50 protein-coding genes, 2 pseudogenes and 1 riboswitch (2 of these 53 only partly in view) are annotated in these 56,402 nt (G+C 70.0%); of the genes and pseudogenes, 31 read left to right on the top strand and 21 right to left on the bottom strand.

Annotated features, from left to right (window positions below; all coding sequences use genetic code 11):
* The 3 genes and pseudogenes from ACWDUM_RS00540 to ACWDUM_RS00530 form a co-directional block, all read left to right on the top strand.
* Positions 1-602 carry the 3' end of a DNA polymerase Y family protein gene (locus ACWDUM_RS00540; RefSeq protein ID WP_450132480.1) on the top strand. 991 nt of this gene lie to the left of the window's left edge, so the window shows 602 of its 1,593 coding nt (coding positions 992-1,593); the start codon falls outside the window, past its left edge; its stop codon occupies positions 600-602.
* Between the two features lie 56 nt (positions 603-658).
* Positions 659-2,657, top strand: a pseudogene (cadA, locus tag ACWDUM_RS00535) (cadmium family heavy metal-translocating P-type ATPase).
* A complete protein-coding gene (locus ACWDUM_RS00530) occupies positions 2,654-3,427 on the top strand; it encodes an alpha/beta fold hydrolase (protein WP_450113449.1) in 774 nt (257 codons plus the stop codon). The pseudogene cadA and the gene ACWDUM_RS00530 overlap by 4 nt, the downstream one beginning before the upstream one ends.
* A gap of 4 nt (positions 3,428-3,431) precedes the next feature.
* Here the strand turns inward: ACWDUM_RS00530 and ACWDUM_RS00525 are convergent, their stop codons facing one another.
* The gene (locus ACWDUM_RS00525; RefSeq protein WP_450132479.1) at positions 3,432-4,253 is read right to left on the bottom strand and encodes an AraC family transcriptional regulator; all 822 of its coding nucleotides are present in this window, start codon (positions 4,251-4,253) and stop codon (positions 3,432-3,434) included.
* Positions 4,254-4,277: 24 nt separating this feature from the next.
* On the opposite strand from ACWDUM_RS00525, the gene ACWDUM_RS00520 reads away from it, so the two are divergent.
* Together ACWDUM_RS00520 and ACWDUM_RS00515 are read left to right on the top strand one after the other, a co-directional pair.
* The gene (locus tag ACWDUM_RS00520) at positions 4,278-4,796 is read left to right on the top strand and encodes a hypothetical protein (RefSeq protein ID WP_450113451.1); all 519 of its coding nucleotides are present in this window, start codon (positions 4,278-4,280) and stop codon (positions 4,794-4,796) included.
* Between the two features lie 45 nt (positions 4,797-4,841).
* On the top strand, positions 4,842-5,756 hold the full coding sequence (locus tag ACWDUM_RS00515) for a sucrase ferredoxin (protein WP_450132478.1): 915 nt from the start codon (positions 4,842-4,844) through the stop codon (positions 5,754-5,756).
* 46 nt (positions 5,757-5,802) lie between these two features.
* Here the strand turns inward: ACWDUM_RS00515 and ACWDUM_RS00510 are convergent, their stop codons facing one another.
* Positions 5,803-7,914, bottom strand: a complete 2,112-nt coding sequence (locus ACWDUM_RS00510) for an MMPL family transporter (protein ID WP_450132477.1) — start codon at positions 7,912-7,914, stop codon at positions 5,803-5,805.
* Between the two features lie 119 nt (positions 7,915-8,033).
* Between ACWDUM_RS00510 and ACWDUM_RS00505 the strand changes: the two genes are divergently transcribed.
* The 4 genes from ACWDUM_RS00505 (at position 8,034) to ACWDUM_RS00490 (ending at position 13,392) form a co-directional block, all read left to right on the top strand.
* Positions 8,034-9,197: an RNA-guided endonuclease InsQ/TnpB family protein gene (locus tag ACWDUM_RS00505; RefSeq protein WP_450132476.1), complete on the top strand. Its 1,164-nt coding sequence runs from the start codon at positions 8,034-8,036 to the stop codon at positions 9,195-9,197.
* Positions 9,198-9,390: 193 nt separating this feature from the next.
* A complete protein-coding gene (locus ACWDUM_RS00500) occupies positions 9,391-10,395 on the top strand; it encodes a zinc-binding alcohol dehydrogenase family protein (protein WP_450133297.1) in 1,005 nt (334 codons plus the stop codon).
* A 316-nt stretch (positions 10,396-10,711) separates the two neighbouring features.
* Entirely contained in the window at positions 10,712-11,701 is a 990-nt protein-coding gene (locus tag ACWDUM_RS00495) for a linear amide C-N hydrolase (RefSeq protein ID WP_450132475.1), read from the top strand.
* Positions 11,702-11,757: 56 nt separating this feature from the next.
* The gene (locus tag ACWDUM_RS00490) at positions 11,758-13,392 is read left to right on the top strand and encodes an MFS transporter (RefSeq protein ID WP_450132474.1); all 1,635 of its coding nucleotides are present in this window, start codon (positions 11,758-11,760) and stop codon (positions 13,390-13,392) included.
* 31 nt (positions 13,393-13,423) lie between these two features.
* On the opposite strand, the gene ACWDUM_RS00485 is transcribed toward ACWDUM_RS00490, so the two are convergent.
* Positions 13,424-14,680, bottom strand: a complete 1,257-nt coding sequence (locus ACWDUM_RS00485; RefSeq protein ID WP_450132473.1) for a lipase family protein — start codon at positions 14,678-14,680, stop codon at positions 13,424-13,426.
* A gap of 219 nt (positions 14,681-14,899) precedes the next feature.
* Positions 14,900-16,203 (bottom strand): annotated as a pseudogene (locus ACWDUM_RS00480) (MFS transporter).
* A gap of 159 nt (positions 16,204-16,362) precedes the next feature.
* Between ACWDUM_RS00480 and ACWDUM_RS00475 the strand changes: the two are divergent.
* Entirely contained in the window at positions 16,363-16,779 is a 417-nt protein-coding gene (locus ACWDUM_RS00475; RefSeq protein ID WP_450132472.1) for a helix-turn-helix domain-containing protein, read from the top strand.
* Between the two features lie 150 nt (positions 16,780-16,929).
* On the opposite strand, the gene ACWDUM_RS00470 is transcribed toward ACWDUM_RS00475, so the two are convergent.
* The 3 genes from ACWDUM_RS00470 to ACWDUM_RS00460 all read right to left on the bottom strand — a co-directional run bounded on the left by ACWDUM_RS00470 (position 16,930) and on the right by ACWDUM_RS00460 (position 19,547).
* Positions 16,930-17,268, bottom strand: a complete 339-nt coding sequence (locus tag ACWDUM_RS00470; RefSeq protein WP_450132471.1) for a hypothetical protein — start codon at positions 17,266-17,268, stop codon at positions 16,930-16,932.
* A gap of 115 nt (positions 17,269-17,383) precedes the next feature.
* Entirely contained in the window at positions 17,384-19,063 is a 1,680-nt protein-coding gene (locus ACWDUM_RS00465) for a PHA/PHB synthase family protein (RefSeq protein ID WP_450132470.1), read from the bottom strand.
* Positions 19,056-19,547, bottom strand: a complete 492-nt coding sequence (locus ACWDUM_RS00460) for a MaoC family dehydratase (RefSeq protein ID WP_450132469.1) — start codon at positions 19,545-19,547, stop codon at positions 19,056-19,058. The genes ACWDUM_RS00465 and ACWDUM_RS00460 overlap by 8 nt, the downstream gene beginning before the upstream one ends.
* A gap of 554 nt (positions 19,548-20,101) precedes the next feature.
* On the opposite strand from ACWDUM_RS00460, the gene ACWDUM_RS00455 reads away from it, so the two are divergent.
* From ACWDUM_RS00455 to ACWDUM_RS00445, 3 genes are all read left to right on the top strand, one after another.
* Complete coding sequence (locus tag ACWDUM_RS00455) at positions 20,102-23,410, top strand: error-prone DNA polymerase (protein ID WP_450132468.1); 3,309 nt, start codon at positions 20,102-20,104, stop codon at positions 23,408-23,410.
* A 113-nt stretch (positions 23,411-23,523) separates the two neighbouring features.
* Positions 23,524-25,191 carry an FAD-dependent oxidoreductase gene (locus ACWDUM_RS00450; RefSeq protein WP_450132467.1) on the top strand — a complete coding sequence of 556 codons (1,668 nt, stop codon included), beginning with the start codon at positions 23,524-23,526 and terminating at the stop codon, positions 25,189-25,191.
* A 95-nt stretch (positions 25,192-25,286) separates the two neighbouring features.
* Positions 25,287-27,437, top strand: coding sequence for an MMPL family transporter (locus ACWDUM_RS00445; protein WP_450132466.1), 2,151 nt, complete (start codon positions 25,287-25,289; stop codon positions 27,435-27,437).
* Positions 27,438-27,458: 21 nt separating this feature from the next.
* On the opposite strand, the gene ACWDUM_RS00440 is transcribed toward ACWDUM_RS00445, so the two are convergent.
* The gene (locus tag ACWDUM_RS00440) at positions 27,459-27,899 is read right to left on the bottom strand and encodes a hypothetical protein (protein ID WP_450132465.1); all 441 of its coding nucleotides are present in this window, start codon (positions 27,897-27,899) and stop codon (positions 27,459-27,461) included.
* Between the two features lie 147 nt (positions 27,900-28,046).
* Here ACWDUM_RS00440 and ACWDUM_RS00435 point away from each other — a divergent pair, with 147 nt between their 5' ends.
* The 6 genes from ACWDUM_RS00435 (at position 28,047) to ACWDUM_RS00410 (ending at position 32,923) form a co-directional block, all read left to right on the top strand.
* Positions 28,047-28,316 carry a metal-sensitive transcriptional regulator gene (locus ACWDUM_RS00435; protein ID WP_450113463.1) on the top strand — a complete coding sequence of 90 codons (270 nt, stop codon included), beginning with the start codon at positions 28,047-28,049 and terminating at the stop codon, positions 28,314-28,316.
* Between the two features lie 5 nt (positions 28,317-28,321).
* Positions 28,322-28,915: a class I SAM-dependent methyltransferase gene (locus tag ACWDUM_RS00430; protein ID WP_450132464.1), complete on the top strand. Its 594-nt coding sequence runs from the start codon at positions 28,322-28,324 to the stop codon at positions 28,913-28,915.
* Positions 28,916-28,962: 47 nt separating this feature from the next.
* On the top strand, positions 28,963-29,352 hold the full coding sequence (locus ACWDUM_RS00425; RefSeq protein WP_450132463.1) for a DUF302 domain-containing protein: 390 nt from the start codon (positions 28,963-28,965) through the stop codon (positions 29,350-29,352).
* A gap of 123 nt (positions 29,353-29,475) precedes the next feature.
* The gene (locus tag ACWDUM_RS00420; protein WP_450132462.1) at positions 29,476-30,654 is read left to right on the top strand and encodes a hypothetical protein; all 1,179 of its coding nucleotides are present in this window, start codon (positions 29,476-29,478) and stop codon (positions 30,652-30,654) included.
* An 85-nt stretch (positions 30,655-30,739) separates the two neighbouring features.
* Positions 30,740-31,633, top strand: a complete 894-nt coding sequence (locus tag ACWDUM_RS00415; RefSeq protein ID WP_450132461.1) for a LysR family transcriptional regulator — start codon at positions 30,740-30,742, stop codon at positions 31,631-31,633.
* Positions 31,634-32,128: 495 nt separating this feature from the next.
* Positions 32,129-32,923 carry a class I SAM-dependent methyltransferase gene (locus ACWDUM_RS00410; RefSeq protein WP_450132460.1) on the top strand — a complete coding sequence of 265 codons (795 nt, stop codon included), beginning with the start codon at positions 32,129-32,131 and terminating at the stop codon, positions 32,921-32,923.
* Positions 32,924-32,941: 18 nt separating this feature from the next.
* On the opposite strand, the gene ACWDUM_RS00405 is transcribed toward ACWDUM_RS00410, so the two are convergent.
* On the bottom strand, positions 32,942-33,406 hold the full coding sequence (locus ACWDUM_RS00405; protein ID WP_450113468.1) for a tRNA (cytidine(34)-2'-O)-methyltransferase: 465 nt from the start codon (positions 33,404-33,406) through the stop codon (positions 32,942-32,944).
* Positions 33,407-33,506: 100 nt separating this feature from the next.
* Between ACWDUM_RS00405 and ACWDUM_RS00400 the strand changes: the two genes are divergently transcribed.
* The 3 genes from ACWDUM_RS00400 (at position 33,507) to ACWDUM_RS00390 (ending at position 35,230) form a co-directional block, all read left to right on the top strand.
* A complete protein-coding gene (locus ACWDUM_RS00400; protein ID WP_450132459.1) occupies positions 33,507-33,917 on the top strand; it encodes a pyridoxamine 5'-phosphate oxidase family protein in 411 nt (136 codons plus the stop codon).
* A gap of 81 nt (positions 33,918-33,998) precedes the next feature.
* Positions 33,999-34,604, top strand: coding sequence for a pentapeptide repeat-containing protein (locus ACWDUM_RS00395; RefSeq protein WP_450132458.1), 606 nt, complete (start codon positions 33,999-34,001; stop codon positions 34,602-34,604).
* Positions 34,605-34,639: 35 nt separating this feature from the next.
* On the top strand, positions 34,640-35,230 hold the full coding sequence (locus ACWDUM_RS00390) for a class I SAM-dependent methyltransferase (protein WP_450132457.1): 591 nt from the start codon (positions 34,640-34,642) through the stop codon (positions 35,228-35,230).
* Between the two features lie 7 nt (positions 35,231-35,237).
* Here ACWDUM_RS00390 and ACWDUM_RS00385 read toward each other — a convergent pair whose 3' ends face one another.
* Positions 35,238-35,759 carry a GNAT family N-acetyltransferase gene (locus ACWDUM_RS00385; RefSeq protein WP_450132456.1) on the bottom strand — a complete coding sequence of 174 codons (522 nt, stop codon included), beginning with the start codon at positions 35,757-35,759 and terminating at the stop codon, positions 35,238-35,240.
* 31 nt (positions 35,760-35,790) lie between these two features.
* Between ACWDUM_RS00385 and ACWDUM_RS00380 the strand changes: the two genes are divergently transcribed.
* On the top strand, positions 35,791-36,651 hold the full coding sequence (locus ACWDUM_RS00380) for a bifunctional methylenetetrahydrofolate dehydrogenase/methenyltetrahydrofolate cyclohydrolase (protein ID WP_450113473.1): 861 nt from the start codon (positions 35,791-35,793) through the stop codon (positions 36,649-36,651).
* A 5-nt stretch (positions 36,652-36,656) separates the two neighbouring features.
* The gene (locus tag ACWDUM_RS00375; RefSeq protein WP_450113474.1) at positions 36,657-36,962 is read left to right on the top strand and encodes a DUF3017 domain-containing protein; all 306 of its coding nucleotides are present in this window, start codon (positions 36,657-36,659) and stop codon (positions 36,960-36,962) included.
* 92 nt (positions 36,963-37,054) lie between these two features.
* Here ACWDUM_RS00375 and metX (ACWDUM_RS00370) read toward each other — a convergent pair whose 3' ends face one another.
* The 7 genes from metX (ACWDUM_RS00370) to ACWDUM_RS00340 all read right to left on the bottom strand — a co-directional run bounded on the left by metX (ACWDUM_RS00370) (position 37,055) and on the right by ACWDUM_RS00340 (position 44,341).
* Positions 37,055-38,170, bottom strand: a complete 1,116-nt coding sequence (metX, locus tag ACWDUM_RS00370) for a homoserine O-acetyltransferase MetX (RefSeq protein ID WP_450133296.1) — start codon at positions 38,168-38,170, stop codon at positions 37,055-37,057.
* A 194-nt stretch (positions 38,171-38,364) separates the two neighbouring features.
* On the bottom strand, positions 38,365-39,549 hold the full coding sequence (gene metX / locus ACWDUM_RS00365; protein ID WP_450132455.1) for a homoserine O-acetyltransferase MetX: 1,185 nt from the start codon (positions 39,547-39,549) through the stop codon (positions 38,365-38,367).
* A 92-nt stretch (positions 39,550-39,641) separates the two neighbouring features.
* Complete coding sequence (gene metX, locus ACWDUM_RS00360) at positions 39,642-40,811, bottom strand: homoserine O-acetyltransferase MetX (protein ID WP_450132454.1); 1,170 nt, start codon at positions 40,809-40,811, stop codon at positions 39,642-39,644.
* The gene (locus ACWDUM_RS00355; RefSeq protein WP_450113477.1) at positions 40,808-42,112 is read right to left on the bottom strand and encodes a bifunctional o-acetylhomoserine/o-acetylserine sulfhydrylase; all 1,305 of its coding nucleotides are present in this window, start codon (positions 42,110-42,112) and stop codon (positions 40,808-40,810) included. Before ACWDUM_RS00355 ends, metX (ACWDUM_RS00360) begins: the two co-directional genes overlap by 4 nt.
* 137 nt (positions 42,113-42,249) lie before the next feature.
* A riboswitch (SAM riboswitch) is annotated at positions 42,250-42,360 on the bottom strand.
* A gap of 49 nt (positions 42,361-42,409) precedes the next feature.
* Positions 42,410-42,808 carry an arsenate reductase ArsC gene (locus ACWDUM_RS00350; protein ID WP_450132453.1) on the bottom strand — a complete coding sequence of 133 codons (399 nt, stop codon included), beginning with the start codon at positions 42,806-42,808 and terminating at the stop codon, positions 42,410-42,412.
* Positions 42,805-43,872, bottom strand: a complete 1,068-nt coding sequence (gene arsB, locus ACWDUM_RS00345; RefSeq protein WP_450133295.1) for an ACR3 family arsenite efflux transporter — start codon at positions 43,870-43,872, stop codon at positions 42,805-42,807. The genes ACWDUM_RS00350 and arsB overlap by 4 nt, the downstream gene beginning before the upstream one ends.
* A 7-nt stretch (positions 43,873-43,879) precedes the next feature.
* Positions 43,880-44,341: an ArsI/CadI family heavy metal resistance metalloenzyme gene (locus ACWDUM_RS00340; RefSeq protein ID WP_450132452.1), complete on the bottom strand. Its 462-nt coding sequence runs from the start codon at positions 44,339-44,341 to the stop codon at positions 43,880-43,882.
* 108 nt (positions 44,342-44,449) lie between these two features.
* On the opposite strand from ACWDUM_RS00340, the gene ACWDUM_RS00335 reads away from it, so the two are divergent.
* Together ACWDUM_RS00335 and ACWDUM_RS00330 are read left to right on the top strand one after the other, a co-directional pair.
* Positions 44,450-44,809, top strand: a complete 360-nt coding sequence (locus ACWDUM_RS00335; RefSeq protein ID WP_450113548.1) for an Rv2640c family ArsR-like transcriptional regulator — start codon at positions 44,450-44,452, stop codon at positions 44,807-44,809.
* Positions 44,810-44,893: 84 nt separating this feature from the next.
* A complete protein-coding gene (locus tag ACWDUM_RS00330; protein WP_450132451.1) occupies positions 44,894-46,285 on the top strand; it encodes an amino acid permease in 1,392 nt (463 codons plus the stop codon).
* A gap of 13 nt (positions 46,286-46,298) precedes the next feature.
* Here ACWDUM_RS00330 and hutU read toward each other — a convergent pair whose 3' ends face one another.
* Positions 46,299-47,963, bottom strand: a complete 1,665-nt coding sequence (gene hutU / locus ACWDUM_RS00325; protein WP_450132450.1) for a urocanate hydratase — start codon at positions 47,961-47,963, stop codon at positions 46,299-46,301.
* 38 nt (positions 47,964-48,001) lie between these two features.
* Positions 48,002-48,319 (bottom strand): hypothetical protein, encoded by a 318-nt coding sequence (locus ACWDUM_RS00320; protein WP_450113483.1) that lies wholly within the window; start codon positions 48,317-48,319, stop codon positions 48,002-48,004.
* 151 nt (positions 48,320-48,470) lie between these two features.
* Between ACWDUM_RS00320 and ACWDUM_RS00315 the strand changes: the two genes are divergently transcribed.
* Positions 48,471-51,308 (top strand): DEAD/DEAH box helicase, encoded by a 2,838-nt coding sequence (locus tag ACWDUM_RS00315; RefSeq protein ID WP_450132449.1) that lies wholly within the window; start codon positions 48,471-48,473, stop codon positions 51,306-51,308.
* Positions 51,305-52,021: an SWIM zinc finger family protein gene (locus ACWDUM_RS00310; RefSeq protein WP_450113484.1), complete on the top strand. Its 717-nt coding sequence runs from the start codon at positions 51,305-51,307 to the stop codon at positions 52,019-52,021. Before ACWDUM_RS00315 ends, ACWDUM_RS00310 begins: the two co-directional genes overlap by 4 nt.
* 51 nt (positions 52,022-52,072) lie before the next feature.
* On the opposite strand, the gene ACWDUM_RS00305 is transcribed toward ACWDUM_RS00310, so the two are convergent.
* Entirely contained in the window at positions 52,073-52,963 is an 891-nt protein-coding gene (locus ACWDUM_RS00305) for a hypothetical protein (protein WP_450132448.1), read from the bottom strand.
* Positions 52,960-53,787 (bottom strand): DUF4386 domain-containing protein, encoded by an 828-nt coding sequence (locus tag ACWDUM_RS00300; protein WP_450132447.1) that lies wholly within the window; start codon positions 53,785-53,787, stop codon positions 52,960-52,962. Before ACWDUM_RS00300 ends, ACWDUM_RS00305 begins: the two co-directional genes overlap by 4 nt.
* A 197-nt stretch (positions 53,788-53,984) precedes the next feature.
* Here ACWDUM_RS00300 and ACWDUM_RS00295 point away from each other — a divergent pair, with 197 nt between their 5' ends.
* The 3 genes from ACWDUM_RS00295 to ACWDUM_RS00285 form a co-directional block, all read left to right on the top strand.
* A complete protein-coding gene (locus ACWDUM_RS00295) occupies positions 53,985-54,719 on the top strand; it encodes a TetR/AcrR family transcriptional regulator (protein WP_450132446.1) in 735 nt (244 codons plus the stop codon).
* A gap of 140 nt (positions 54,720-54,859) precedes the next feature.
* Entirely contained in the window at positions 54,860-56,365 is a 1,506-nt protein-coding gene (locus ACWDUM_RS00290) for a CoA-acylating methylmalonate-semialdehyde dehydrogenase (RefSeq protein ID WP_450132445.1), read from the top strand.
* 9 nt (positions 56,366-56,374) lie between these two features.
* Positions 56,375-56,402: the beginning of an acyl-CoA dehydrogenase family protein gene (locus ACWDUM_RS00285; protein ID WP_450132444.1), read on the top strand. Its footprint extends 1,124 nt past the window's final position; 28 of the gene's 1,152 nt are visible here — the first part of the coding sequence; its start codon is at positions 56,375-56,377; its stop codon lies beyond the right edge, outside the window.

Here is a 56,402-nt window from a genome sequence, read left to right as displayed (position 1 = left end):
CCCGCCCCACTGCGGGAATCGAATTGCTGCGGCTCGAGCCGGTGGAGGTGGTGGCGGCCGGGGCGCTGCAACTCGGGTTGTGGGGCGGCGTTGGGGCGGAGGACGAGCGCGCCCGCCGCGCCCTGGTCCGGGTGCAGGGGCTGCTCGGCGGGGACGCGGTGCGGGTCGGGGTGCTCAGCGGTGGCCGCGGGCCGGGGGAGCGGGTCACTGTCGTGCCGTTGGGCGACGAGGCGGTGCCGCACAACGATCCCGCGGCGCCCTGGCCGGGACGGTTGCCCGAGCCTGCGCCCACCGCGGTGCTGCCGGTTCCGCCGTCGGTGGAGCTCGAGGACGCCGCGGGAAATCCGGTGAGGGTGACCGATCGGGGCGAGTTCGGTGCACGTCCCGCCCGGTTGCGGTGGGGCGCCCGCAGCTGGAATCTGCTCGGCTGCGCGGGCCCCTGGTCGGTGGACGAGCGGTGGTGGGATCCGGCCGCGGCCCGGAGGGCGGCGCGGGCGCAGGTCCTGCTCGGTCCGGGAACCGGTGTCGGGGACGGTGCGCCGCGAGCGCTGCTGGTGCTCTTCGACGGGGCCGGGTGGTGTGTGGAGGGAACCTACGAGTGACGGGCCGGGCTCGCGGCTCCGTTGCGACATACCCGCCGGGGGTATATTCTCGCGGCATGAACTCCGCTCACGGAAGTCATACCGACCACCTGGACCACGGTGCCGCCGAGCACGCCCACTCCGGGCATCCCGGCCCCGCTCACCCGGGCCACGGCGACCACAGTGACCACGCCGGTCACGGCGACCACGCCGCCCGGTTCGGCCGGCTGTTCTGGATCATGCTCGTGCTGGCGGTGCCCGTCGTCCTGGCCAACGCGATGTTCGCCGACCTGGTCGGTTACTCCCTGCCGCACGACGGGCCGGTCACCTGGATCTCGCCGCTGCTCGGCACGGTGATGTACCTGTGGGGCGGACGGCCGTTCCTCGCCGGAGCCGTCGGCGAGATCAAGGCCCGCCAACCCGGCATGATGCTGTTGATCGCGCTGGCGATCACCGTGGCGTTCGTCGCGTCCTGGGGTGCGACCCTCGGGCTGCTCGCCCACGACCTCGACTTCTGGTGGGAACTGGCGCTTCTCATCGTGATCATGTTGCTCGGCCACTGGATCGAGATGCGCTCGCTCGGGCAGGCGTCGAGCGCGCTGGACTCGCTGGCGGCACTGCTGCCGGACGAGGCCGAGCGGCTCGATGCCGACGGTGTCGCGGAAACCGTGCCACTCACGGCGCTGCAGGCGGGGGACCTGGTGATCGTCCGGCCCGGCGGGAGGGTGCCTGCGGACGGGACCGTCGTCGACGGCGCTGCGGACGTCGACGAATCGATGATCACCGGCGAGTCCGTCGCCGTCCGGCGAACGGTCGGCGACCGGGTCGTCGCCGGGACCGTCACCACCGATTCGGCGTTGCGCGTGCAGGTCACGGCGATCGGGGAGGACACCGCGCTCGCCGGGATCCGTCGTCTGGTCGCGGAGGCCCAGAACTCGACCTCCCGCGCCCAGGTCCTCGCCGACCGGGCCGCCGGGTGGCTGTTCTGGTTCGCGCTGGTCGCCGCGTTGCTCACCGCCGCGGCCTGGCTGCTGCTCGGCGAACCCGAGTCAGCGGTCACCCGCACCATCACCGTGCTCGTCATCGCCTGCCCGCACGCGCTCGGTCTCGCGATCCCATTGGTGGTGTCGATCGCCACCGAACGTGCAGCCCGGGCCGGCGTGCTGATCACCGACCGCCGCGCACTCGAGGCCATGCGGACCGTGGATGCCGTGCTGTTCGACAAGACCGGCACCCTCACCCGCGGTGAGCCCGCGGTCGTCGAGGTGGTCCCCGCGTCCGGGCGCACCGCGGGAGAGGTGGTCGCCGCGGCCGCCGCGGTCGAACGCGACAGCGAACACCCGCTGGGGCGTGCCGTCGTCGCGGAAGCCGGAGCGCGCGGACTGACGGTGCCCTCGGCGTCGGACTTCCAGGCGCGCAACGGGGTCGGGGTCACCGCCGTTGTCGACGGGGCGACGGTGAGTGTCGGCGGTCCCGGCATGCTCGCCGCGCACGGGCTGGACGCACCCGGCGTTGCGCCGACGGCGGCGGGAGCGACTGTGCTGCACGTGATTCGGCGATGCGCAGGCGGTGGCGGATTCGGTGGCTGCGGACCTGGGCATCGACGAGGTGTTCGCGGGCGTGCTGCCGCAGGACAAGGGGGCCGAGGTCAAGGCGCTGCAGGCGACGGGCCGCACGGTGGCGATGGTCGGTGACGGCGTCAACGACGCGCCCGCGCTGGCACAGGCCGACGTGGGCCTGGCGATCGGCGCGGGCACCGACGTCGCGATCGCGTCGGCCGGAGTGGTGCTCGCCAGTGACGATCCGCGGTCTGTCCTTTCGGTCGTCGAACTCTCCCGCGCCACCTACCGCAAGATGATCCAGAACCTCACCTGGGCGGCCGGGTACAACGTGATTGCGGTGCCGCTCGCCGCCGGTGTGCTCGCGCCGTGGGGGATCACCCTGCCGATGGAGGTGGGGGCGCTGCTGATGTCGGCGTCCACGGTTGTCGTCGCGCTCAACGCCCAACTGCTGCGGCGCCTCGACCTGCGTCCCGCCGCCGTTGTACGGGGGACTAATCTTTCACGAGAAACATGAGCGGTGCGAAGGATGGATCTGATTCGATGATGGCGACGGCGACGGCCACCCTCGGAGGCGTCGAGATCCACTACCGCGACTCCCACGGCCCGGACCCGGTTCCCGTGCTGCTGGTGCACGGCATGGGCGGCGACGGCCGCACCTGGGACCGCTTCGCCCGCAACCTGATCGGTCGCGGCCGCCGGGTGATCACCGCAGACCTGCGCGGCCACGGCCGCAGCACGCACACCCCCAGCTACCTGTTCCACGAGTTCGGTGCCGACCTGCTGGCCCTGTGCGACCACCTGGCGCTGGACCGGGTGGACCTGGTCGGCCACTCGCTCGGGGGGCACGCGGTGTCCCTGGTCGCCCAGTCCCGGCCGGACCTGGTGCGGCGGCTGGTGCTCGAGGAGGCCCCGCTGCCGCTGCGTGCGGGGGAGGAGATGGGGACGCTGACCCGGCGGCTGCCGTCGCCGGTGGAGTTGTGGCACGCGGTGACCAGCCTGGTCCGAAGTCCCCGCGCGACATTCGCGTTCGACCGCTCGATGACCGCGTCCGCGCTCGACCAGTTCCACACCCCGCACCCAGACTGGTGGGAGGCTCTGCCGTCGATTGCCGCGAGGACCCTGCTGGTCACCGGAGGCCCCCGCGGCATGGTGCACCCGGCGCGGCTCGACGCCGCGCTCGCCGCGATCCCGGACAGCCGGACGGTGACGATCGACGTCGGGCACAGCGTGCACCGCGACCGGCCCCGCGAGTTCGCGGCCACCGTCGGCCGGTTCCTCGGCTGAGGCCCTAGCCCCGCCGTCGCCCGCCGAGTTGACGGACGTAGGTCGCCGGTGGGGTGCCGACCGCGGCGGTGAACGCGCGCACGAGGTGCGCCTGGTCGCTGAACCCCAACTGGTGGGCGAGTTCGGTCCACACCACGGGCGTTCCACCGTGCGCCTGCGCGGCCGCGTCGAGGAGTCGATGCCGCTGGATCACCCACTTCGGTCCGATTCCGACGTACTCCGTGAACAATCGCTGCAGGGTTCGCACGCCGGTTCCGGTGCGGGTCGCCAGCTGATCGACCCGATGCAGCGAGCGGTCCGTCTCGATCAGCGTGACCAGCCCGTCCACCTCGTCGACCGTCGGATCGGGTCGAGGAGCACAACGTTCCAGGTAGTCCTCGACGAGTGCGGTCATCTCGTCGTCGTCGGTGGTGCCCAGTGCGGCGGCGGCGACGGGCGCGTCGTCGCGGCCCACCAGCGGCCCGGCCGGCTGCACCGTGCCCTCCAGCGCGCCGACACTCGATCGCAGGAACGGGTGGAATCCGCCCGCCCGGAACGCCACCCCGATCACGTGCCCGGTGCCGGTCAGCGTCCGGTGGAACGGTGCCCGGTTCACCCCGTGCACCAGCAGGCGGCCCTGCTCGGCGGCGAGGTGGATCTTCGGCTGTGGGAGCACCTGCTGGTCGCGGCTGCCCGGCTCCGTCCAGTGCACGATCCACAGGTACTCGACGAACGGACGCAACGACTCTCGGGGAAAGCGTCGTGCCACGGTGATGGTCTGCGCGGCCTCGTCCGGTCGCACGATCGCCTCCGGCACTCCGCGCGGTTGGTTCGCCCTGTCGGTCACGATCACCGAGCTTAGGATCGCCGGGTGACACTCACCGCGCTCGACGGCAAACTCATCGGCTGGGCAGCCGCGTACGTGCTCTCCCAGGCGAACATCATCCGGCTGCTCGGACCGGCGGGGTCGAAGCTGCTCGCCACCCAGACCGCGCTGTCCGCGCACCGGTACCGCGCTGTCCTCGACAGCATGGACGAGACCGAAACCGCACGGTTCCGCAGTCATTTCGCACCCGACATGGTGCATCCGGTGATCTACGCGTCCGCGCTGTACACCGGCGGTGCCCGGCTGGCGCAGCTCACCGACCTGTCGCCGGGCACCCGGACCGCCCTGCGGGTGGCGCCGGTGGTCGCGGCGGCGTGCGACTACGTCGAGAACGTCGTCGACCTGCACCTGCTCGACCACCGCGAGGCCGTCACCGACGCCCGGGTCCGGGCGATCACGGCCGTCAGCACCACCAAGTGGGTGCTGAGCATCGGCACGCTCGCCTACCTGGCGCAGGGATTCGTGCGAGTCCGGGCGCGGATGGCGACCGGCCGTCGCCACTGAGCCGGGTCGCGCGGGGGAGCCGGGGCCGGGGGCAGAATGGGCCGGGTGAGCCAGGCGACGACGACCGACGACATCTACCCGACCGTGCCGGAGCAGCGGACCTGTTCGGCGCTGTCCGCGCTCGACGAGCCGCTGCCGGGTACCGCCGCGCAGGTGACCGCCTGGCTGTGCCTCGAACATCCGGGGCCGTGGGGGCGGGACGTGTTCTCCGGTCAGGCTCTCGGCTTCGACCTGTCACCGCGCCTGCAGGCGCACACCGAGGCGTCCGGGGTGCGGCTGATGCTGATCCGGCGGCCCGGCCGCACCGTCGTCGGTTCGCGCCGCACGGTGTTGTTCGCGCGGTCCGCCCCGGACGGCACCTGGTGCGAACGCTTCGAGGTCGCCGAGCCCGAAGACCTGCTCGATCTGGACCTGACCGTGACACCCGCGGCGCCCGGGCTCGGCACCGAGGTCGCCGACCCGGTGGCGTTGGTGTGTGCGCACGGCAAACGCGACCAGTGCTGCGCGGTGCTCGGCAGGCCCGTCGCCGCGGAGCTGGCCGCCGAGTTCGGGGACGCGGTGTGGGAGTGCTCGCACACCGGCGGGCACCGTTTCGCGCCGTCGCTGATCCTGCTGCCCACCGGGTACACCTACGGGCGGCTCTCCCCGGAGGAGTCCGTGGCGGCGGTCGAAGCCGCCGGCCGCGGCGAGGTGTACCGGACCGGCCTGCGCGGCCGCAGCTGCTGGTCGCCCGCCGAGCAGGTCGCGGAAATCGCGGTCCGCGACCAGGTTTCGGCGGGGACATCCGATCTGGTCGTGACGGGGCCGCCGGAGTGCCCGGTGGTCCGGCACCGGGACGGCCGGTCCTGGAGCGTGTCGGTCACCGGTGCCGACCTGCCGCCGCGTCCGGCCAGCTGCGGCGCCGAGGCGAAGCCGGTGCGCGCACTCGTCGCCGGCGAGGTGACCCGCACGGCGCGGTGAGCAGAGGCCAGCTCCGCTGCGCGAGCGCCGCAGGCGCCCTGGCGATTCAGTGGCCGATGCCGACCTTCTGGTGGATCTTGCGCATCCACGCCGGGGCCCACCAGTTCGCCTCGCCCATCAGCTTGACCAGTGACGGCACCAGCAGCATCCGCACCACCGTGGCGTCGACGATCAACGCGATGATCATGCCGACCCCGAGGAAGCGCATGATCGACAGGCCCGACGTCATGAAGGCGCCGGTGACGATGATCAGCAGCGCCGCGGCCGCGGTCACGATCCGGCCGGTCCGGGCGGTACCGATGCGGACGGCCTCCTCCGTGCTCGCGCCGTTCTCACGGGCCTCGACCATCCGCGACATCAGGAACACCTCGTAGTCGGTGGACAGTCCGAACACGACCGCGAGGATCAACACCACGAACGTCGGTTCGAGCGGGTTCGGGGTGACGCCGAGCAGGTCTGCACCATGGCCGAGCTGGAAGATCCAGGTGAGCAGGCCGAACGTTGCGGCCAGGCTCAGTCCGGCCATCGCGACCGCCTTGACCGGCAACACGACCGATCCGAACGCGAGGAACAGCAGCACCAGCGTCGAGACCACCATGATGGTGAGCATCAGCGGAAGGTGGCTGACGATCGACGAGTTGGTGTCCTCGGTGAGGGCTGCGCCGCCACCGACCATCACCTCGGTTCCCGCGGGCGGGTCGATCGCGCGCAGTGCCTTCACGGTGTCGGCCGGCGGGACGTCGTTGGTGAACGTGGCGGTCAGGATCGACACATCGCCCGGCGACGCGGCCAGTTTCACCTGCGCGACGCCGTCGAGATCGCGGACGTAGCGGGTGAACTCGGTCAGCTGCGGGGTGGTCGGCGGGTTGCCGTCCTGGCCGCGCAGCAGGACGCTCGCCCCGGTACCCGCGGAGTCGAATTCGGTGGCGAGGGTCTCGGCGGCGATCCGGGACGGGTCGTCCTTCGGCAGCACGGTGTAGGTGACCTCGCCGAGGGCGACGCGCAGCAGCGGCGAGGCCAGCACGAGCAGGCCGGCGATGATCGTGACGGAGAAGACGACCGGTCGGCGCATCACCGTGGTCACGACCCGGCTCCAGAACCGGGCGGCGCGCTCCTCTCCGCGTTCGACGGCGCCGCGACGCCAGGCGAGGGAGTTGACCCGGTGACCCAGGATCGCGAGCAGCGCCGGGACGGCCGTCAGTGACAGCAGTGCCGCGCTCGTCACCGCGGCGATCGCGCCGAATCCGAGGGAGCGGATCACCGGCTGCGGGAACACCAGCATTCCGGCGAACGCGCACACCAGCAGCAGTCCGGAGAACATCACCGTGCGCCCGGCGGTGAGCACCGTGCGCTGCACCGCCGCGGCGGGCTCACTGCCGCCGGCGAGTTCCTCGCGGAACCGGCTGACGATGAACAGGCCGTAGTCGATCGCCAGTCCGAGGCCGAGCAGCGACGCCACGTTGAGGGCGAACGAGGAGACCTCGGTGAGTTCGGTGAGCAGGCGCAGCGTGCCGAGGGCGCTGAACACGGTGAGCATGCCGACGAACACCGGGATCGCGGCGGCGGTGACGGTGCCGAATACGACCACCAGCAGCAACAGGGTGATCGGCAACGCGATCGCCTCCGCCTTCACCAGGTCGTTCTGCAGGTGCTGGTTGAACGAATGCCCGACGAGGGTGCCGCCTGCGAATTGCGTCTCGATGCCCGGCGGGCTCAACGATGACTGCATCGCCTCGAGGTCGGCGACGGTGGGGCCGGCGTCCCAGTCGACGAACACGGTCGCCAGTGCCTTCGTGCCGTCCTCGGAGAGCAGCGGTTTCGCGGACGCCGGGTCCAGGGACCAGTACGAGGTGACCGAGCGGGTGGGCCAGTCCTGCCGGAAGTCGGCCAGGGTCTGCTGGACCTCCGGGCCGATGTCGCCGACGGTCCTGCCCTCGGGAACCGAGTAGATCGCCACGATGTCCGGTGACTGTGGACCGAGTTCGCGGCTGACCAGCATGCTGACCTGCGCGGACTCACTGTTCGGGTCGTAGTAGCCTTCCTGGCTCATCTTCCCGAACACCCCGAGCCCCCACAAACCGGCGGCCACGACGATGAGAACGGCCAGCGCCAGTACCCACCACTTCCTTGCGACAACGAATTCGGCCCAGCGCGTCATCTGATACTCGGCGCGGATACTCCCTCATTCACGAGGGAGAGGAAGCGCCGGCCTCCTTTCCAGAAGTGTGATGGTGATGTCGAGGAAACGTGTCAGTGGGGTCGGTTAGCGTGCCGGGCATGGGGATCGAGGTGGTGCGCTACAACTACCGGTTGCGGCCGGGAGCCACCGCCGAGCATGCCTTGCTCGAGGAGTGGCATCGCTGCCGCTTCCTGTGGAACGAAGCCGTCCACCGGTTCAGTTCTGGTGTTCAGCCGACGTTTGCGAAACTCAGTAAGCAGTTGACCGAAGCCCGGGCACGCTCGTCGTGGCTGCGGGACGGTTCCCAGGTGGCCCAGCAGCAGATGCTGCGCACCTACGCGAAGGCGTTGGAGGACTCGTTCACGGTCAAAGGGCGGGGCCGACCCCGCTTCAAGGTGCGGAAGAAATCCTTGCCGTCGCTCGAGTACACCCGTCGCGGGTTCCGGATCCGTGACGGCCGGTTGGTGTTGCCCAAAGGTGTGAGTATTCCTGTGGTGTGGTCGCGGGCACTGCCGTCGGAGCCGACGAGCGTGCGTATCACCCGCGATTCGTTGGGGCATTGGTATGCCTCGTTCGTGGTGACCCGCGGAGCCGAGCCGATCCCGGTGGCCGATCCGGACAGTGGTGTCGGGATCGATTGGGGTGTGACCCGTACCGCCACGGCCACCAAGGAGCGTTTCGATCTGCCGCATCACGGGCACCGGCATCGGTGCGCGGCGGAGTTGGCGAAAGCGCAGCGCCGGATGGCGCGACGCAGCCGCGGGAAAGGGCACGCCCCGTCGAAGGGCTACCGGCAGGCCCGTACGCGCGCCGCGAAGGTGCAGAAGAAGGCGGTCCGGCAGAACCGGCACCACGGCAGGATCTGGGCGAGAACCGTCGTCGACGAACATCACCTCATCGCGGTGGAGGACTTCAAACCCAAGTTTCTGGCGAAATCCACGATGGCACGGAAGGCCGCGGATGCCGCGGTCGCCACGGTGAAACGGGAGTTGATCGAGCAGGGCAGGCGGGCCGGCCGGAAGGTGGTGTTGGTGCGGCCCGCGTACACGAGCATGACGTGTTCGAAGTGTTTCGCGAGAGCCAAGCAACGCCTCGAACTCGATGAACGGACTTTCCGGTGCTGTGCGTGCGGGCACACCGCGTGTCGGGATCGGAACGCTGCCAGGGTGGTTCTGGCTGTGGCGGAGCGTGGCCACACCGGTGTCGACGACGTGAGTCAAGCGGATTACCTCCCCCCGGGTGGTGGTGTGGTTGCGGTCTGAGTCGGAAATCTTCTGCCTTCAGGCAGGAGAGGCGTTAATGAATTGGCATCCTCGTCAGGTCGTGTGGTCGGGTCAGGGGGCACGAGCGCCATGACTCTACCGACGGGATCCTGAGGCGATCCTGAGGCGTTGTTCACGAGTGGCGCACGGCCGACGATCGGGGGACAGTGGACGGGTGAACCTCCCCGGCACGATGACCGGTTGGCGGGTGCGCGAGCCCGGACCGATGCGCAGCAGGCCGCTCGCCCAGCTGACGATGCCGGTTCCCGAGCCCGCGCCGGACGAATTGCTCGTCCGGGTCCTGGTGTGCGGCGTGTGCCGCACCGACCTGCACGTGACCGAGGGCGATCTTCCGGTGCACCGGGCGTCCGTCGTACCCGGGCACGAGGTGGTCGGGGAGGTCGTCGGCTGGGGCGACCGGGCCGGGGAGGGGTTCGGGTTGGGGGACCGGGTCGGCATCGGCTGGCTGCGCGGCACCTGCGGAGTGTGCCGTTACTGTCTGCGCGGCGACGAGAACCTGTGTCCCGATTCGCGATACACCGGCTGGGACGTCGACGGTGGCTACGCGCAGTACGCGGTGGTGCCCGCGGCCTTCGCACACCGGCTGCCGGACGGCTACCTGGACGAGGAGCTGGCGCCACTGTTGTGCGCCGGGATCATCGGCTACCGCGCCCTGAAGTGTGCGGCGGTCCCGGACGGGGGACGGTTGGGGATCTACGGATTCGGCGGCAGCGCGCACCTGGCCGCCCAGGTCGCCCTGGCCCGCGGCGCCGAGGTGCACGTGATGACACGGGGGGAGCGCGCCCAGCGACTGGCTCTCGAACTCGGCGTGGCGTCGGTGCAGGGCCCGTCGGATCCGCCACCGGTGCCGCTGGATTCGGCGATTCTGTTCGCTCCGGTCGGTACCCTGGTCCCGCCCGCGCTGGCCGCGCTGGACCGCGGCGGCACCCTTGCAGTCGCAGGCATCCACCTGACCGACGTGCCGCGGCTGAACTACCAGCAGCACCTGTTCCAGGAGCGGACGCTGCGGTCGGTCACCGCGAACACCCGGGCCGACGCCCGCGAGTTCCTCGAATTCGCCGGTCGCCACCGGCTTCTCGTCACCGCCAACGCCTACACCCTCGACGAGGCGGATCGCGCGCTCACCGATCTGAGGGAGGGTCGAGTCGTGGGGGCGGCCGTGCTCATCGCCGGCTGACGGTGGTCGAGCGAGCGTGCGTGCGGCCAGGCCCGTTTGCCACGGTGTCGCCCCCTTCCGCAATCTCTCGGCGCCGCCCTGCCCGAGCCCCCCCGCGCCTCCCCGGGCAGTGGACCGGGGACGGCGACTCCGCGATCTCGAGGTCAATCCTCGCGTGTCGTAACGGCATTGACCGTGTGGTGGGGCGGTGGCGACGCGCCCGGGGAGTGCAGTGAAGCGGCGCGTGACGCCGATGTCCCTGTTATCGTTCGGCAAACCCAGTTTCGAATCTCGACGAAGAATGCCGGTTCTTTCGACGGTTACGGAAGGTGGAGTTATGTGTACGAGGGTGATCTGGCCGGACGCCGCAGGAGCCGTGCTCGTCGGGCGCAACATGGATTATCACCGAGACACCGGGACGAATCTGTGGTCGCTCCCCCGGGGAATCGAGCGCAACGACGGCGTCGGCGGTTCGCTCGCCTGGACCGCGAAGCACGGCAGTGTCGTCGCCGGTGCGTTCGACATGATGACCGTGGACGGCATGAACGAGGCGGGACTGGCGGGCCACATCCTCTGGCTCGCGGAATCCGAGTACGGCACCCATGACGCGTCGCGACCGGGCCTGAGCATGGCGGTCTGGCTGCAGTACTTCCTGGACAATTTCTCCACGGTCGCGGACGCCGCGGCGTGGATCATCGAGTCCCAGGTGCAGGTCGTACCGCTCGGAGATCCGGCGACCGGCGAGGTGCCCGCGGTGCATCTCGCACTCGACGACGCGACCGGCGACTCGGCGATCATCGAGTACATCGACGGCAAGGCCACCGTCTGGCACGACCGCGAGTATCGCGTGATGACCAATTCCCCCACCTACGACAAGCAGCTCGAGCTGCTCAAGGAGGTCGACGGCTTCGGTGGCGACAAGCCCCTGCCCGGGACCACGCTCGCAGCCGACCGCTTCGCGCGCGCCGCCTACTACGTGGGCCGGTTGCCCGAACCCAAGACCGAGGTCGAGGCGGTCGCGGGAATGTTCAGCGTCATCCGCAACGCCGCGCAGCCCTTCCGGATCCCCGATCCCGACAAGCCGTATGCGTCGCAGACGATTTGGCAGACCGTCGCAGACCTGACCAACAAGCGGTACGTCTTCGACTCGACCACCCGGCCCAACATCGTGTGGGTGGACCTCGACAAGCTGGACTTCGGTGAGGGTGCGCCTGCGGGCAGGCTCGACCTGATGGGGGATACGTCGCTCGAGGGCGGTCTCGCCGGAAACGTCACCGGCCGCTTCGAGGAAACCGCGCCGATGCAGTTCCTGACCCTGCCGTCCTGATCCGGGACAGCGGATGAACACTCACATTGGCTGCATGATCTCCGAGGGGTGCACACATGGATACCGCCGACCAGCAGCCCCTCGTCGGGGAAGCACCTGAGAACACGGGCGAAGCTCTCCTCCGAGCGAGCTGGTTGCCACTGGCGCTGGTGTGTTTCACCGGTCTCGTCTCGGTCTTCAACGCATCGGTGCTGCCGATGGCGATCAGCGGGGTTGTCGAGGGCCTGGACACCACGATCTCGAACGTGCAGTTGGCGATCGTCGCGTACGGGGTGTTCGTGGCCGCCTTCACGGTCACGGGCGGCAAGATCAGCGGAGTCCTGGGTGCCAGGAACACCCAGCTGCTCGGCTTGACCGTCTACGCGGCCGGCATGCTGACCTGCTTTCTGGCACCGGCTGTCTCGGTGCTGATCGCCGGCGAAGCGGTCGCCGGCCTCGGCGGTGCTCTGCTGGTGCCCAACGCGCTGGCGATTCTCGGTCAGGCCTACTCGGGCACTCAGCGCACCGTTGCGGTGTCGATCCTGGCGGGCACCACCGGTATCGGTGCCGCGCTCGCGCTTCTGGCCGGTGGATTCCTCGTGCAGACCTGGGGCTGGCGGGCGCCCTTCCTGCTCCTGCTCGTCGTCATCGCGGGAACGATCGTCATCGCGCTCCGCGTCGTCCTTCCCCGAACGCCGTTCGCGGGCACCATCGACAAGACGAGCATCGCGCTGTCCGCCGTCGGTGTGCTCCTGCTGGTCGCCGCGATCAACCAGATCGGGTCGTGGGGCCTTCTCCTCGCCGCCGAGTCCGCGCCGGTGAGCGTGCTCGGCCTGTCACCCGTACTGGCGTTGCTGTTGCTCGGGGTCCTTGTCCTGCACGTGTTCGCGGCCCGCCAGCACTCCCTGCTCGACGACGGCCGGACGGCCCTGCTCGATCCCCAGGTCTGGGGGTCGGGGCTCAACCGCGCCTGCCTGAGTGGTCTGGTGGCGGTGAACCTGTTGATGGCCGGCGTGAGCTACCTGCTGCCGTTGTACACCCAGATGGTGCTGGGGAAGAGCCCGATGGGATCGGCTCTGATGCTGGTGCCGATCTCCCTGGCCGCGCTCGTCTCTGCCGCTGCCACACCGGTTTTGATGAGGCTGGTCGCGTGCCGCCGGCTGTTGACCGGTGCCCACGTGCTCGCGGCCGCGTCGGTGATCCTGCTGGCACTGACCATCTCGAACCAGTGGTCGGGCGGGTGGACCTGGCCCAGCGAGGTGTGCCTGGGTCTCGGTATCGGAGTCGGGTTGAGTGCGGGCAGTGCCCTTCTCATGGAGACCAGCCCGCCGTCGCTCTCCGGCGAGATCGGCAGCGCACGGGGTATGGCGAACTTCCTCGGGCTCTGCACCGGCACCGCCGTCGCGGGAGCCGTACTGATGGCCGTGCTCGCCCAGTCCGCCTCGAACCGGGTCGCCGACGACCCGGATCTGCGGTCCGACAGCAGGATCGAGGTGACCACCAGTTCGGTCAGCTTCGTCGAGAACGACGACCTCCGCGGCCGTCTCGCCGGACTGGAGCTGACCACGGCGCAGCTCGACCGGGCGGTGGGGATCAACGTCGAATCCAGACTGGTCGCCCTGCGCGCGAGCCTCTTCGTGCTCGGGCTGGCCGTACTGCTGCCGATCGTGACCTTCCGGCACCTGCCCGCTCGTCGGGAACAGGAGGAGTGAACGGCTTCGTCGGCAGCGCGCGCCGGGCCGATCAGGGTCGCGTCTCGAGGTCGTTCCCCGGCGCGATCGCGCCGCAGTCGGTGGGAGCGGGCAGCCCGGCGAAGCGGTCGCCCAGCCAGATGAATGCCTCCGGCGCCCAGGCGGCCATCGTGGGCACGTGGCTCAGTCCGTCGTACTGGGCGTACCGGATCTCGGTGTTGCCGGTGGCGCAGTACTGGCGGGCGAGGGCGCGCACGTCGCCCGCGACCATGACGCCGTCGCCGGGGCCGACGTTCGGCTTGTCGCCCGGGGTGCCTTCGATGACTCCGTTGGCGCCCTGGCCGATGAACATCGGAACCGTCGGGGTGGGGGCCTGGCCGAGGTTGACCTTGGCCGCCGCGGTCATGAACGGTTCGACGCTCGCCGGGTCCGCGTACTCGGGCTTGACCAGCTGCTGCCACGTCAGTCCGGGGTATTGGAAGAGGACGTTGGCGATCGACGCGTCCTGGATCCGGGTGAACAGCCGCTTGCCCTCGTCGTTGAGGTATTCGGAGAAGTCGATGTCGTAGGAGCGCGCGATACCGGCGATCGCCATCAATGCCACGCCGGACCAGCCGGTGCTGCCGCTGATGTAGGTCAGGTTGCGTGCGGGGTTGACGAGCACCCCGGCTTCGGCCGCGCCGACGAGGTTCTCGTTCACGTCGGGGGCGTAGTCGGGCGCCAGTGCGGCGGCCCAGTTGGTGGCGATGGCCCCACCGGAGTAGCCGAACAGTCCGACGCGGGTGCCGGCGTCGAGGCCCGTCTCGGTTGAGCGGGTGGCCGCGCGGATGGAGTCGAGGGTGTTCATGCCGTATTCGGGTCCGGCGGCGAAATCCGCGTTCTGGCCTTCGGTGTCGGCGACGATGACCGTGTACCCCTGGGCGAGGAGTACGGCGAGGAACTGGGCCTCCGAGGCGTTGACCGCGCCGCCGAAGGAGAAGTCCCCCGCGATCGCGCGCGACGGACTGTCGGCCGGGTTCATCGAGTCGTAGAACGATTGGTAGGCAACGGCCTTGGTTGGGTCGACGCCGGCGGGCGGCTTCAGCACCGAGGTGACGTTGGTGGTCGGTCGGCCCTGGGCGTCGGTCGTGCGGTACACGAGTTGGACCGCGGTGACCGGGGTGGGCAGGCTCGCGACGTGGTAGGGCATCGATCGGGTCGCAAGGACCGTGCCGGGTTCGATCGCGGCCAGGGGGGTGCCGTCGGTGTAGGTGTAGAAGGGGTCGGTCGTCGCCTGCGCAGCGGGAGCGATTCCTGCTGAGACGGCCATGGTCACCGATACGGCCGCCACCGCTCGTGCGACGGTCCGCGTCCTCGTCATCTGCACCTGTTCAACCTCCCCTGTGTGGACGTGATGGCTGTCACGTCGCGCAGGGAGATTACCGATCGGTAACCGGATCGACAAGAGCAAACTGGACAGATCCTGTTCGAGTGTCAGATGCGCGGGAGGGCCGAGCGAACCTGCCACCGCCACGGTGAGGGTGCTGGGTCAGGGCGAATCCGGCCCGCCGTCGGTGCCGGGGCGGCGGGGCCAGAGGAACCCGACCATGCCGGTGATCGCGAGGGTTAGTACTGCGGTGACGATCATCGTCCGACCCACACCGGTGGAGAAGGCGTCCACGGCCGCGGCGGTGACGTGCCCGGCGAGGTCGGCGGGGAGGGAGGCGAGGGCGTCCGCGAAGGACGACGAGTCGACCAGAGCGCGGTGGGCCTGGTCGACGTCGTCAGGCGTCAGGCCCGCCGCGTCGATCGCCTCCCGGCTGCCGGCGACGGTGAAGCCGCGGGCGAACGCGGTGAGCACCGCGACGCCGAGCGCCCCGCCGACCATGCTCGACATCTTGAACACCCCGGCCGCGGTTCCTGCCAGTGTCGCAGGGACGTCACCGACCGCGGTGTTCGAGATCGGGGTCGAAAGAAGGCCGAGGCCGAGCCCGATGACGATCAGCGCGGCCGTGACCAGCCACATGCTCGAATCCGAGTGCAGCGGCGCGAAGATCGCGAAACCGGTGGCCATCACCACCAGTCCGACCAGGACCGGGAATCGTGCGCCGCGCGTCGCCTCGAGCCTGCTGCCGAGCGGGATGAACGCGAAGATGCCGATCACCGCCGGCAGCATCAGCAGCCCGGCCTGCACCGCGCTGTAGCCGCGGGCGCTCTGCAGCCACAACACCAGTAGGTAGCTGAGGCCGGCGTAGGCGAGGTTCATCGTCAGGTTCGCGGTCAGTGCGCCGTCGAAGGGGCCAGTCCGAGCGGCACGTTGATCCAGAACAGCCACGCCCAGCCCACCGTGTCGGTGATGACCCCGCCGATCGCGGGCGCGACGGCCTGCCCGCCCCACGCCACGGCCTGCCACACCCCGAACGCGGTCAGCTGCGCCGCCCCGGAGAACTGGGGTGGGATCAGGGCCAGCGTCGCGGGCAGGATCAGCGCCGCGCCGATGCCCATCAGTCCGCGGCCGACGATGAGCGTGCCGACGTCGGGGGCGAGCGCCGCGACGACGGAGAACCCGGCGAACAGCAGGATGCCGAGCTGCAGCATGCGACGCCTGCCGAAGACGTCCCCGAACTTGCCGGCGGCGATCACCAGGGCGCCCGTCACGAGGCTGAACGCGTTGTTGGCCCACGACAGCGCGGACAGGTCCGCGCCGAAGTCGTCCGCGATCGTGGGGATCGCCACCCCGAGGTCGGCGAAGGCCAGCCACACCAGCCCGGCGGCGGTGCAGATGGCAGCGAGGGAGACCCAGCGCCGGCTCGGCGCCGTGTCCGGGGTGACGGTCCGGGTCTCGTCGGTCATTTCGTCGGCCCCCTCTGTCACGCGACGGCTGTCCGACAGTGTGCTCGCGGCATGGAGGCCGGTGGTTCACCCGGAAGGGGTGATCCGGGCCGGGTGGTCGGTTCGGCGGTCCTGATCGCAGGGCGAGCGGGCCTGCGGCGATTCAGTAGGGTGATGGGCATGGTGGACGACAGTCGGCTCCCGACCCTCGGCGAGCTGATCCGGCAGCAACGGGAGCTGGCGGCCGTCCCGATGCGCAAGTTCGCGGAGATGGTCGGGATCTCGAATCCCTATCTGTCCCAGATCGAACGCAACCTGCGCGAGCCCAGCGAACAGGTGCTCGACGCGATCGCCGAGCACCTGCACATGTCGGCGGACATGCTGACCGCGCAGGCGCGCCGTGACGACCCCGCCGCCGCGTCCGAGGTGATCGCCGCGATCCGTCGGGATCCCGATCTGACGAAGGCACAGCGGTCGGCACTCGAGGAGATGTACGGCACGTTCCGGGAGGTGACCGTCGCGAAGCGACGTCGCGGGGGATCGGCGAGCGACCGGACCGGGCCCACCGTCGGTGATCGGTCCGGTGACGACGCCTGATCTGCAACCGGATGCCGGTTTTTCATTGCAGTACAAGGTGATTGGCGGTTGCCGTTCGATCTCGCATCGCGTTTTCGGGGATGGTGATGCGCGTCGGCCCCAGGTGGTTCGGGTGAACCGGCCTGGGGTCGACGTGGTGACGCTGCCCGGCTATTTGAGGATCTCGCGGGCCGCGGTGGTAGCGGCCGTGCTGATGCCCTTGACCAGTGAGTTCTGCGCGTCCACGACCGCGCTGACCCAGTCCAGCCTGGTGGCGCCCGCGATCGACGTGTTGAAGTCGAGCACGGAGGCCACGGCCTTCTCGTAGGCGTCGATCGTGAGATTGCCGCTCAGTTTCGCGGCGTCGACGAACTTCTCGTTGAGTCCCTGCACCCGCTCGAGATTCTCGTCGAAGGACCTGGTGAGCGACTCGACGCCGTCGGTGACGACGTTCTTGGCGCCGGTGCCGGCGGTGTTCGCGTTCGTGCTCGTGGCGGTCTGTGTGGCCATGTGGATGTCTCCTCGGTGTCTCCGGGATGCGGTGCGCCCCGACTCTGATGTGTTCCTTGACGTACTCGGACGGCTTGTTAGCAAGTTAGCACGATGAATGCTAACGGTCGAGGGGTTAGCCGAAAACGTAGGTTCCCGGGGCGTCGCCGAGTGTCGGATGGGCGTCGCTGCCCATCGGCGGCGGCGCCTGCAACTCGCCGGCCCGAGCGCCGGCCCAGTCCGCCCAGTCCTCCCACCACGACACCGGGGTCCGCTCTGCGGACCCCCGCCACGATGTCGAATCCTCAGGAAGCGCCGCAGAATTCGACTCCGGTCCGCCGACCGATTCGATCCAGCACCGCTTCCCCGGCGGATTGACGATCCCGGCGATGTGCCCGCCGTTGGACAGCACATAGCGGACCCGGCCGCCGAAGAGCCGCGCGCCCGCGTACGACGAGGTCCACGGCACGATGTGGTCGTCGATCGCCCCGACAACGTACACGTCGTCTGCCATGTCGCCCAGGGAGATCGTGCGCCCCGCGATCTCGAACGTGCCCTCCGCCAAACGGTTCTCGCCGTAGAGGGTGCGTAGGTACGTGCTGTGCATCGTCGCCGGCATCCGGGTCGAGTCCTCGTTCCACGCCAGCAGGTCGAACGCCGGCGGCTCCTCACCGAGCATCCAGCGGCTGATCCAGTACCGGAAGATCAAGTCGTCGGCACGCAGCAGGTCGAAGGTCAACGACATGTTCGCGCCGTCGAGGTAGCCGTCGGCGGCCATCAGCGTGTCGAGGGCCTCGCGGGACCGTTCGTCGGAGAGCAGGCCCAACTGGCCGGGCTCGGCGTAGTCGAGCAGGGTGTTCGCCAGTGTGAGCGTGCCCAGTCGCCGGTCGCCCGCGCCGGCGAGGTATGCCGCCGCGATCGACGCCATCGCGCCGCCGAGACACAGTCCGACGACGTCGACCTTCGGCGCGCCGGTGATCTCGCCGATCGCGTCCATCGCCGCTGCTGCCCCGTGCGTGAGGTAGTCGTCGAACGTTATCCCGCTCATCGACTCGTCGGGGTTGCGGTAGGAGATGAGGAACACCGTGCGGTGGTGCCGGATCGCCCACTCGACGAAGCTCCGGTCCGGCCCGATGTCCATGATGTAGTACTTGTTGATCCACGGCGGGCACGCCAACAGCGGCGTCGCGTACACCTGCTCGGTCTGCGGCGAGTACTGGATCAGCTCGATCAGGTCGTTGCGGTACACCACCTTGCCGGGGGTGGCGGCCATGTTCTCCCCGACGGTGAAGGCGCCGTCGGGCACGCGCTTCGGCCGGCCGCCGCGCGTGACGACGTCCTCCACCAGGTACGACGCACCGCGGGCCAGGCTCTTGCCGCCGGTGGTGATCGCCCGGGTGAGCACCTCGGGGTTGGTGATCGGATTGTTGGTGGGGGCGGCGGCGTCGAATAGCAATTGCACGAACTGGCGTGCCTTGGCCGTGGTGAACTCGTCGTCCGCGCCCGCGTCGACCAGGCTGTCGGCGTACGAGCGGGTGGCGAGGTACGACCGCAGCACGGAGTAGTACGCCGGGTTGTCCCGCCACGCCGGATTGCGGAAGCGGGCGTCGTCGGGCAGCGGGGAGGCGTGCCGGGTTCCGATCGCGACGCACGCGGCCTCGGACGGGATCTGCGCCAGGTCCAGCGCGAACCGTCCGGTGGCGGCGGTGACTGCACCCGGGTTGCGCACGGCGCAGCGGGCGACCGACGCGGTCGACGAGAGCCAGCCGACGGGGTCGACATGGGCGGTGAACTGGCGTTTTGCAGACTCAAACATGGCCGCCTCCATTCAGGTAGCGCAGGACCATCTGGGCGACGCACACCGGTCGATCCACGCCGGTGGCGGTGAAGGTCAGGGTCGTGGTCAGCTGGTGGCCGTCTGCGCACGGCGCCACCGACGTGATGTCGGCGACCGCGCTGACCCAGGAGCCGACCGGTACCGGCGCGGGGAAACGGACCTTGTCGAGCCCGTAGTTGATCACTTGGCCGGAGTCGGTGACCTCGAGCAGGTCGAAGAAGAGTTCGACCGCGAGCGAGAGGGTGAGGTAGCCGTGGGCGATCGTCGTTCCGTACGGTCCGACGGCGGCCCTCTCGGGATCGACGTGGATCCACTGGTGGTCGCCGGTGGCGGCGGCGAACTGGTTGATTCGGTCCTGGGTGACCAGGATCGGAGACGACGCCCCGAGTCGGGCGCCCGCGAGGCCGGGAAGGTTCGCCATGGTGACGGTGTGCGTCACCGGGCCGGTGGGTGTGGTGGTCATCGCATCCCCCTTGTACGCGGATTCGAGGTTCACTCGAATCCCAGGAAATTTCTCTGAGACTGCACTGTTGGTCTTTTGATCGTGGACCGAGTCCGGGTCAATGGAAATTGTTACCCGGCGTCCGTGAATTAATGAAATTCACACCGATCGAGCCGGAGCATATAGCCGAATGGGTCGGCGTACACGCCGGGGGTTCCTGTACTACCTGTACGAATGTCCAGGTAGTACAGGAACTTTCGGTGGGTGTGCCTTCGGGTGAGGTCGTGAATCGGGAGTCGGGTTTCGATATGGGATTGAACGGAACAATTCCTTCGGGAAACTACCGGTGGGTAGATATTTGACCTACTTACCGGACAGTTGGAATTGGAATCACAGTAATTGTCCGAATTGGCCGGTATTGCAATTTCCGAATTCCGGTGCGAATGGCGAACGGGTGGCCGGTTGACGCACGCATCTGCCTGCGTGCAGTATAGAACACATGTTCGAAGCGTCTTCCCCGCTTCGGGCCTGCCGTCGGTGCTCTGTCGGCATGGTCGAAGCGGGAGGAGTGCGTGGTGGGGTGGAACAACGGGCCGCCGACATGGTCGGAGATGGAACGGGTGCTCTCGGGGCGCTCGGGCCGCAACCCGCCGGAGGCCATGTATCCCGGTGACGGCAGCGACAGCCCGGCATGGTCCCGCAAACGCGGTGTCTACCAGGCCGATCGCATCGTTTCGGAGGTCGGCCCGGTCGTGCCCTACGCGGAACTGCACGCGCACTCCGCGTTCAGCTTCCTCGACGGCGCCGGGCAGCCGGAGGAACTGGTGGAGGAGGCGGTTCGCCTCGGGCTCGAGGCGATCGCCCTGACCGACCACGACGGGCTCTACGGGGTGGTCCGGTTCGCGGAAGCCGCGAAGGAGCTGCGCGTGCGGACCGTCTTCGGTGCCGAGTTGTCGCTTCCGGCAACGGGTGCCGTGGCCGCGCCACCGCGCACCGGGATCCCGGACCCGGACGGCACCCACCTGCTGGTGCTGGCCCGCGGGCAGGAGGGCTACCGGCGGCTGTCCCGGCAGATCGCCGCCGCGCACCTGGCGGGCGGGCAGAAGGGCAATCCGCGCTACGACCTCGACACCCTGACCGAGGCCGCCGGTGGGCACTGGCAGATTCTCACCGGATGTCGCAAGGGTCACGTGCGTGCAGCGCTCGAGGCCGGCGGATTGTCCGCCGCCGAGGTCGAATTACGCTCACTGGTCGAGAGATTCGGCGCCGACCGGGTTGCGGTCGAGCTCACCGCGCAGGGGGTCGTCGAGGACGACGAACGCAACGCCGCGCTGGCCGAACTCGCTCACCGCTGCGGTCTGCCGGTCGTCGCGACCACCGCTGCCCACTTCGCCGCACCCGACCGGAGCCGTCTGGCGATGGCGATGGCCGCGGTCCGCGCCCGCCGGTCCCTCGACGAGGCCGCCGGCTGGCTCGCCCCCACCGGGGGTGCCCACCTGCGCTCCGGTGCCGAGATGACCCGGCTGTTCGCCGACCACCCGTCGGCGGTGCCGACGGCGGCCGAACTCGGCCGGGAGTGCGCGTTCGACCTCGCGCTCATCGCGCCGAAGCTGCCGCCGTTCGACGTGCCCGACGGGCACACCGAGGACACGTGGCTGCGGGAACTGACCATGGCAGGCGCCCGCCGCCGCTACGGCACCCCCGGCGAGCGGCCCGACGCCTACCGACAGATCGAGCACGAGCTGGGAATCGTTGCGCAACTGGGGTTCCCGGGATACTTCCTGGTGGTGCACGACATCGTCTCGTTCTGCAAGCGCAGCGACATCCTCTGTCAGGGTCGCGGCTCGGCGGCCAACTCGGCAGTCTGCTACGCCATCGGCATCACCAACGTGGACCCGGTCGGCAACAAACTGCTCTTCGAGCGGTTCCTGTCCCCGGAGCGGGACGGTCCGCCGGACATCGACGTCGACATCGAGTCGGACCGGCGCGAGGAGGCCATCCAGTACGTCTACAACCGGTACGGACGCGAGTACGCCGCGCAGGTCGCGAACGTCATCACCTATCGCGGCAAGATGGCGGTGCGGGACATGGCCCGCGCCCTCGGTTACTCGCAGGGCCAGCAGGACGCGTGGAGCAAACAGGTCAGCCGGTGGTCCGGTGTGAAGGACGAGACGGGAACCGACATCCCGCGGGCCGTTCTCGACCTGGCCGGTGAGATCGAGGGTTTCCCGAGGCATCTGGGTATCCACTCGGGAGGCATGGTGATCTGCGATCGGCCGATCGCGGACGTGTGCCCGGTCGAGTGGGCGAGGATGGAGAACCGCAGTGTCCTGCAGTGGGACAAGGACGACTGCGCGGCGGTCGGGCTGGTCAAGTTCGACCTGCTCGGCCTCGGCATGCTCTCCGCACTGCACTACATGATCGACCTGGTTGCCGAGCACAAGGGCGTCGAGGTGGACCTGGCGCATCTGGACCTGTCCGAGGCGGCGGTCTACGAGATGCTGTGCCGCGCCGACTCGGTGGGTGTGTTCCAGGTGGAGTCGCGGGCCCAGATGGCGACGCTGCCGCGTCTGAAGCCGCGCACGTTCTACGACCTGGTGGTGGAGGTGGCGCTGATCCGGCCCGGTCCGATTCAGGGCGGCTCGGTGCATCCCTACATCCGGCGGCGCAACGGCCGCGAACCCGTCACCTACGACCACCCCAGCCTGGAGCACTCGCTCGAACGGACCCTCGGGGTGCCGCTGTTCCAGGAACAGTTGATGCAGATGGCCGTCGACGTCGCCGGGTTCACCGCCGCGGAGGCGGATCGGTTGCGGCGGGCAATGGGCTCGAAACGGTCCCCGCAGAAGATGGAGCGGCTCAAGGGTCGGCTGTACGAGGGCATGCGGGAGTTGCACGGCATCACCGGCGAGGTCGCCGACCGGATCTACGAGAAGCTGTACGCCTTCGCGAATTTCGGTTTCCCCGAAAGTCATTCGCAGTCGTTCGCCTCGTTGGTGTTCTACTCTGCGTGGTTCAAGCTGCACCACCCCGCCGCGTTCTGCGCCGGTCTGCTGCGCGCGCAGCCGATGGGCTTCTACTCGCCGCAGTCGCTGGTCGCCGACGCCCGTAGGCACGGTGTGGTGGTGCACGGCCCGGACGTGAACTTCAGCCTCGCCTACGCGGGCCTGGAGCAAGGCGGCACCGAGGTCCGGCTGGGGCTCGGTGAGGTGCGGCACATCGGGTCCGCGCTGGCGGAGAAGATCGTCGCCGCCCGAGTGGAGGGCGGCCCGTTCGCCTCGCTGCTCGACCTGACCGGCCGGGTGGAACTGACCACCGCGCAGGCGGAGTCGCTGGCCACGGCGGGCGCGCTCGCCGGTTTCGCCGGGACCCGCAGGCAGGCGCTGTGGGCGGCCGGGGCCGCGGCGGGGGAGCGGCCCGACCGGCTGCCGGGTACCGGGGCCTCGGTGACCGCGCCGACGCTGCCCGGGATGAGCGACGTGGAACTGGCGGCTGCCGACGTGTGGGCGACCGGGGTCTCGCCGGACTCGTACCCGACCCAGTTCCTGCGGCCGCAGCTCGACGCGCTGGGGGTGGTCCCGGCGTCGCGGCTGCTTTCGGTGCCGGATGGGGACCGGGTGCTGGTCGGCGGGGCGGTCACGCACCGGCAGCGGCCCGCGACCGCGGCGGGCGTCACCTTCATCAACCTCGAGGACGAGACCGGGATGGTCAACGTCGTCTGCTCGGTGGGGCTGTGGGCGCGGTACCGCACCCTCGCGCACACCGCGCCGGCACTGCTGGTGCGTGGTCGGGTGCAGAACGCGGAGGGTGCGGTGACGGTGGTCGCGGACCGGCTGCAGCGGATGGACCTGCGGATGGCCGGAAGGTCCCGTGACTTCCGCTGACGCCGGCGTGACCCGCGCCACCCCCGTGCGTTGTGGGGAACAGGGCCCGCCGCACTCTGGTTCAGATACCCCAGGGGGTATGATTGCCTCTGGATCCGAGGAAGGGAGTCGACGTGAAGGTCGTCATCGTGGGTGGCGTCGCCGGCGGAATGTCCGCCGCGACCAGGCTGCGCCGGCTGAACGAGGACGCGCAGATCGTGGTGTTCGAGCGGGGAGCGCACGTCTCGTTCGCCAACTGCGGCCTGCCGTACTACGCGGGCGGGGTGATCGAGGACCGTGAGGCGCTGTTGCTGCAGACGCCAGAGTCCCTCGCGGCCCGGTTCGAGCTCGACGTGCGCGTGCGCACCGAGGTGACCGCGATCGACCCCGCCGCGCGCACCGTCACGGTGCGCGACCTGGCCACCGGCGCCGAGACGGTCGAGTCGTACGACGAACTCGTCCTCAGCCCCGGCGCGAACCCGATCGTCCCGGACGTTGCCGGTGTCGAGCGCGCGCTGGTGCTGCGTGACGTCGACGACGTGGACCGTCTGGTCGGTGCGCTCGACGCGCAGGCCGCGACGAACGATGCGGCCCATGTCCCTGCCCGGACCGCGGTGATCGTCGGGGCCGGCTTCATCGGTGTGGAACTGGCCGAGAACCTGCGCCGCCGCGGCCTCGACGTCACGATCGTCGAACTCGCCGACCAGGTGCTCGCGCCGCTCGACCCGGAGATGGCCGCGCCCGTCGCGGACGAGTTGCGTGCCAACGGGGTTCGGATCGAACTCGGCACCCAGGTCACCGCGGTCGGCGCCGACGACGTCACGCTGTCCGACGACCGGGTCCTGCCCGCGGACGTCGTGGTGATGGCGATCGGCGTGCGTCCGGAATCCGGGCTCGCGGTCGCGGCGGGCATCGCGATCGGTCCCCGCGGCGGCATCGCGGTCGACGAGCGGATGCGCACCTCCTCCGAGCACGTCTACGCGGTCGGTGACGCGGTCGAGAAGATCGACGCCGTCTCCGGTCAGCCCGGACTAGTTCCGCTGGCCAACCCGGCGAACCGGCAGGGCCGGCTGGTCGCGGACGTGATCTCCGGGCTGCCAGTGCGTCCGCGTCCCGTCGTCGGCACCGCGATCGTCGGCGTGTTCTCCCTGATGGCCGCCGCCGTGGGCTGGAACGAGAAGCGGCTGCGGGTCGCGGGTCGGCCCTACCGCGCGATCCACACCCACCCGCAGTCGCACGCCGGGTACTACCCCGGAGCCCAGGGGATGTCCCTCAAGCTCCTCGTGGACCCGGACACCGACGCGATCCTCGGCGCCCAGGGCGTCGGTGGGGAGGGTGTCGACAAGCGCATCGACGTGATCGCGACCGCGATGGTCGGTGGCATCGCCGCGTCCGAACTCGCCGACCTGGAACTCGCATACGCGCCGCAGTTCGGCTCCGCGAAGGATCCGGTGAACATGCTCGGTTACATCGCAGACAACCTGCGGAGCGGGACCGCCGCGACGGTCCAGTGGCACGAGTTGCCCGCTGCGCTGGACGCAGGCGCCGCGCTCGTCGACGTTCGCACGCCCGAGGAGTTCGCGGCCGGGTCGATCCCCGGTGCCGTCAACATCGAACTCGACGCGCTGCGGGGGCGGGCCGACGAGCTGCCCGCCGGTGAGCTCGTCGTGACCTGCCAGGTCGGCCAGCGCGGGCACACCGCGGCCCGCATCCTCCGCCAGCTCGGTCGCGACGTCCGCAACCTGGACGGCGGGTACCGCACCTGGAGCGCCGGACGCGCCCACGCGGACGTCCTCGTCTGACCCACCCTTTCGGGAATTGCCCCCGGTCCATCGGGGGCTTTTTCCGGCCCGGTCATATACCCCCACCCGTATTTACGAGAAGGATGTTCAATGCCATGACCACCACCGACACCGACAAGAACGCCCCGCCGCGGGAGCAGGTGCACGGCCTGATGGCGCGACTCGGCGCCACGATGGCCGACCGCTTCAAGCTCGTCGTCATCGCCTGGATCGCCGTCGTCGTCGCGCTGGGCGCCGCCGCGCCCAGCGTGTTCAGCTCGCTCGCCGGCGCAGGCTGGCAGGCCGACGGCTCCGAGTCCGTCCAGGTCCGCGAGCTCGCGCAGGAGCACTTCGGCGGCACCGGATCCGACGCGCTGCAGGTTGTCGTGCACTCCGAGACACACACCGTGGACGACCCCGAGATGGCGGCCGCGATCGCCGGCGTCACCGGCGTCCTCGACGCCGACTCCCGCATCTCCCAGGTGGTGCCGCCGCAGCCGGGCATGACGATCAGCCCCGACGGGCACACCGCGATCGTGCTCGGCGGCGCGGGCGCCGACCCGAACACGATGGTCACCGCCGCCGGCGACCTCGCCGACCCGCTCGCCGCGGTCGCCACGGACAACATCGAGATCCACCCCACCGGCGCGTCCGCGCTGTGGAGCGACTTCAACGCCGCCAACCACGACGCGATGATCAAGGCCGAGATGTTCTCCTGGCCGGTCACCCTCGCGATCATGGTGCTCGCGTTCGGCTCCCTGGTCGCGGCGGGTCTGCCGCTGCTGCTGACGATGGCCGGTCTGGTCGCGTCGGCGGGCGCGCTGGTGCTGCTGAACGAGCTCACTCCGATCTCGGTGTGGGCGATGAACTTCGCGATGATGTTCGCCCTCGCGCTCGGCATCGACTACGCGCTGTTCCTGGTCGTCCGCTTCCGGGACGCGCTGCGTAACGGCGCGAGCTCCCGGATGGCCGTCGCCGAGACGATGGCGACCGCGGGCAAGGCGGTGCTGCTGTCCGGCTTGACGGTGCTCGTCAGCCTGTCGGCGGTGCTGCTGGTGCCCGCCCCAGCGGTGCGCACCATGGCGGTCGGCATCATGCTGGCCGTGGTGTTCGTGCTCGCCGCGACGCTGACCCTGCTGCCCGCGGTGCTGGGCAAGCTGGGCGGCAAGGTGAACAAGGGGGCGCTGCCGTACGCCAAGCGTCAGGAGCACCGGTCGCCGGTGTTCTCCCGCTGGGGTGCGCTGGTGAACCGTCGGCCGTGGCCGCTCGCCGTCGGCGCGCTGATCGTCCTGGTGTTGCTCTCGATCCCGGTGTTCGGCCTGAAGGTGGCCATGCCGTCGATCCAGGTCGTGCCCGAGGACGCCGCCGTGCGGCAGGGCTACGAGATCGTGCAGGAACAGATGGGTGCAGGCGTGCCCGGCACGCTGCAGATCGTCGCGAACGCACAGGACGCCGACGAGGTGGCGCGGGTCGCCGCCACCACCGAGGGCGTCGCGATGGTGAGCCCGGCCATGCCTGCGGCCGACGACTCCGGCCTGGTGCTGCTTCAGGCGGTGCCGGACGTCGACCCGTCCGACCCCGCGCTGGCAGGCACGCTGGACCGGCTGCGGGCGGACCTGCCCGAATCGGCAGTGGTCGGTGGCGCCCCCGCCGAGAACCTCGACCTGCAGCAGGCGCTGAACGACTACCTGCCGATCGTGATGGCGGTGATCCTGGTCCTGGGCTTCCTGTTGCTGCTGATCGCGCTGCGTGCGCCGCTGGTGGCGCTGATGGGCACGGTCGTCAGCCTGCTGTCCACCGGTGCCGCGTTCGGAGTGGCGAAGCTGATCTTCCAGGACGGTCACGGCGCGGGCCTGCTCGGCTTCGAGCCCCAGGGCTTCCTCGACGGCTGGGGGCCGGTGTTCTTCTTCGCGATGATCTTCGCGATCGCGATGGACTACACGGTGTTCCTGCTCTCGACCGTCAAGGAGCACTACGAGCGCACCGGTGACGCCGCGGCCGCACAGGTCGAGGGCATGGCGCACTCGGGACGGGTCATCTTCGCGGCCGCTGCGGTGATGGTCGGCGTGTTCTTCAGCTTCGCGCTCGCCGAGCCGCTGCCGCCCAAGGAGATGGGCATCATCCTCGGCGTCGCGGTGCTGCTCGACGCGGTCCTGGTCCGGCTGGTGCTGCTGCCCGCGCTGCTGCGCATCACCGGCCGTGCCGCCTGGTGGTCACCGGCGTGGCTGCGTCGCCTGCTGCCCGAGATCAGCTTCTCGCACGGCTGAGTTCGATGGACGGCTGCGCCGTCAGTGCTCCGGATCGGGCTCGACGTCCGCGTCCGTGTCCGATCCGGAGCCGGCGTCGGTGTCGGGTTCGGTGTCGGGTTCGGTGTCGAGGGCGCTGACCGCGATGCCGTACGGCAGGAACCGGACTCGCCGGTGCGAGTCGGTGTTGCTCTTGTTCGCGCGCAGCGCGTCGAGTTCGGTGGCGTACACCTGCTCGACCGTCGCGGCACCGTCGTCGCCGACGACGAAGACCGCCCAGACCCCGTCGGCGGCCGGTCGGCTGTCCTTCCGGCGTGGATAGGTCGCCGTCCACCCGGGGCCGCTCGACCGCACCGTCTCGAACCCGGCTTCACCGAGAAGGTTGCCGAACTTGTCGAAGGCGTCGCGCAGTCCCGCCCCCACCTCACGGGCCAGCCGGTCGAGGTCCTCGGGATCGAATCCGAAGGGCCGGTTCTCGCTCATGGCGTCACTCCTGATGTTCTGGCGGTGGTGCCACCAGTGTGGGCCCGATCACCCGGTAGTGCCAGGAGTTTCACCCAACCCCTTCCGGATACCCCGAGGGGTACCCTGGGGAGTAACAGACATCCGAAAAGAAAGTGCAGGTGTCCCATGACCGGAGACGAGGAGAGCATCGCACAGGTGCTGAACCGGCTGCGCCGGGCGCAGGGGCAGCTCGCGGGCGTGATCTCGATGATCGAGAACGGTCGCGACTGCAAGGACGTGGTCACCCAGCTCGCCGCGGTGTCGCGGGCGCTGGACCGGGCCGGGTTCAAGATCGTGGCGACCGGACTGCGGGACTGCCTCGAGGGCACGAACCGGGAGAACCAGGAGCCGATGACCGAGGCGGAGCTCGAGAAGCTCTTCCTCGCGCTGGCGTGACGGGGATGGACGCCGCGGCCTGGGACGAGCGCTACCGGGACAGGCCCGACCCGTGGGGCAGCGAACCCGCGGAGACGATCCGGCAGCGCCTCGCCGGCGCGGCACCCGGCCGCGCAGTGGACCTGGCCTGCGGCGACGGCCGGCACGCCCGGTGGCTGGACCGCCACGGGTGGACGGTCACCGCCGTCGACCACTCCGCGGTCGCCATCGACCAGGCCCGTGACAAGGACACCGACGGCCGGATCGACTGGCAGGTCGGTGACGTCACCGACTGGGCGCCTGCCGGCCCGGTAGACCTGGTGCTGCTGAGCTTCCTGCACCTGCCGATCGCACTGTTGCGGGAGCTGATCTCGGCCGCTGCCGGGTGGCTGGCCCCCGGCGGCAGGCTGGTGTACCTGGGGCATTCCGCCGAGAACTACCACCGCGGCGTCGGCGGCCCGCCCGACCCGGCGATCCTGCCCGGAATCGCCGACCTCGCGGCCGCGGCCGAGGGCCTGCGGGTCCACGCGCTCGAACACGTGCTGCGCCCCCAGGGCGACGGCACCGCCGTCGACATCCTGCTCGACGCCTCGCCGTGGGAGTTGCCATCGCACCGGTGAACCGGCACGGCACACCGGCCATCGCACCAACGAAAGGACGACAAGACATGGAACTCGGCATCGGAGCCACCCTCGCCACGGACTTCGACGACGCGGTCGCACGCACCCGGGCCGCCCTGCAGGAGCAGGGGTTCGGCGTGCTGACCGAGATAGACATGCAGGCCACCCTCAAGGCGAAGGTCGGTGCCGAGCTCGACCGGTACCTGATCCTCGGCGCGTGCAATCCGGGCCTGGCGAACCGGGCCGTCGGCATCGACCCGCAGATCGGTCTGCTGTTGCCGTGCAACGTGGTCGTGCGCGCGAACGGCGACGGCGTGGTCGTCGAGGCGATGAACCCCCAGCTGATGGTCGAGGTCACCGGCAATCCGCAGCTCGCGGTCGTCGCGGACGAGGCGGCTGGATTGCTGCGGGCGGCGATCGGTTCCCTCGCCGCCTGACGGTCGACGGGCCGCGCGGCGAGATCGTCGGCGCGGCAGGATGTGTCCCGAATGACGGTGTGGTGAGGAGAGGCCCGCCGAGCGCGTAGATTGCTCTCTGTTCGTCACCCGAATGGAGTACGCATGTCTGTGGGAATTGGGGTCAGGATCGGCAGCCTGGTGTCGACTCTGGTGGTCGCGTCGAATGAGCCGGGCACCCCAGATCCGATCGTCATCGTCCGGGACACCGTGCTCTACGTCGGCTCCAACAGTGAGGTGGTCCTCGGCGGCGGAGATCCGCCGGAGGGCAGCACGTTCGTCAGCACGGTCTCGGGTTTCGTTGCCCGCGTCGGAGATCCGGAGGGGGTGGCCGCCAGCGACGGCACCCGATACCGCGCCGAGGACGTGGTGGCCTCCGCCATGCGCGCCCTGGTGCGTGAGTGCGAACCGCTGCCCACCTTCGGCGGCCGCGACGGCGGCGCTCCCGCGGTGGTCGCCTCCTACCCGTCGATGTGGGAGGCCGACCTCGTCGCCGATCTGCGCAACTCGCTGAACTACGCGGGCCTGAACGAGATTTCACTCGTCTCGGATGCGGAGGCGGCGTGCGCCTGGTTCGAGTCCGAGGTCGCGGAGAAGCCCGGCCAGTTGATCGGCAGCTACCACGTCGACGATGCGGGCGCGACGGTCACGCTGGTCCGCTCGGGGGTCTCGAGCGGCCGGTCGTTCCGGTTCGCCGCCGGTCGTGGATCGTCGCCGACCGCGCAGTTGTCCACGGCACTGGGCGCATTCGGCTGGTTGCCGTCGAACCTCGATGCGGTGGTGGTCACCGCCGACGGACTGGTCGCCCGCGACGACGTCGCGTTGCGCGGAGTCGCGGACGCGCTCGCCGGGAAGTTCGGCGTGCACGTCGTCGTCGGTCCCGGACCCGAACAGGCCGCGGCACTCGGTGCCGCGATCCTCGCGGCCGGATTCCGCAGCTCGACCCGGCCGAACAAGCCGATCGGGCTGCCGCCCTCCTACGACGTCACCGAGGTGCTCACCGCGATCCGCGGGCCGCTGCTGCCACCCGAGGTCACCGCCGGCGAGACGGTGACCCCGAGCGAGGCGGCGGTGGCGGTCGACGGTGGGGAGCCGGTCGTGGAGGCGGAGTCGACGGTGGTGACCGTCGAGCCGGAGCCCGAGCCCGAGACCGAGGTGCAGGCCGAGTCGGTGTCCACCCCGGACGGGGCGGGGGGATCGCTCGGCCGGGTCGTGCTGTGGCTGATCGTCGGCCTCGCGGTGTTCGCCCTCGTCGCGGCCGTGGTGGTGTTCTTCGCGCTCTGACCGGGCGTTCCTCGCAACGGGAGTGTGGTCGGCTCGCGCTTGTCACCTCACAACCCGTGTTTGTCGCCCGGGTATCCTGGCGCCCATGCCGCTCTCGCCCCGGGTCCCCGAACTGGCTGCTCTCGATGTCCTGGTATCCGTTGCGCGGCTGGGCAGCATGGGTGCGGCCGGTCGTGAACACGGCCTCAGTCAGCAGGCCGTCAGCGCCCGGGTGCGCTCGGCCGAGCGGCAGCTCGGCATCAAGGTGTTCGATCGCGCCACCACCGGCGTGACCCCCACCTACGAGGGCGGTCTCGTGCTCGAGTGGGCGACGGGAACACTCACCGCCGCAGAGCATCTCGCCTCCGGCATCTCCGCGCTGAGAGGGGAACGGGAGGCGAACCTGACCGTCGCCGCGAGCATGACCATCGCCGAGTACCTGGTGCCGGGGTGGACCGTCACCATGCGCCGCAAGAACCCGAACGTGGTGACGTCGGTGCGGTTGCTCAACTCAACCGACGTGGCCATCCAGGTGCTCGCCGGCGACGCCGACCTCGGGTTCGTCGAGGGGCCCGAGGTGCCCGCCGGTCTCGACTCGCGCGAAGTCGCCCGCGACGAACTGGTGGTCGTGGTTCCGCCCGGCCACCCCTGGGCGAGGTCCGGTCCGATCGCCCCGGCCGAGCTCGCCCGCACCCCGCTGATCCAGCGCGAGTTCGGGTCCGGTACCCGCACGACATTGGAGAAGGCGGTCCCCGGCTGCGTGGCCCCGCTGCTCGAACTGACGTCCTGCACCGCGGTCAAGGCCGCCGTCGTCGCCGGGAACGCGCCCGCGGTGGTGTCGTCGTTGGCGGTTGCCGCCGACCTGAACGATGGCCGCCTCGTTGCCGTCGACCTGAAGGGCCTGCGGATTCCACGGCGGTTGCAGGCGGTGTGGGACCGCGACCGCGGGCTGCGCGGTTCGGCCCGCGAGTTCCTCGACATCGCTGCGGGCGCGCGGTGAGCGTCACCCCGTGATTCGCGCACGGCGAGTCCAATTCTTCCCGCCGAGGTGACGGCGGGTCATCCTGATCGGGTGTACCGGTCCGATGCGTTTGAACTCGTCACAGCCGAACGTCAGGGCTTCTGCCCGTCGTGCGCGCACCCGGCGTGCACGACGGGCCCGGGTCGAATTGCCCGACTGATCGGGCTCCGTCCGGCACCGGCGCGCTGCGCGGAGATCCTGATGATCGATCACGCCGCGTCGTGTGCCATGTACTGCCAGTGCCGCGATCCGTTCCACGGCGCCTGACGGACCCGCCCGGTGGGGTCGGACTCCGCTCGTGACCTCGTCGGGATCCGCGGCCAGGTCGTACAGCTCGCGGTGGGCGCGGGGTTCGAGGCGGTTCCTGCCCAGCGCCGCCCGCGCCGCGCAGCTACCCGGCCACACCGTGCGGGCCTGCGGACGCGGCGCAGAATCCTCGGTGGGCTCGACCGAAACGCTCGTATGCTGGCTCACGTGCCCGTGTGGGACGGTCGCGACTACGCCGAGGTGAGTGCGCTGCAACGCACGCTCGCCGGGCAGGCGCTGGCTCACCTCGCCCTGGACGGTGACGAGCGCCTCCTCGACGTCGGCTGCGGGGACGGGTACGTCACCCTCGAACTCGCGCGGCGGCTACCCCGCGGATCGGTGGTGGGGGTGGACGCGTCGCCCCGGATGGTCGAGACGGCGGCGCGCAGGCCCGTGCCGGACGGCACCTCGGTTCGGTTCCTGACCGCCGACGCCCGCGACCTGCCGTTCGTCGGCGAGTTCGACGTCGTGGTCTCGTTCAATGCGTTGCACTGGGTGCCCGACCAGCGGCGGGCGCTGGCGGCCGTGGCCCGGACGCTGCGGACCGGCGGGCGTGCGGTGGTGCAACTGGTGTGCGCGAGCGAGCGTCCCGGCGTCGAGGATGTCGAGATGGACGTGACCCGACGGGCCGAGTGGGCCGCGGAGTTCGCCGGTTTCGTCGCCCCGTATGTGCACCCCGGCCCCGAGTCGTACTCCGCGCTCGCCGAATCCGTGGGGTTGACGGTGACCGGCCTGCGCACGTGGGACATGCAGTGGGACTTCGGTTCTCGTGCGGACTTCACGCGTTGGTGCACCGTCGGATCCACCGACTGGACGGGTCGTCTCGCCCCGGACCGGGCGGATCGGTTCATGGCCGAGGTGGTCGCGGCCTACGAGGAGGTCGCAGGCGGGCCGGGGCTGTTCCGGTTCACCCAGATGCGGGTGGAGATGCGCCGGGCGGGCGACGGTGATCGCCGGCCGTGACCGAGTGCGAACCGTGTGTCAGACCCCGCCCGCGAAGCCGTGCTGGCGCCACGCCTCGTAGGTCACCACCGCGGCCGCGTTCGACAGGTTAAGCGAGCGTCGACCCGGGATCATCGGGATGCGCACCCGCGCGGTGACGTGCGGATCGGCGAGGACCTCCTCCGACAGGCCCGTCGGCTCGGGCCCGAACAGGAGCACGTCACCGGGGCGGTACTCGATGTCGGCGTAGCTCGTCTCGGCGTGCGCGGTGAAGGCGTACACGCGTTCCGGGGCCAGCGCGGCCCACGCCGCCTCCAGGTCCGTGTGCACCGTCACCGATGCCAGGTCGTGGTAGTCCAGGCCCGCCCGCCGCAGCTTCGGCTCGGACAGGTCGAACCCCAGCGGCTCCACCAGGTGCAGTTCGCACCCGGTGCCCGCGACGAGGCGGATCGCGTTGCCCGTGTTGGGAGGGATGCGGGGCTCGTGGAACAGCAGACGGAACACCCGATCAGCTTGCCACCGGCCGTGGCGGGCGTGGTCGGCAACCCGGCATGCCGGTGTGTCGCGTCGTATGGTTGAGCAATCCCACAGGAGGCCGACGCCCATGGACATGCCACCGGAAGCGCTGCGACGGATCGCCGAGGACCAGGTCGTGTGGCTCACGACCGTCGCAGACAGCGGAACCCCCGCCCCGAACCCGGTGTGGTTCGTGCCCGACGGTGCGGACCTGGTCGTGTTCACCCCGCCGGGCTCACGCAAGGTGCACAACATCGGCCTGCGACCGACGGTGTCGCTGAACTTCAACTCGGACGAACTCGGCGGGGACATCGTCGTCATCACCGGCACCGCCAGTCTGACGCCGAACGTGCTGCCGAGCAGCAACCATCCCTACGTCGACAAGTATTCGGCCGCCATCACCTCGGAACTGCGGACGACCATCGGCGAGATCGACCGCCTGTACAACACCGAAGTTCGGATCACACCGAGCCGGGTCAGACTCACGCCGCCCGCATGAGGGTCGGGTAGCAGACGTCGGATGGCTGCCGGACACGCACTGCCGGTCTCGCCTGTCGCCGGGGCAGGGCAGTATCGGGGCATGGCAGAAGAGATCCAGGAATTCGTCGGCGAGGACTTCTCGGATGCCCGGCTGGCGCGCCAGCACTGGGTCGGGAGGCACTACACCGCCTGCACCTTCCGCGATGCGGACCTCAGCGAACTGCGGACCGAGCACGTCGTGTTCACCGACTGCGACTTCACGGGGGCCGACCTGACCGACTCGAAGCACACCGTGACCGCGTTCCGATCCTGCACCTTCGCGCGGACAACGCTGTGGCACAGTGCATTCCACAGTTCGACGGTGCTCGGGTCGACGTTCGAGCAGTGCCGGATGCGGCCGATCGAATTCGACGAGGTGGATTTCACCCTCGCCTCCCTCGGGAAGGCGGACCTGCGCGGCGTCGACTTCACCGACTGCCGGCTGCGCGAGGCCAACCTCGTCGAGGCCGATCTCCGGAAGGCGGACCTCCGCGCCGTTGACCTGCACGGCGCCCGCACCTTCGGGGTCCGACTCGAGGAAGCGGACCTGCGGGGCGCGCACGCCGACGCCGGCCTGTGGACGAATGCGAAACTCGGGGGCGCCAAGATCGACCTCACCCAGGCGGTCGCCCTGGCCGCCGCGCACGGACTGGTCGTCGAGCATTGAGTCCCGAGCCCCGGCGCCCGACCGGTCACGAACGAATGACCGGTCTGCCCTGGGATGCGTCGTACCGGGAGGGCCCCGCTCCCTGGGACACCGGCCGACCGCACCCGGCCGTCGTGCGGGTCGCCTCCGAGGGAGGCTTCACCGGATCCGTGCTCGATGCGGGCTGCGGGACCGGGGAGAACGCGCTTCACGTTGCGGCACTGGGATTGTCGGTCCTGGGTGTCGACGTGGCCGAGACGGCCCTGGCGATCGCCCGGACGAAGGCGGAGGACCGGGGAGTGGAGGTCGAGTTCGCGGCGGCCGATGCTCTCGACCTGGCGGGTGTGGGCCGCACGTTCGACACGGTGCTGGACAGCGGACTGTTCCACACCTTCGACGGTGCCGAGCGCTCGCGGTACGTCGCGAGTCTCGCGGCGGTGACCGAGCCCGGTGGCACGCTGTACGTGCTGTGCTTCAGCGACGGCGGACCGGACACCGGCCCGCATCCGGTCACGCGGGACGACCTGCGCGGCGCGTTCACCTCGGATGGCGGCTGGGCCGTCGTGCGCATCGAACCGGACCGGATCGAGACGCGATTCCACGACCACGGCGCGCCCGCCTGGTTCGCGACGATCAGACGGACCTGACTCCGCCTCAGCGCACGAACTCGCGCGCCAGCAGGTCCATCAGCAGGCCGTCGTCCCAGGTGCCGTCGTGGCGCAGCTCGTACTCGCGCATCACTCCGACGTCCTTGAACCCGACCTTCCGGTAGCAGGCGATCGCGGCGGTGTTCGCGACCGCCGGATCGATCACGAGGCGGTGGTGGTGATGGTCGTCGATCAGATGCGCGCACAACACCCGCACCACCTCGGTGCCCAGACCGCGGCCCTGAACCTCGGCAGACAGGAACAGGTCCAGGCCGGCGTGCCGGTATTCCGGATCGGGTTCGAAGTACCACTGGGCGAAGCCCACCACCCGGCCGTCCTCGAGCACCGTGTACTTGGTGGTGTCCGGTTCGGTGACCTCCGGCCAGTCGTCGTCCGGCATCTGCCACCACCGGCGCACCTGCGGCTCCCGGTGGATCTCGCGCAGCCGGGCCCGGTGCTCCGGTCTCAGCGCGGTCAGAACCACCCTCGGACCGTGCAATTCGGGCGCGAGTTCAGGACTGTGTGCCATGAGTTCAGTGTTACCTGAAACAATGGGCGCCGTGACTGCGACGATCCTGGATGGCAAGGCAACCCGAGACGAGATCTTCATCGACCTGAAGGCCCGGGTGGACGCACTCAAGGCCAAGGGCATCACCCCCGGGCTGGGCACGGTCCTGGTCGGTGACGACCCCGGTTCGGCCTCCTACGTGCGCGGCAAGCACGCCGACTGCGCGAAGGTCGGCATCAACTCGCTGCGCCGTGACCTGCCTGCCGACATCACGCAGGCCGAGCTCGAGGCCGTTATCGACGAACTCAACGCCAACCCGGAGTGCACCGGCTACATCGTGCAGCTTCCATTGCCCAAGCACCTCGACGAGAACGCCGCGCTCGAGCGCATCGACCCGGAGAAGGACGCCGACGGCCTGCACCCGGTCAACCTCGGCCGGCTGGTGCTCGGCAAGGAGTCGACGCTGCCGTGCACCCCGCGCGGTGTCGTGCACCTGCTGCGTCGCTACGAGGTGCCGATCGACGGCGCCCGCGTCACCGTCGTCGGTCGTGGCGTGACCATCGGCCGTCCGATCGGGCTGCTGCTGACCCGCCGCTCCGAGAACGCCACCGTCACCCTCTGCCACACCGGCACCAAGGATCTGGCCGCCGAGGTGCGCCGCGCCGACATCGTCGTCGCCGCCGCCGGCGTCGCGGGCCTGATCACCGCGGACATGGTCAAGCCGGGTGCCGCGGTCCTCGACGTCGGCGTCAGCCGCACCCCGGAGGGACTGCGCGGTGACGTCGCCGACGATGTGCGCGAGGTCGCCGGCTTCATTTCCCCCAACCCCGGTGGCGTCGGACCGCTGACCCGCGCGTTCCTGCTGAGCAACGTCGTCGAGCGCGCCGAGCAGCTCGCCGCCGAGTCGGCCTGACCGACGTGAGTGCCCGGGCCGGCTCCGCGAGCCGGTGGTTGGGGTTCGCCCGCCGCAACCTGCCGCTGCTCGTGGTGGCGGCCGTCGTGCTGGTCGGGATCGGATTCGTGCTCGCCGACCGGTGGCGTCGAGGTGCCTTCGTGTTCGGCATCGCGACGCTGCTGGCCGCCGGGTTCCGGCTCTGTCTGCGGCCGGAGGAGGTGGGCCTGCTCGCCGTGCGCGGGCAGGCTTTCGACGTCACCGCACTGACCCTGGTCGGGGGCACGATCGTGTGGCTCGCCGTCTCCATCGACCCGCTCGGGACCGGCTGAGCCGCACCCGAGCGAGCAACAGGCGCCCCGAGCCGGCCGCCGAAGGCGTGCGCCGGTGATGCCGCCAGGCGGCAGCACCGGCCCGGCGGCGACTACGGGTTGGCGCGGATCGTCCGGGCCAGCGCCAGGGTTTCGTCCATCAGTTCGGTGACCCACTCGACCTCGGTGAGGAAGCCGTCGTGCCCGGCGGGTGAGTGCACCACCCGCGCACCGTCACAACCCGGGAGCATGTCCGCCATCTCCAGGACCTGGTTCAGCGGCATGATCCGGTCGGTGTCGATGGCGCCGACGATCACCGGGACCGGGGTCGACGCGAGGGCGGCGGGAATGCCGCCGCGGCCGCGGCCGACGTCGTGCTTGTTGGCGCAGTGGGTGAGGGTGACGAAGGAGCCGGCGTCGAAGGTTGCCACCAGTTTGTTCGCGCAGTACTCGAGGTAGCTCTGGACCGCGTACCGGCCGCCGTTCCAGATGTCCTCGCCGTCCTGTGCGGCATTCTCGAACTGGTCGTCCAGGGCGGCGGCGCCGCGGTACGTCAGGTGCGCGAACCGGCGGGCGATGTTCAGCCCGTGGTCCGGCGAGGTGCCGGTGCCGTAGTAGTCGCCGCCGTGCCAGTTCGGGTCGGAGGCGATGACGTCGATCTGGGCGGTGTGGCCGCCGATCTGGTCCGCGGTCGCGCGGGGGCTGACCGCGAGGATCAGCGCCGACGCGATCCGGTCCGGGTGGCCGATTATCCATTCGAGGGCACGCATGCCGCCCAGCGAGCCGCCGACGACGGTCGCGAACCGCTTGATGCCCAGCTTGTCCGCCAGTACGCGTTCCGTTTCGACCTGGTCGCGAACCGAGATCGCGGGAAACCGCGAGCCCCAGGCGCGGCCGTCCGGTGCGGGCGAGGAGGGTCCGGTCGTGCCGCGGCAACTGCCGAGCACGTTGGTGACGAGAACACACCATTCGTCGGTGTCGATCGGGGCGCCGGGGCCGACCATGCCCTCCCACCAGCCGGGGGTGGGGTGTACGTCGTCGGCGGGGCCGACCACGTGGGAGTCCCCGGTGAGAGCGTGTTCGATCAACACGATGTTGTCCAGGTCGGGGCTCGGCTCACCCCAGCACTGAACGGCGATCGTGACGTCGGGCAGTTGCTCGCCCGACTCGAGGTGCAGCGTGCCGATCTCGAGATGGACCATGGTCCCGTCTGTCGGCGGAAACGCCAGGAGGGGCCGAGTGTCAGGCGACAGGGTGGTTGTCGCCGCGGCGAAACCGGCAGCCCCAGCGGGGCGCCGGCGGATGCCACCGGGCAGCGGGTGGGTCGTGGTCGGATCTGTTGCTGTAGGGAGCACGGCGCGATGTTATCGAGCTGAGACACTCCCGATGAGGGCATTGGCGAAACTGGGTCTCGCCCCGGCGTTCAGCCGATGCGACCTGCTCGGGCCAGCGTCATCGTCTCCCCGAGCAGGCCCGTCACCCACGCCGCCTCGGTGAGGAATCCGTCGTGTCCGTCGGCGGAGTGGACCACGCGCAGCCCGTCGCAGCCGGGCAGCAGGGTCGCCAATTCCTCGAGTTGGCGCAGCGGGAACAGTCGATCGGAGTCGATGCCGCCGACGATCACCGGGACCTGTGTCGAGGTCAACGCGGCCGCGACCCCGCCGCGCCCACGACCGACGTCGTGCCGGTTGATGACGTCGGTGAGCACCACGTAGGTGCCGGGGTCGAAGCGGTCCGCCAACTTCGCCGCCTGGTGGTCGAGGTAACTCTGCACCGCGTACCGGCCGCCGGCTCGGGGGTCCTCACCCGGCTGGGCGTCGTTCGCGAAGCGCCAGTCCAGGCCCACCTCGGCACGGTAGGTCAGGTGCGCGATCCTGCGCGCCAGGGCCAGGCCGGCCTCGGGGGAGCGGCCGGTGTCGTGGTAGTCGCCGCCCTGCCAGTCGGGGTCGCCGGTGATCGCGGCGATCTGGGTGCTCTGGGTGCCGATCTGGTCCGCGCTCGCGCGGGCACCGACCGCCAGGACCAGCGCGGCCTCCACCCGTGTCGGATGGCCGACGATCCATTCGAGGGTGCGCATGCCACCCATCGAGCCGCCGACGACTGCCGCGAAGCGATCGATTCCGAGCAGGTCCGCGAGCGCGACCTCGGCGGCGACCTGGTCGCGGATGGAGATCGCCGGGAACCGCGACCCCCACGGGGCGTTGTCAGGTGCCCGAGACGAGGGGCCGGTGGAGCCGTCACACCCGCCGAGTACGTTCGCCGCCACCACGCACCATTCCTCGGTGTCGATCGGCGCGCCGGGTCCGACCTGCTCGTTCCACCAGCCGGCGACGGGCAAGCCCGGCCCCGCCTCGCCGGTGACGTGGGAATCGCCGGTCAGGGCATGCTCGACCAGCACGATGTTGTCGCGGGCCGGGGTCGGCGTGCCCCAGCACTGGACGGCGAGGACGACGTCGGGGAGCACGACACCGTTCTCGAGGTGCAACGGTCCGATGTCGATCGTGATCCGTGTCCCGTCCGTCGGGAGTGGCCATCGCGCTCCCGACGCTGCAGGCGCGGGCTGCCCGTTGGGTGCGGAGCGTACGGGCGGCGGGTCGGTCTCAGACACGTTTCCGATGCTAACGATTTGGTGTTGAGGGCGCCACGAACCACGCGCGTGTCGTGACATCCGCCCGCCGGGACGGGCCCGGTGTGGGGTGTCTAGCGGACGCGGCAGTCGGTGCGGTGTGCCCTGGCCAGTGCCATCGTCTCGCCGAGCAGGGTGGTGACCCACGCCGCCTCGGTGAGGAATCCGTCGTGACCGTCCTTCGAGTTCACCACCCGCAAACCCTCGCATCCGGCGAGGTGGGTGGCGATCTCCCGCTGCTGCCACAGCGGGTAGAGCCGGTCCGAGTCGACGCCACCGACGATGGTCGGGACGGTGCAGGAGGCCAGTGCCGCCTCGACGCCGCCGCGACCGCGACCGATGTCGTGGCGGTTCATCGCCTCGGTCAGCAACACGTAGGTGCCCGGGTCGAAACGGGCCACCAGCTTGTCGGCCTGGTGCTCGAGGTAGCTCTGAACGGCGTAGCGGCCGCCGTCGAGCGGGTTCTCGCCCTGTTGGGCGTCGTTCGCGAAGCGCGCGTCGAGTTCGCTCTCCGTGCGGTAGGTCAGGTGCGCGATCCTGCGCGCGATACGCAGCCCGGCCTCGGGTCTGCGGCCCGTGCCGTGGTAGTCGCCGCCCAGCCAGTCCGGATCGGAGGTGACAGCTGCGATCTGGGTGGTCTGCGTGCCGATCTGATCCGCCGTCGCGCGGGCGCCCACGGCCAGGACGAGTGCGGCCGCCACCCGCTCCGGCTGGCCGACGATCCACTCCAGGGTGCGCATGCCGCCCATCGACCCGCCGAGCACCGCGGCGAACCGTTCGATGCCGAGCCGGTCCGCGAGCGCCACCTCGGCGGCCACCTGGTCGCGGATGGAGATCGCCGGGAACCGGGATCCCCACGGTCGGCCGTCCGGGGCGATCGAGCCGGGGCCGGTGGTGCCGCGGCAACCGCCGAGCACATTGGTGGCCAGCACGCACCACTCGTCGGTGTCGATGGGCGCGCCGGGGCCGACCATGCCGTCCCACCACCCGGGCGACGGGTTGTCGGCGTCGGCAGGCCCGGTCACGTGTGAGTCACCGGTCAGTGCGTGCTCGACGAGCACCACGTTGTCGCGGGTCTTGTTCGGTTCGCCCCACACCTGCACGGCCAGAGTGACGTCGGGGAGCACCGCGCCGCTCTCGAGCGTCACCGCGCCGATGGAGACGGACGTCAGCCGCCCGTCCGGCGACGGGAATCCCTCGTGGGACCCGGCCGGACGGGCGCCCGAAACGGAACCGATCGTCAAGATGCCGCCGCCGCGAAACCGGTTTCGAGGTCGGCCAGGATGTCGTCGATGCCCTCGATGCCGACCGCCAGGCGAACCAGGCCCGGGGTGACGCCGGACGCCAGCTGCTCCTCCGCGCTCAGCTGGGCGTGGGTGGTCGACGCGGGGTGGATGACGAGTGAGCGCACGTCGCCGATGTTAGCGACGTGGCTGTGCAGGGTCAGGGCATCGACGAACTTCTTGCCCGCCTCGACACCGCCGGCGAGTTCGAACGCGACGATCGCGCCCGCGCCCTTCGGGGCCAGCTTCTGGGCCCGCTCGTACCAGGGCGAGCTGGGCAGACCGGCATAGGAGACCGAGGTGACCTCGTCCCGGCCCTGCAGGAACTCGGCAACCGCGGTGGCGTTCTGCACGTGCCGCTCGATGCGCAGGCTCAGGGTCTCGATGCCCTGGCTGATCAGGAACGCGTTGAACGGCGAGACCGCCGACCCGAGATCGCGGAGCAGCTGGACCCGCGCCTTCAGGGCGTAGGCCGGCGCACCGAGGTCGGCGAACACGACGCCGTGGTAGCTCGGGTCCGGGGTGGTGAAGCCGGGGTGGCGACCCTGAGTCCAGTCGAAGGTGCCGCCGTCGACGATGACACCGGCGATCGCGGTTCCGTGGCCGCCCAGGTACTTCGTCGCCGAGTGCACGACGATGTCGGCGCCGTGCTCGAGCGGGCGCAGCAGGTACGGGGTGGCGACGGTGTTGTCGACGATCAGCGGGATGCCGGCGGCGTGCCCGACCTCGGAGATGCCGGGGATGTCGAGGACGTCGTTGCGCGGGTTCGCGATGGACTCGCCGTAGAACGCGACCGTGTTCGGGCGGATCGCGGCCTTCCACTGCTCCAGGTCGTCCGGATCCTCGACGAAGGTGACCTCGATGCCGAGCTTCGGCAGTGTGTAGTGGAACAGGTTGTAGGTGCCGCCGTACAGGCTCGGGCTGGACACCACGTGGCTGCCGGCGCCCGCGATGTTCAGCAGCGCGAACGTCGACGCGGCCTGCCCGGAGGACAGCAGCAGCGAGGCCACGCCGCCCTCGAGCGCGGTGATCCGCTGCTCGACCGCGTCCTGCGTCGGGTTCATGATCCGGGTGTAGATGTTGCCGGGCTCGGCGAGCCCGAACAGCGCGGCGGCGTGGTCGGTGTTGTCGAACGTGTACGAGGTGGTCTGGTAGATCGGCAGCGCGCGTGCCTTGGTGGTGGCGTCCGATGTCTGGCCGGCGTGGATCTGCTTGGTCTCGAAGGTCCAGTTGGCGGTCGGATCGGTTGCGTTCTCGCTCATGAGTTGGCTCTGCTCCAAGAGTGTCGGGAGATGAGGCGCGGCAAGGGCGCCCGGGGCTGACTGGGGCCTATCTGCGACAACAACACATGGTGAAACCTCCGGTGGGTCGTGGCCCGGTTGGTGGGTCCGTCCCAGCGGACCCGCGCTTGTCCTCCGTTCCGGAGGACCAGGTCATCACCCGGGGCACCCCACCGCGGATGGAGGGTTGCCGACCAGCGAGCCGGGGCTTGGCACTGGCACTCATGACCTGGCAGCGATCTTAGCGGTACCGGTCACACCCTCGACAACGGGTTCGGTTCACGCGGGCAGCAATTCTGCGATCAGCGCCTCGACGAGTGCGCGGATCTCGTCCCGGATCGGGCGGACGTCGTCGAGGCCCTTGCCTGCGGGGTCGTCGACGGCCCAGTCGCGGTAGCTGACGCCGGGAAACCACGGACAGGTGTCCCCGCAACCCATGGTGATCACCACGTCGGACGTCTGCACCGCGTCGGTGGTGAGGACCTTCGGGCTCTGCGCGGAAATGTCGATCCCGACCTCCGCCATCGCGGCCACGGCGGCCGGGTTGACGGACTCCGCCGGTGCGCTGCCCGCCGACCTGACCTCGATCGCGTCTCCAGCGAGGTGTGTCAGGAAGGCGGCGGCCATCTGGGAGCGGCCGGCGTTGTGGACGCAGACGAACAGGACGCTGGGTGTCATGCGGGCACCTTTCGGGAGAATCGCCCACGCAGGGCGAGCGAGACGTAGACGAGCCCGACCAGGACCGGGACCTCGATCAGGGGACCGACCACACCGGCCAGCGCCTGCCCAGAGTTCGCGCCGTAGGTGGCGATCGCGACGGCGATGGCGAGTTCGAAATTGTTGCCGGCGGCGGTGAACGCCAGCGTGGTCGTGCGTGCGTAGCCGAGTCCGAGGGCGGCGCCCAGCAGGTAGCCGCCGCCCCACATGATCGCGAAGTAGGCGAGCAGGGGGATGGCAATCCGCACCACGTCCCACGGGTGGGAGGTGATCTGGTCGCCCTGCAGCGCGAAGAGCACCACGATTGTGAAGAGCAGTCCGTACAGGGCCCACGGGCCGATCCTCGGCAGGAAAGTCGACTCGTACCAGTCGCGGCCCTTGGCCTTCTCTCCGTAGCGGCGTGTGAGGTAGCCGGCAACCAGTGGCAGACCGAGGAAGATCAGCACCGACTTCGCGATCTGCCAGGGCGAGGCGTCGATGGTGGTCTGCTCGAAACCCAGCCAACCGGGCAGCACCGACAGGTAGAACCAGCCGAGGACGGCGAACATGATCACCTGGAAGACCGAGTTGATCGCCACCAGCACGGCGGCAGCCTCGCGGTCGCCGCAGGCCAGGTCGTTCCAGATGACCACCATCGCGATGCAGCGGGCCAGGCCCACGATGATCAGTCCGGTTCGGTACTCGGGTAGATCCGGAAGGAAGATCCAGGCGAGGGCGAACATCAGCGCGGGCCCGAGGATCCAGTTCAGGAACAGGGAGCCGACGAGGAGCCTGCGGTCCCCGGTGACGGAGCCCAGACGGTCGTAGCGGACCTTCGCCAGGACCGGATACATCATGATCAGCAGGCCGAGGGCGATCGGCAGCGAGATGCCGTCGACCTGCACCTTCTCGATCGCGGTGTTGATCCCCGGGAGTGCGCGGCCGAGCATCAGTCCGGCGACCATGGCGGCGCCGATCCAGACGGGTAGGTAACGGTCGAGGGTGGAGAGCCTGCCGACCGGAGTTGTCGTGGTCACCGGACCGATGCCGCGGTCAGCAGCACGACGTGGAGGACGCCGCGGTGCCGCAGCAGGTGCCGCCCGAGTTCTCCTCGCCGGCGGCGAGCAGTTGCGGGCTGGTCCCGAAGGTGTCCGAGTCGGCGAGGACGGTGTAGACCTCCCATTTCACGCCGGCCGGGCCGGTCACCCACACCTTGTCCTGGGTGGCGAAGCAGCAGGTGGTGTTCATCTCCTCCTCGGTGAACAGGCCCTCTCCGGAAAGGCGGGCGATCTCCTGGTGCACCCGCTCGGTCGACTCGACCTCGACGCCGAGGTGGTTGATGGTGCCGCCCTTGCCGGGGTTCTCCAGCAGCACCAGTTTGAGGGGCGGCTCGGTGATCGCGAAGTTCGCGTAGCCGGGCTTGCGCTTCGCGGGTGCGGTGCCGAACAGCTTGGAGTAGAACGTGATCGCCTGGTCGAGGTCGTCGACGTTGAGGGCGAGCTGGGCGCGGGACATGGCGGCCTCCTCGAAGTGCCAACCTTTGTGGCATATGTCGAATTACTTGCGGGGTCCAGGGTGCGCCACCTTCTTGACATATGTCAAGAGGCTGGGATGATCGGACTCATGCCCAAGGCGCTGCCCGTGCTCGACGTGACCGCACCGATCTGCTGCGCGCCGGTGTCCGCCACCCCGATCTCCGACGACGACGCGTTGCAGCTCGCGCTGCGGCTCAAGGCGCTCGCGGACCCCGTCCGCGTCAAGCTGCTCTCGCTGCTGCTGACCGCCCCCGACGCGGAGATGTGCACCGGGGACCTCGCCGTCCCGCTGAACGTCGCCGAGTCCACCGTCAGCCACCACCTCGCGCAGCTCCGCAAGGCGGGGATGGTCGAGTCCACCCGGCACGGGATGAGCGTCTGCCACAGGGTGCGCCGGGACTCCCTCGACGCGCTGCGGGCGGTGCTCGACCCGAACTGCTGCGCCTGACGCGCCCGGGCCGCAGGGTGGTGACCTGCGCAACACGGCTAAAGTGCTGGTCGCACGCTTGCACGACCTAGCTGGGAGCCTGAAGTGAAGGACGCCGCGACGGCGCTGACCCGAGGGCTGAACGCCCGCCACATCCGATTCATCGCGCTCGGCTCGGCCATCGGGACCGGACTGTTCTACGGGTCGGCCGGGGCGATCGAGAAGGCCGGGCCGTCCGTGCTGCTGGCCTACCTGATCGGCGGCGCCGCCGTCTACATCGTGCTCCGGGCGCTCGGTGAGATGGCCGTCAGCAACCCCGTGTCCGGCTCGTTCGGGGAGTACGCGCGCCGGCACCTCGGCCCGCTCGCCGGATTCATGACCGGGTGGACGTACACGTTCGAGATGATCGTCGTCTGCCTCGCCGATGTCACCGCGTTCGGTGTCTACATGGGCTTCTGGTTCCCGGACGTGCCGCGCTGGATCTGGGTGCTGGCGATCGTGTTCTTCATCGGTGCGCTGAACCTGCTCAGCGTCAAGGTGTTCGGCGAACTCGAGTTCTGGTTCACCCTCGTCAAGGTGGCCGCGATCGTCGCGATGATCGCGGCAGGGATCGCGATCCTGATCTTCGGGTTCGGCATCCACGACACCGGCACCGGAGTGAGCAACCTGTGGGCCGAGGGCGGCTTCTTCGCGAACGGCTTCGGCGGGTTCGTCGCCTGCTTCGCGATCGTCATGTTCGCGTTCGGCGGCACGGAGATCATCGGCATCACCGCCGGTGAGGCCGAGGACCCGGCCCGCACGATTCCCCGCGCCGTGAACACGGTGCCGGTGCGGATCATGCTGTTCTACGTCGCCACCCTCGCAGTGATCATGGCGATCAACCCGTGGCACACGATCGGCACCGAGGGCAGCCCGTTCGTGCAGATCTTCGAGGCCATCGGCATCGGTCCGGCCGCCGCCGTGCTCAACGTCGTCGTCATCACCGCGGCGCTGTCCGCGATCAACAGCGACATCTTCGGTGCGGGCCGGATGATGTACGGGATGGCGCAGCGCGGCCAGGCGCCCGCGGTGATGGCGAAGGTGACCCGGGGCGGGGTGCCGTGGATGACGGTGGTGGTGATGATCGGGGCGCTGCTGCTCGCGGTGCTGCTCAACTACCTGATCCCCGAGTCGGTGTTCGTCGTCATCGCCTCGATCGCCACGTTCGCGACGATCTTCGTGTGGGTGATGATCCTGCTGTCGCAGTACCGGTCGCGGCGCCGGATGAGCCCGCAGGAGACGGCGGCCCTGAAGTTCCCGGTCCCGCTGTGGCCGTACGGGCAGCTGGCGGCGCTGGCGTTCCTCGGCTTCGTGATCGTGGTGCTCGCGTTCGATGCCGACTCGCGTGTCGCCCTGGTGGTCGGCGCCGTGTGGCTCGCCGGTCTCACGCTCGCCTACCTGCGCTTCGTCCGCCCCCGCGTGGCCGCGGCCGACCCCGTCCCGGTACCCGTCGACTGACCCACGCCCGCGCTCATCGTCGCTCCCGCATCGGGATCCGGATCCCGTGTGCGGCGGCCACCTCGACGGCGCGGTCGTAGCCGGCATCCGCGTGCCGCAGTACCGCCGTCGCCGGATCGTTGGAGAGCACCCGCTCGATCTTGCGGGCGGCGAGGTCGGTGCCGTCGGCGACGCACACCTGCCCGGCGTGGATCGACCGGCCCATTCCGACACCACCTCCGTGGTGGATCGACACCCACGACGCCCCCGACGCGGTGGAGACCAGGGCGTTGAGCAGCGGCCAGTCGGCGATCGCGTCCGACCCGTCGGCCATCGCCTCGGTCTCCCGGTACGGCGACGCCACCGACCCGCCGTCGAGGTGGTCGCGGCCGATCACGACCGGTGCGGACAGTTCCCCGGAGGCGACCATCTCGTTGAACCGCAGACCGGCCAGGTGCCGCTGCCCGTGGCCGAGCCAGCAGATCCGGGCGGGCAGCCCCTCGAACCGCACCTTGTCGCCGGCCAGCGTGATCCAGCGGTGCAGGTGCGCGTCGTCGGGGAACAGGGCACCGATCGCCCGGTCGGTGGCGGCGATGTCGGCCGGGTCGCCGGACAGCGCGACCCACCGGAACGGGCCGCGGCCCTCCTCGAACAGCGGCCGGATGTAGGCCGGTACGAACCCGGGGAACGAGAAGGCCCTTTCGTAGCCGCCCTTGCGGGCCTCGTCGCGGATCGAGTTTCCGTAGTCGAAGACCTCGGCGCCGGCACGCTGGAAGCCGACCATCGCCTGGACGTGGAGGGCCATCGACGCGCGCGCCTGCTCGGTGAACCAGCCGGGATCCTTCGCGGCCAACCGGTGCCAGTCCTCGACGGCGATCCCGACGGGTAGATAACTCAGCGGGTCGTGCGCGGAGGTCTGATCGGTGACCACGTCGACCGGTGCCCTCATCCTCAGCAGCTCCGGAAGCACCTCGGCGGCGTTCCCGCACAGGCCGATCGAGAGCGGCCTGCGGTCGTCCCGAGCGGCGACCGCGAGAGTCAGCGCCTCGTCGATGTCGGCGGCTTCGACGTCGAGATAGCCGTGGTCGATCCGGCGGGCGATGCGGGCCGGGTCGACCTCGACGACGATCGCGACGCCGCCGTTCATGGTGACCGCGAGCGGCTGCGCCCCGCCCATGCCGCCGAGGCCCGCGGTCAGGGTGACGGTGCCGGCGAGGGTCCCGTCGCACTGCGGGCGGCGACCTGACGCGGCCAGGCGACGGGCGACGGCCCCGAACGTCTCGTAGGTGCCCTGCAGGATGCCCTGGGAGCCGATGTAGATCCACGAGCCCGCCGTCATCTGCCCGTACATGATCAGCCCGAGGGACTCGAGCCGGCGGAACTCCTCCCAGTTCGCCCAGTCCCCGACGAGGTTCGAGTTGGCGATCAGCACCCGCGGCGCCCACTCGTGGGTGCGCAGCACACCGACCGGCTTGCCCGACTGGACCAGCATGGTCTCGTCGTCGGCGAGGCCGGTCAGGGTCGCGACGATCGCGTCGAACGCCGCCCAGTTGCGCGCGGCCTGCCCGGTGCCTCCGTAGACCACCAGGTCGTCGGGACGTTCGGCGACCTCGGGATCGAGGTTGTTCATCAGCATCCGCAGCGCCGCCTCCTGCGGCCAGCCGCGGCACGTCAGGGTCGATCCGCGCGGGGCGCGCACCGGACGGGGACCGGAGCCTCGGGTCGGGTCGTGTGTCGTCACGGCAGTGGGAAGCGGGTCGCGGCGATCGAGTCGAGGTTCATGCCGTCGTGCCCGATCAGCCAGTAGCCGCCCTGTCGTTTGCAGGTGGCGATCTCGTCGACGATTCGGAGCAGGAAGTAGAGGGACTCCTCCGGGATCGGGGTGGACGCCAGCTGGTGGGACTCGCCGGGGCGGACCATGTCCAGCCACACCCCGGACCGGCCGTCCAACCGCAGGCCGACGACGTGCGCGGCGTCGACGAACTGATACTTGCGCTGCTGCCACGGCGTGCCGTGCGCATAGCCCTGCTCGAGCACTTGGATCAGTACGGTCATCGACCCTCCCGACGCTGCGCAGGCGATGCCGGTGAACCCACACCGCCAGAGGTCATTATCCCGCTGGTCACACCCGTAAATCCAGGGTGTCGGCGGCGGGTGATTGGATGGTCCGGTGGTGCATGCGGTGTGGTCCCCCGGGGCGGGAGTGATGCTCTGGCGCGACGCCGCCGCACCGGATGACGGCGTCGACCTGCCGTCGCCGCTGCCCGGGCTGCTCGGTCGCAGGTTCCGGCACCGCGCCACCGTCGCCCTGCCAAACGGGGACGGCACGCTCTCCGACGTCACGGTGCCCGCGCTGGCGCTCGCCCCCGCCGACGCGGCCTCGCTGCTGCTCGACCTGCCCGCCGCTGATCCGCGCCTGCCCGGCGACCTCCGCTACCTGGTGCACGTCGCGCGGGGTGTCCGACGGTGGGTGGATGCGGGCCGGGTGGTGCCGGAACTGCGCCGCGAGGACGGGCACTGGTGGGCGCGGTGGCGGCTGCTCGGCGGGGACCGGCAGCGCGCGTGGCTGGCCGAACTCGCCGTCGCGATGCCCGGAGTCCTGCGCGCCGCCGGCGGCAGGCAGGCCCTCGACGACTTCGTCGAGGCGCTCACCGACCCGATCGCGCGGGACCGGCTCGGCGGTCGCGAGGGCTCGCATCCGCTGCTGCACGCGCTGCTGACCGACAGCCCGCTCGTGGCACCTAACGAACAGCCCTCCCCGCAGTCCGGCGGCGCGCAGGCCGAGGCCCGGCTGGTGAGGTGGCGCGAGTCGCTCGCGGTCGAGGAGCCGGACCTGGTGCTGCGGCTCGTCGAACCGGACGAAGCGGCGTGTGGCGGCGCGGCCCCCGACCCGGAGGAGGTGCTGTGGCGGCTGGAGGTGTGCCTGCGGCCGGTCGGGGAGGCGCCCGCGCCGGTGCCCGTCCGGTACGCCGACCCGGATTCCATGCGGATCGCGTTGCGCGGGCTCGGCGTCGCGATGGAGGCGTACCCGCGGCTGCGGGCGGTCCCGTCCGACCCGGACAGCCTGGACCTGCTGCTGCCGCTGGCGGTGGTCACCGACCTCGTCGCGCACGGTGCCAGGGCGCTGGCCGTGGCGGGGGTGACGCTGCTGCTGCCACGGGAGTGGGTGATCGCCGCCCCGTCGCTGCGGTTGAAGGTGACCAGTCCGCCGGTGCTGCTCGACACCGACGACCGGGCGGTCGGACTGGGTCAACTGCTGTCCTACAACTGGGAACTCGCGGTCGGTGATCACGTGCTCACGGCCGACGAACTCGACCGGCTGGCACGTTCGACGTCGGACCTGGTGCGGTTGCGGGGCCGGTGGGTGCAGGCCGACGGCGCGGCGCTCGCGAAGGCGGCCAGGTACGTCGGTGCCCGCGCGGACGACGACTCCACACTCGGCGGGCTGCTGGCCGAACTCACCGCCGGGCCGCCGCCGCTGCCGGTGCAGGAGATCATGTCGACCGGATGGGCTGCGGCGCTGTTCGATTCGCGGTCCCGGCCGGCCGGGGTGCCCACGCCGGCGGGTTTGACCGCGACGCTGCGGCCGTACCAGCAGCGCGGACTGGACTGGCTGGCGTCGATGCACCGGCTCGGGCTGGGGGCGATCCTCGCCGACGACATGGGCCTCGGCAAGACGGTGCAGGTGCTGGCGCTGCTCGCCCACGAGCGGGAGGTGCTCGACCCCGGGACGCGTGACGTGCCACCGACGCTGCTGGTGTGCCCGATGTCGGTGGTGGGGAACTGGCAGCGCGAGGCGGCGACGTTCACGCCCGGACTGCGGGTGCACGTCCACCACGGTGCCGCGCGCCTGCGCGGGGAGGCGCTGGCGGCCGCGGCGGCCGACCACGACCTGGTGGTCACCACCTACGCGCTGGCCGCGCGCGACGTCGACACACTCCGCGAGATCACTTGGGGAAGGGTCGTTCTCGACGAGGCCCAGCACGTGAAGAACTCCGGGACCGCGCAGTCGCGGGCGGTCCGGGCGATTCCCGCCCGGCATCGGCTCGCGTTGACCGGCACGCCGGTCGAGAACCGGCTGGAGGAGTTGCGCGCGATCCTCGACTTCGCCAATCCCGGGCTGCTCGGCTCGCCGCAACAGTTCCGGGCCCGATTCGCGGTGCCGATCGAGCGCGAACACGACGAGGGCACGCTCGCCCGGCTCAAGACCGTCACCGCGCCGTTCGTGCTGCGCCGCGTCAAGACCGATCCCGCGGTGATCTCCGACCTGCCCGACAAGTTCGAGATGACGGTGCGCGCGAACCTGACCGTCGAGCAGGCGAGCCTGTACCGGGCGGTGCTCGACGACATGACCGCACGACTGCGGGACGCGCAGACCCCAGCGGGACGCAAGGGCGTGGTGCTCGCCGCACTGACCCGGCTCAAACAGGTCTGCAACCATCCCGCGCACTACCTGGCGGACGGGTCGGCGGTGCTGCGGCGCGGACGGCACCGGTCCGGGAAGCTCGCGCTGGTCGAGGACATCGTCGACGCGGTGCTTGCCGACGGCGAGCGGGTGCTGCTGTTCACCCAGTTCCGCGAGTTCGGCTCGATCGTCACGACCTATCTCGCCGAGCGATTCGGAGTGGACGTCCCGTTCCTGCACGGCGGGGTGTCCCGCACCGCCCGCGACGCGATGGTGCACGCGTTCCAGCACGATCGTTCCGGCCCGGACACCCCGATCATGGTGCTCTCACTGAAGGCCGGCGGCACCGGCCTGAACCTGACTGCCGCCAATCACGTTGTGCACCTTGACCGGTGGTGGAACCCGGCGGTCGAGAACCAGGCCACCGACCGGGCGTTCCGGATCGGCCAGCGCCGCGATGTGCAGGTGCGCAAGCTGCTGTGTGTGGGCACCCTCGAGGAACGGATCGACGCGATGCTCACCGGCAAGGCGGAACTTGCGGACCTCGCCGTCGGGGTCGGGGAGAAGTGGATCACCGAGATGAGCGACGACGAGCTGGCCGCGCTGATGATGCTCGGCGACGACGCGGTGGGCGAATGAGCGGCCGCGGGGTGCCACGACGGCCCGCGGGGTCGGGGTGGGGGCGGTCGCTGCTCGGCGCGATCGAACGCGCCGCGCCGGGCGCCCGGCTGTCTCGTGGCCGCAGTCATGTGCGGGCCGGTCAGGTGCTCGGGGTGCGGTTGGCTCCGGGGCTGGTGATCGGGGAGGTGCAGGGTTCGCAGAACGAGCCGTTCACTGCGACGTTCACGTTGCGCCGCCTGGACCCGGACGCGCTCACCGAGCTGGTCGACCGGGTCCGCGGGACGGCGGGCGTGCTCGCCGCGGTGGCGTCGGGGGTGGTTCCCGCCGAACTCGGTGAACTGTTGCTGCCGATCGGCCCGGGCGACGTCGACTTCGGGTGCACCTGCCCGGACCAGGGCTGGCCCTGCCGGCACGCGGCCGCGCTGGTCGCGGTGACGGCGGAGCGTCTCGACTCCGACCCCACCCTGCTGCTCACGCTGCGCGGGGTCGACCTCGACACCCTGATCCGCGGCGTCGACGAGCGGTCGGAGGAGGCGCCCGACCTCGGCGACTGGTTCGGTGACGACGCCGTCCTCCCGGCGCTGCCCCGGCTCCCGTTCGCGCCGGCGCCGCAAGATCTCAACCCCGTGCATCTGCGGGCCGCGTTGCGGGCGACCGCGGCCGAGGGGGACGACGTGGCGCGGGCCCTGCGCGACCTCGACGCGCTGTACCGGGCACTCGGCGGCGAGTAACCGGACGTCCGAATCCGGGCGGACAATTGTCCAGTCACATCCCTTGCCCAGTCACCTCCCGTCGAAGAATGCCGAGAGTGCTGGGACCGGGTTTGCCGCGGTGGTCGTGTTAGCCACTGCGACGACGATCACGACCAGGGACAGCAACGTCCAGAACACGCCGAACGAGCCCATGAGGCGTCTCGTTCGCCTGTCGGACGATCCCGTTCGCGCGCACGTCGTCCACGACGCCACGCTCATGCCGAGGAGGACAGCCGCCACGATCGTTGCGATCACGGCCATCGCCGCGTGGTATCGAGAAAAGTCCCTGATCATCACATCGAGGGCGGGCAGGGTCTGGTCACCCGCACTCGGGGAGTCGGCCAGTTGTCGCCGGACCTCACCGAGCGTCCCGGCGAGTTCTCCGTCGGTTTCGCCGACCGGCAGCATCGAGATCAGCGAGGAGAAGGGCGCGACCGTTCCCTGGATGTTGGCCATCACCAGCACCAACGAGACCTGCGCGAGCATCGTGGCGAGAACACCGGCCGACGCGAGCGCGGCACGCCTTCCCGACCCCACACCGTCGGTTTTCAGGAACGCCTTCCAGAGCAGAACCGCGAGCGCGACGAGCACGGCCAGCAGGAGCACAGCGATCACAGCCTTGGCGACGTGGTACCGGAACCAGTAGTCGACCAGCGTCTCCAGTCCGGGGGAGAAAGCCCGGTCGCCGGACCTCCAATAGCCGTCGAACGCCTCGCGGAGGGTGGCGGCGAGGCTGCCCTGGTCGAAGAGGCCTCCGCCGGGCCTGCTGCCCGCCAGCACGCGCGGGGCGAAGACGAACGCGGCGACGAGGACTGCCGTGAGGACGAGGAGCGCAGCGAGTGCGCGACCGGGTATGCCGGCCGATCGCGCCGGGAAGGATGGGGGGTCCGCCGGCGAGGACATCTTCGGTGTGCGCTTCATGATCGGCGACCAGTCGGAGCCGGCGTCCGCGGTTCAGTCGGTCCGTTGTCGTTCTTCGCTTCCGGCGGCAACTCGGCACCTCCACCTGTGCGGGCGGCCGCTCGGGGAGTCCGGAAGCCCTTGACGATCAGCCAGGCGGCGAGCGAGAACTCCCACACCGAGATCGGGAGCGCGGCGAGTCCGGCGGGCGCGGTGCCCTGGGCGTAGACGCCGCAGAATATTGCGATGTCGGAGGCGAGCAGCAGTGGGGCACCGACGAGGCCGACGACGGGGATGATCCGCGGCACGAGACCGGAGCGCAGCAGTACGTAGCCCAGGCACAGCGCATTGACCACGGGCATCAGGCTCTGTCCGAGCAGGAACGTCCAGTTGTGGACTGCGACGAGTGCCCGGCCGGCCGTGACGAGCGAGGCCTCGTCCCGCACACCAACTCCAGCGCTGTCTTCGCGCAGGGTGATGACCGACAACAGGCTGATGGCACCGACCATGATGAGGCTGCCCTCGAGTACTCGGGCAGCCACGAAACCGAGGGCCGCCGGCTCGCTCTGACGTCGTGCCACCGGGAACAGCGTGACGGCGGTACCGATGCACGCGAGCGCCAGGACGACCTCGAGAAATGCACCCCACAGCACACTGTCGGGGTTTCCGGCACCGAGAACAAAGTTCGGGTTGTCCAGTATCGGCTCGTAAAGCCACAGGGTGGGAATCGAGGTGACGAAGGTGACGAGGTACAGCGCGCCGGCGATGCGCGCAGTCGTCGCCCCGGTGGTGCCGACCGGTCCTTGTGCCTCAATCGCCGGCGGAGTGAATGCGGCGGTACTCATGTCGGTACCTCTCCTGACTCGGTGGTGTACGCCGTACACTTTCCCTTGAAACGGTAAGTGTACGATGTACACCTGTCAATGGTGCCGTGCACCATGCACCCGCGAGTGCGGCAAAGTGCCGCACGGACAGGGGTACTGGCTGCTCGCTGTGTACGGCCACGCCCTGCCGAGAAGCTCGACTGGGCAAGGAGGAGGCGATGTCTCGCGACACCCAGGGTCGCGCTCGCATACCGCTCAACCGCGATCGGGTCCTGCGATCGGCTGTTGTGCTGGCGGACGAGGTCGGTCTTGCGGGGCTGAGCATGCGGCGACTGGCGCAACAGCTCGGGGTAGTGCCGATGGCGCTGTACAAGCACATCGCGGACAAGGACGAGCTACTCGACGGCATGGTCGACCTCGTCATCGACGAGTTCACGCCCCCCGATCCGGCCCTGGATTGGAAGGGTGGCGTTCGGGAACGCGTACTCGCGGCGCGACGAGCAGTGCTGCGCCACCCATGGGCGCGGCAGGCGATCGAATCCCGCACGCGGCGAACGCCGGCGGTGCTGCAGTACATGGATTCGGTGGCCGGCATGTTCCGTGCGGGCGGGTTCTCCGTCGACCTCACCCACCACGTGATGCACGCCCTCGGCAACCGCATCTGGGGGTTCAGTCCCGAACTGTTCGACGAACCGCACGACGATCACGCGCCGCCGCCCGACCCACAGGCACTGCAACAGATGGCGGCCGAGTTCGCCCAGCGGTACCCGCACATCCTCGAGATCACGCTGGCCGCCACCCACGGCGACCTCTCGGGTGTCGGCCAGGGCTGCGACGAGCAGTTCGAGTTCGAGTTCGCGCTCGATCTGCTGCTCGACGGCGCCGAGCGCCTGCATCGCCGGGGCTGGAGCTCTACCGGGCGCGGCCGGAACGCGTCGTTCCCCGCCCCGTAGAGCGTCGGCACCGCCACCCGAGCGGGGTGCCGGCTCTAGACATACGTGGACTTCCAACTATAGGATGGGCACATATTCGAGCACCCGTGATCCGGGCGCGGTTTCCTCCGGTGGCCTTCCCTTCAGTCAGGACAGGAAAAATGGTTCAGGAACTCACTCACTTCGTCGGCGGCAAGCGCGTCCCCGGCACCTCCGACAAGTTCGGCGACGTCTACGACCCCAACACCGGCGAGGTGCAGGCACGCGTGCCGCTCGCCGACAAGGCCGAGACCGAGGCGATCATCGCCAACGCGGTTGACGCTCAGCGTGAGTGGGCGGCGTTCAACCCGCAGAAGCGTGCCCGCGTCCTGATGAAGTTCCTCCAGCTCGTGCAGGAGGAGATGGACTCGCTCGCGCGGCTGCTGTCCTCGGAACATGGCAAGACCATTCCCGACGCCAAGGGCGACATCCAGCGCGGCCTCGAGGTCATCGAGTTCGCGCTCGGTGCTCCGCACCTGCTCAAGGGCGAGTACACCGAGTCCGCCGGTACCGGCATCGACGTGTACTCGATGCGCCAGCCGCTCGGTGTCGTCGCCGGCATCACCCCGTTCAACTTCCCGGCGATGATCCCGCTGTGGAAGGCCGGACCGGCCCTCGCCGCCGGCAACGCCTTCATTCTCAAGCCGTCCGAGCGCGACCCCTCGGTGCCGCTGCGGATCGCCGAGCTGTTCGTCGAGGCCGGGCTGCCCGCCGGTGTGTTCAACGTGGTCAACGGCGACAAGGAGGTTGTCGACGTCCTGCTCACCGACGACCGGATCAAGGCTGTCGGCTTCGTCGGCTCCACCCCGATCGCGCAGTACATCTACGAGACCGCTGCCGCCCACGGCAAGCGCGCCCAGTGCTTCGGTGGCGCCAAGAACCACGCCATCGTCATGCCCGACGCCGACCTCGACGAGGTCGCGGATGCCCTGATCGGCGCCGGCTACGGCTCCGCGGGCGAGCGCTGCATGGCGATCTCGGTCGCCGTCCCCGTCGGCGAGGAGACCGCCGACGCGCTGGTCGCCAAGCTCACCGAGCGGGTCGGCAAGCTGAAGATCGGCCGCAGCGACGACGAGGGCGCCGACTTCGGCCCGCTGGTCAGCAAGGACGCGCTCGACCGGGTGAACAACTACATCCAGATCGGCCTCGACGAGGGCGCCGAGGCGGTCGTCGACGGCCGCGGCTTCACCCTCGAGGGCCACGAGAACGGCTTCTTCGCCGGTGCGACGCTGTTCGACAAGGTCACCACCGAGATGCGGATCTACAAGGAGGAGATCTTCGGTCCGGTGCTGCTCGTCGCGCGGGCCGCGGACTACGAGGAGGCGCTGCGCCTGCCCACCGAGCACGAGTACGGCAACGGCGTGGCGATCTTCACCCGCGACGGGGACACCGCCCGCGACTTCACCAACCGCGTGAACGTCGGCATGGTCGGCGTCAACGTCCCGATCCCGGTGCCGATCGCGTACCACACCTTCGGCGGCTGGAAGCGGTCCGGATTCGGCGACCTCAACCAGCACGGTCCCGACTCCTTCCGCTTCTACACCAAGACCAAGACGGTCACGCAGCGGTGGCCCTCCGGCACCAAGGAGCACGCGACCAACCACTTCGTCATCCCGACGATGGACTAGGCGGTACCCATGTTCACCCTCACCGACGACGAGCGGG

This window comes from Rhodococcus sp. NPDC003322, assembly GCF_053589555.1.
Note: the sequence above shows the minus strand (reverse complement) of the source record. Positions and strands in the feature narration are given on the sequence as shown.

What these genes read in the sequence shown, in the direction of transcription:
- ACWDUM_RS00500 (WP_450133297.1), top strand. Translation starts at nt 9,391, where the DNA reads ATGACCGGTTGGCGGGTGCGCGAGCCCGGACCGATGCGCAGCAGGCCG.
- ACWDUM_RS00335 (WP_450113548.1), top strand. Translation starts at nt 44,450, where the DNA reads ATGCCCAAGGCGCTGCCCGTGCTCGACGTGACCGCACCGATCTGCTGC.
- ACWDUM_RS00495 (WP_450132475.1), top strand. Translation starts at nt 10,712, where the DNA reads ATGTGTACGAGGGTGATCTGGCCGGACGCCGCAGGAGCCGTGCTCGTC.
- ACWDUM_RS00465 (WP_450132470.1), bottom strand. Translation starts at nt 19,063, where the DNA reads ATGTTTGAGTCTGCAAAACGCCAGTTCACCGCCCATGTCGACCCCGTC.
- ACWDUM_RS00295 (WP_450132446.1), top strand. Translation starts at nt 53,985, where the DNA reads ATGTCTCGCGACACCCAGGGTCGCGCTCGCATACCGCTCAACCGCGAT.
- ACWDUM_RS00485 (WP_450132473.1), bottom strand. Translation starts at nt 14,680, where the DNA reads ATGGCCGTCTCAGCAGGAATCGCTCCCGCTGCGCAGGCGACGACCGAC.
- ACWDUM_RS00390 (WP_450132457.1), top strand. Translation starts at nt 34,640, where the DNA reads ATGACCGGTCTGCCCTGGGATGCGTCGTACCGGGAGGGCCCCGCTCCC.
- ACWDUM_RS00400 (WP_450132459.1), top strand. Translation starts at nt 33,507, where the DNA reads ATGGACATGCCACCGGAAGCGCTGCGACGGATCGCCGAGGACCAGGTC.
- ACWDUM_RS00470 (WP_450132471.1), bottom strand. Translation starts at nt 17,268, where the DNA reads ATGGCCACACAGACCGCCACGAGCACGAACGCGAACACCGCCGGCACC.
- ACWDUM_RS00350 (WP_450132453.1), bottom strand. Translation starts at nt 42,808, where the DNA reads ATGACACCCAGCGTCCTGTTCGTCTGCGTCCACAACGCCGGCCGCTCC.
- ACWDUM_RS00490 (WP_450132474.1), top strand. Translation starts at nt 11,758, where the DNA reads ATGGATACCGCCGACCAGCAGCCCCTCGTCGGGGAAGCACCTGAGAAC.
- ACWDUM_RS00320 (WP_450113483.1), bottom strand. Translation starts at nt 48,319, where the DNA reads ATGACCGTACTGATCCAAGTGCTCGAGCAGGGCTATGCGCACGGCACG.
- ACWDUM_RS00300 (WP_450132447.1), bottom strand. Translation starts at nt 53,787, where the DNA reads ATGAGTACCGCCGCATTCACTCCGCCGGCGATTGAGGCACAAGGACCG.
- ACWDUM_RS00530 (WP_450113449.1), top strand. Translation starts at nt 2,654, where the DNA reads ATGAGCGGTGCGAAGGATGGATCTGATTCGATGATGGCGACGGCGACG.
- ACWDUM_RS00395 (WP_450132458.1), top strand. Translation starts at nt 33,999, where the DNA reads ATGGCAGAAGAGATCCAGGAATTCGTCGGCGAGGACTTCTCGGATGCC.
- ACWDUM_RS00440 (WP_450132465.1), bottom strand. Translation starts at nt 27,899, where the DNA reads ATGAGCGAGAACCGGCCCTTCGGATTCGATCCCGAGGACCTCGACCGG.
- ACWDUM_RS00415 (WP_450132461.1), top strand. Translation starts at nt 30,740, where the DNA reads ATGCCGCTCTCGCCCCGGGTCCCCGAACTGGCTGCTCTCGATGTCCTG.
- ACWDUM_RS00420 (WP_450132462.1), top strand. Translation starts at nt 29,476, where the DNA reads ATGTCTGTGGGAATTGGGGTCAGGATCGGCAGCCTGGTGTCGACTCTG.
- ACWDUM_RS00460 (WP_450132469.1), bottom strand. Translation starts at nt 19,547, where the DNA reads ATGACCACCACACCCACCGGCCCGGTGACGCACACCGTCACCATGGCG.
- ACWDUM_RS00315 (WP_450132449.1), top strand. Translation starts at nt 48,471, where the DNA reads ATGCTCTGGCGCGACGCCGCCGCACCGGATGACGGCGTCGACCTGCCG.
- ACWDUM_RS00505 (WP_450132476.1), top strand. Translation starts at nt 8,034, where the DNA reads ATGGGGATCGAGGTGGTGCGCTACAACTACCGGTTGCGGCCGGGAGCC.
- ACWDUM_RS00430 (WP_450132464.1), top strand. Translation starts at nt 28,322, where the DNA reads ATGGACGCCGCGGCCTGGGACGAGCGCTACCGGGACAGGCCCGACCCG.
- ACWDUM_RS00310 (WP_450113484.1), top strand. Translation starts at nt 51,305, where the DNA reads ATGAGCGGCCGCGGGGTGCCACGACGGCCCGCGGGGTCGGGGTGGGGG.
- ACWDUM_RS00340 (WP_450132452.1), bottom strand. Translation starts at nt 44,341, where the DNA reads ATGTCCCGCGCCCAGCTCGCCCTCAACGTCGACGACCTCGACCAGGCG.
- ACWDUM_RS00355 (WP_450113477.1), bottom strand. Translation starts at nt 42,112, where the DNA reads ATGAGCGAGAACGCAACCGATCCGACCGCCAACTGGACCTTCGAGACC.
- ACWDUM_RS00445 (WP_450132466.1), top strand. Translation starts at nt 25,287, where the DNA reads ATGACCACCACCGACACCGACAAGAACGCCCCGCCGCGGGAGCAGGTG.
- ACWDUM_RS00510 (WP_450132477.1), bottom strand. Translation starts at nt 7,914, where the DNA reads ATGACGCGCTGGGCCGAATTCGTTGTCGCAAGGAAGTGGTGGGTACTG.
- ACWDUM_RS00290 (WP_450132445.1), top strand. Translation starts at nt 54,860, where the DNA reads ATGGTTCAGGAACTCACTCACTTCGTCGGCGGCAAGCGCGTCCCCGGC.
- ACWDUM_RS00425 (WP_450132463.1), top strand. Translation starts at nt 28,963, where the DNA reads ATGGAACTCGGCATCGGAGCCACCCTCGCCACGGACTTCGACGACGCG.
- ACWDUM_RS00305 (WP_450132448.1), bottom strand. Translation starts at nt 52,963, where the DNA reads ATGAAGCGCACACCGAAGATGTCCTCGCCGGCGGACCCCCCATCCTTC.
- ACWDUM_RS00385 (WP_450132456.1), bottom strand. Translation starts at nt 35,759, where the DNA reads ATGGCACACAGTCCTGAACTCGCGCCCGAATTGCACGGTCCGAGGGTG.
- ACWDUM_RS00475 (WP_450132472.1), top strand. Translation starts at nt 16,363, where the DNA reads ATGGTGGACGACAGTCGGCTCCCGACCCTCGGCGAGCTGATCCGGCAG.
- ACWDUM_RS00435 (WP_450113463.1), top strand. Translation starts at nt 28,047, where the DNA reads ATGACCGGAGACGAGGAGAGCATCGCACAGGTGCTGAACCGGCTGCGC.